Source organism: Embleya sp. NPDC001921 (assembly GCF_053594475.1).
On sequence record NZ_JBSFEO010000009.1, the window covers coordinates 1 to 56,654 of the forward strand.

At 71.3% G+C, this 56,654-nt stretch carries 53 protein-coding genes; 22 read left to right on the forward strand and 31 right to left on the reverse strand.

Annotated elements, in window-relative coordinates:
* The first annotated feature begins 256 nt into the window (after nucleotides 1–256).
* Complete coding sequence (locus ACWCPW_RS12745; RefSeq protein WP_449761584.1) at nucleotides 257–589, forward strand: hypothetical protein; 333 nt, start codon at nucleotides 257–259, stop codon at nucleotides 587–589.
* A gap of 87 nt (nucleotides 590–676) precedes the next feature.
* On the opposite strand, the gene ACWCPW_RS12750 is transcribed toward ACWCPW_RS12745, so the two are convergent.
* A complete protein-coding gene (locus ACWCPW_RS12750; protein WP_449761585.1) occupies nucleotides 677–1,261 on the reverse strand; it encodes a PH domain-containing protein in 585 nt (194 codons plus the stop codon).
* Nucleotides 1,262–1,355: 94 nt separating this feature from the next.
* On the opposite strand from ACWCPW_RS12750, the gene deoC reads away from it, so the two are divergent.
* The 3 genes from deoC to ACWCPW_RS12765 are packed head-to-tail and all read left to right on the forward strand — an operon-like array spanning nucleotide 1,356 to nucleotide 4,643.
* A complete protein-coding gene (gene deoC, locus ACWCPW_RS12755) occupies nucleotides 1,356–2,330 on the forward strand; it encodes a deoxyribose-phosphate aldolase (protein ID WP_449761777.1) in 975 nt (324 codons plus the stop codon).
* Between the two features lie 5 nt (nucleotides 2,331–2,335).
* Nucleotides 2,336–3,772, forward strand: coding sequence for an aldehyde dehydrogenase family protein (locus ACWCPW_RS12760; protein ID WP_449761586.1), 1,437 nt, complete (start codon nucleotides 2,336–2,338; stop codon nucleotides 3,770–3,772).
* A complete protein-coding gene (locus tag ACWCPW_RS12765) occupies nucleotides 3,765–4,643 on the forward strand; it encodes an aldehyde dehydrogenase family protein (protein ID WP_449761587.1) in 879 nt (292 codons plus the stop codon). Before ACWCPW_RS12760 ends, ACWCPW_RS12765 begins: the two co-directional genes overlap by 8 nt.
* A gap of 108 nt (nucleotides 4,644–4,751) precedes the next feature.
* Here the strand turns inward: ACWCPW_RS12765 and ACWCPW_RS12770 are convergent, their stop codons facing one another.
* From ACWCPW_RS12770 to ACWCPW_RS12790, 5 genes are all read right to left on the reverse strand, one after another.
* Nucleotides 4,752–4,889, reverse strand: coding sequence for a hypothetical protein (locus ACWCPW_RS12770; RefSeq protein WP_449761588.1), 138 nt, complete (start codon nucleotides 4,887–4,889; stop codon nucleotides 4,752–4,754).
* Nucleotides 4,890–5,039: 150 nt separating this feature from the next.
* On the reverse strand, nucleotides 5,040–6,062 hold the full coding sequence (locus tag ACWCPW_RS12775) for an endonuclease/exonuclease/phosphatase family protein (protein ID WP_449761589.1): 1,023 nt from the start codon (nucleotides 6,060–6,062) through the stop codon (nucleotides 5,040–5,042).
* Complete coding sequence (locus ACWCPW_RS12780; RefSeq protein ID WP_449761590.1) at nucleotides 6,059–6,889, reverse strand: hypothetical protein; 831 nt, start codon at nucleotides 6,887–6,889, stop codon at nucleotides 6,059–6,061. Before ACWCPW_RS12780 ends, ACWCPW_RS12775 begins: the two co-directional genes overlap by 4 nt.
* A 98-nt stretch (nucleotides 6,890–6,987) precedes the next feature.
* On the reverse strand, nucleotides 6,988–7,320 hold the full coding sequence (locus tag ACWCPW_RS12785; RefSeq protein ID WP_449761591.1) for a hypothetical protein: 333 nt from the start codon (nucleotides 7,318–7,320) through the stop codon (nucleotides 6,988–6,990).
* 352 nt (nucleotides 7,321–7,672) lie between these two features.
* Nucleotides 7,673–8,296, reverse strand: coding sequence for a SigE family RNA polymerase sigma factor (locus tag ACWCPW_RS12790; RefSeq protein WP_395866437.1), 624 nt, complete (start codon nucleotides 8,294–8,296; stop codon nucleotides 7,673–7,675).
* A 166-nt stretch (nucleotides 8,297–8,462) separates the two neighbouring features.
* Here ACWCPW_RS12790 and ACWCPW_RS12795 point away from each other — a divergent pair, with 166 nt between their 5' ends.
* The 5 genes from ACWCPW_RS12795 to ACWCPW_RS12815 all read left to right on the forward strand — a co-directional run bounded on the left by ACWCPW_RS12795 (nucleotide 8,463) and on the right by ACWCPW_RS12815 (nucleotide 12,925).
* A complete protein-coding gene (locus ACWCPW_RS12795; protein ID WP_174861367.1) occupies nucleotides 8,463–9,140 on the forward strand; it encodes a response regulator transcription factor in 678 nt (225 codons plus the stop codon).
* The gene (locus ACWCPW_RS12800) at nucleotides 9,137–10,789 is read left to right on the forward strand and encodes an ATP-binding protein (RefSeq protein ID WP_449761592.1); all 1,653 of its coding nucleotides are present in this window, start codon (nucleotides 9,137–9,139) and stop codon (nucleotides 10,787–10,789) included. Before ACWCPW_RS12795 ends, ACWCPW_RS12800 begins: the two co-directional genes overlap by 4 nt.
* 23 nt (nucleotides 10,790–10,812) lie before the next feature.
* Nucleotides 10,813–11,463 carry a hypothetical protein gene (locus ACWCPW_RS12805; protein WP_449761593.1) on the forward strand — a complete coding sequence of 217 codons (651 nt, stop codon included), beginning with the start codon at nucleotides 10,813–10,815 and terminating at the stop codon, nucleotides 11,461–11,463.
* 101 nt (nucleotides 11,464–11,564) lie between these two features.
* Complete coding sequence (locus ACWCPW_RS12810) at nucleotides 11,565–11,756, forward strand: PspC domain-containing protein (protein WP_395866443.1); 192 nt, start codon at nucleotides 11,565–11,567, stop codon at nucleotides 11,754–11,756.
* Nucleotides 11,757–11,890: 134 nt separating this feature from the next.
* The gene (locus tag ACWCPW_RS12815) at nucleotides 11,891–12,925 is read left to right on the forward strand and encodes a trypsin-like serine peptidase (protein ID WP_449761594.1); all 1,035 of its coding nucleotides are present in this window, start codon (nucleotides 11,891–11,893) and stop codon (nucleotides 12,923–12,925) included.
* Between the two features lie 198 nt (nucleotides 12,926–13,123).
* On the opposite strand, the gene ACWCPW_RS12820 is transcribed toward ACWCPW_RS12815, so the two are convergent.
* The 3 genes from ACWCPW_RS12820 to ACWCPW_RS12830 form a co-directional block, all read right to left on the reverse strand.
* Nucleotides 13,124–13,549 (reverse strand): hypothetical protein, encoded by a 426-nt coding sequence (locus tag ACWCPW_RS12820; protein WP_449761595.1) that lies wholly within the window; start codon nucleotides 13,547–13,549, stop codon nucleotides 13,124–13,126.
* Between the two features lie 209 nt (nucleotides 13,550–13,758).
* Nucleotides 13,759–14,892: an adenosine deaminase gene (locus tag ACWCPW_RS12825; protein WP_449761596.1), complete on the reverse strand. Its 1,134-nt coding sequence runs from the start codon at nucleotides 14,890–14,892 to the stop codon at nucleotides 13,759–13,761.
* 111 nt (nucleotides 14,893–15,003) lie between these two features.
* Nucleotides 15,004–15,978 carry a LysR family transcriptional regulator gene (locus ACWCPW_RS12830; RefSeq protein ID WP_449761597.1) on the reverse strand — a complete coding sequence of 325 codons (975 nt, stop codon included), beginning with the start codon at nucleotides 15,976–15,978 and terminating at the stop codon, nucleotides 15,004–15,006.
* 63 nt (nucleotides 15,979–16,041) lie between these two features.
* On the opposite strand from ACWCPW_RS12830, the gene ACWCPW_RS12835 reads away from it, so the two are divergent.
* Nucleotides 16,042–17,346 carry an MFS transporter gene (locus ACWCPW_RS12835; protein ID WP_449761598.1) on the forward strand — a complete coding sequence of 435 codons (1,305 nt, stop codon included), beginning with the start codon at nucleotides 16,042–16,044 and terminating at the stop codon, nucleotides 17,344–17,346.
* Between the two features lie 65 nt (nucleotides 17,347–17,411).
* A complete protein-coding gene (locus tag ACWCPW_RS12840; protein WP_449761599.1) occupies nucleotides 17,412–17,582 on the forward strand; it encodes a hypothetical protein in 171 nt (56 codons plus the stop codon).
* 9 nt (nucleotides 17,583–17,591) lie between these two features.
* Here ACWCPW_RS12840 and ACWCPW_RS12845 read toward each other — a convergent pair whose 3' ends face one another.
* A complete protein-coding gene (locus ACWCPW_RS12845) occupies nucleotides 17,592–17,990 on the reverse strand; it encodes a winged helix-turn-helix transcriptional regulator (protein WP_449761600.1) in 399 nt (132 codons plus the stop codon).
* Between the two features lie 68 nt (nucleotides 17,991–18,058).
* On the opposite strand from ACWCPW_RS12845, the gene ACWCPW_RS12850 reads away from it, so the two are divergent.
* Nucleotides 18,059–18,787 carry a nitroreductase family protein gene (locus tag ACWCPW_RS12850; protein ID WP_449761601.1) on the forward strand — a complete coding sequence of 243 codons (729 nt, stop codon included), beginning with the start codon at nucleotides 18,059–18,061 and terminating at the stop codon, nucleotides 18,785–18,787.
* Nucleotides 18,788–18,938: 151 nt separating this feature from the next.
* Here the strand turns inward: ACWCPW_RS12850 and ACWCPW_RS12855 are convergent, their stop codons facing one another.
* The 10 genes from ACWCPW_RS12855 to ACWCPW_RS12900 form a co-directional block, all read right to left on the reverse strand.
* Nucleotides 18,939–20,225, reverse strand: a complete 1,287-nt coding sequence (locus ACWCPW_RS12855; protein ID WP_449761602.1) for a thymidine phosphorylase — start codon at nucleotides 20,223–20,225, stop codon at nucleotides 18,939–18,941.
* Nucleotides 20,226–20,279: 54 nt separating this feature from the next.
* Entirely contained in the window at nucleotides 20,280–20,669 is a 390-nt protein-coding gene (locus ACWCPW_RS12860; protein ID WP_449761603.1) for a cytidine deaminase, read from the reverse strand.
* Nucleotides 20,670–20,673: 4 nt separating this feature from the next.
* Nucleotides 20,674–21,990, reverse strand: a complete 1,317-nt coding sequence (locus tag ACWCPW_RS12865) for an ABC transporter permease (RefSeq protein ID WP_449761604.1) — start codon at nucleotides 21,988–21,990, stop codon at nucleotides 20,674–20,676.
* Between the two features lie 29 nt (nucleotides 21,991–22,019).
* Nucleotides 22,020–23,354, reverse strand: coding sequence for an ABC transporter permease (locus tag ACWCPW_RS12870; RefSeq protein ID WP_449761605.1), 1,335 nt, complete (start codon nucleotides 23,352–23,354; stop codon nucleotides 22,020–22,022).
* Nucleotides 23,351–24,970: an ABC transporter ATP-binding protein gene (locus ACWCPW_RS12875; RefSeq protein WP_449761606.1), complete on the reverse strand. Its 1,620-nt coding sequence runs from the start codon at nucleotides 24,968–24,970 to the stop codon at nucleotides 23,351–23,353. The genes ACWCPW_RS12870 and ACWCPW_RS12875 overlap by 4 nt, the downstream gene beginning before the upstream one ends.
* A 128-nt stretch (nucleotides 24,971–25,098) precedes the next feature.
* Nucleotides 25,099–26,208 carry a BMP family lipoprotein gene (locus tag ACWCPW_RS12880; RefSeq protein ID WP_449761607.1) on the reverse strand — a complete coding sequence of 370 codons (1,110 nt, stop codon included), beginning with the start codon at nucleotides 26,206–26,208 and terminating at the stop codon, nucleotides 25,099–25,101.
* Nucleotides 26,209–26,607: 399 nt separating this feature from the next.
* Nucleotides 26,608–27,816, reverse strand: a complete 1,209-nt coding sequence (locus ACWCPW_RS12885; RefSeq protein WP_449761608.1) for an amidohydrolase — start codon at nucleotides 27,814–27,816, stop codon at nucleotides 26,608–26,610.
* A 184-nt stretch (nucleotides 27,817–28,000) separates the two neighbouring features.
* The gene (gene meaB / locus ACWCPW_RS12890) at nucleotides 28,001–28,999 is read right to left on the reverse strand and encodes a methylmalonyl Co-A mutase-associated GTPase MeaB (RefSeq protein WP_449761609.1); all 999 of its coding nucleotides are present in this window, start codon (nucleotides 28,997–28,999) and stop codon (nucleotides 28,001–28,003) included.
* On the reverse strand, nucleotides 28,999–31,215 hold the full coding sequence (scpA, locus tag ACWCPW_RS12895; protein WP_395866478.1) for a methylmalonyl-CoA mutase: 2,217 nt from the start codon (nucleotides 31,213–31,215) through the stop codon (nucleotides 28,999–29,001). The genes meaB and scpA overlap by 1 nt, the downstream gene beginning before the upstream one ends.
* Nucleotides 31,212–33,119 (reverse strand): methylmalonyl-CoA mutase subunit beta, encoded by a 1,908-nt coding sequence (locus ACWCPW_RS12900; protein WP_449761610.1) that lies wholly within the window; start codon nucleotides 33,117–33,119, stop codon nucleotides 31,212–31,214. The genes scpA and ACWCPW_RS12900 overlap by 4 nt, the downstream gene beginning before the upstream one ends.
* A gap of 394 nt (nucleotides 33,120–33,513) precedes the next feature.
* Here ACWCPW_RS12900 and sdhC point away from each other — a divergent pair, with 394 nt between their 5' ends.
* From sdhC to ACWCPW_RS12920, 4 genes are read left to right on the forward strand one after another with little or no spacing between them, the layout of a single operon-like run.
* Nucleotides 33,514–33,894, forward strand: a complete 381-nt coding sequence (gene sdhC, locus ACWCPW_RS12905) for a succinate dehydrogenase, cytochrome b556 subunit (RefSeq protein ID WP_360307991.1) — start codon at nucleotides 33,514–33,516, stop codon at nucleotides 33,892–33,894.
* 1 nt (nucleotide 33,895) lies between these two features.
* Complete coding sequence (locus tag ACWCPW_RS12910) at nucleotides 33,896–34,342, forward strand: succinate dehydrogenase hydrophobic membrane anchor subunit (protein ID WP_395866482.1); 447 nt, start codon at nucleotides 33,896–33,898, stop codon at nucleotides 34,340–34,342.
* 28 nt (nucleotides 34,343–34,370) lie between these two features.
* Nucleotides 34,371–36,128 carry a succinate dehydrogenase flavoprotein subunit gene (gene sdhA / locus ACWCPW_RS12915; protein ID WP_449761611.1) on the forward strand — a complete coding sequence of 586 codons (1,758 nt, stop codon included), beginning with the start codon at nucleotides 34,371–34,373 and terminating at the stop codon, nucleotides 36,126–36,128.
* A complete protein-coding gene (locus ACWCPW_RS12920; RefSeq protein ID WP_391585528.1) occupies nucleotides 36,125–36,907 on the forward strand; it encodes a succinate dehydrogenase iron-sulfur subunit in 783 nt (260 codons plus the stop codon). Before sdhA ends, ACWCPW_RS12920 begins: the two co-directional genes overlap by 4 nt.
* A 70-nt stretch (nucleotides 36,908–36,977) precedes the next feature.
* On the opposite strand, the gene ACWCPW_RS12925 is transcribed toward ACWCPW_RS12920, so the two are convergent.
* From ACWCPW_RS12925 to mfd, 3 genes are all read right to left on the reverse strand, one after another.
* A complete protein-coding gene (locus ACWCPW_RS12925; protein ID WP_449761612.1) occupies nucleotides 36,978–38,030 on the reverse strand; it encodes a MazG family protein in 1,053 nt (350 codons plus the stop codon).
* A 21-nt stretch (nucleotides 38,031–38,051) separates the two neighbouring features.
* A complete protein-coding gene (locus ACWCPW_RS12930) occupies nucleotides 38,052–38,771 on the reverse strand; it encodes a SurA N-terminal domain-containing protein (RefSeq protein WP_449761613.1) in 720 nt (239 codons plus the stop codon).
* A gap of 218 nt (nucleotides 38,772–38,989) precedes the next feature.
* Nucleotides 38,990–42,547 (reverse strand): transcription-repair coupling factor, encoded by a 3,558-nt coding sequence (gene mfd / locus ACWCPW_RS12935; RefSeq protein WP_449761614.1) that lies wholly within the window; start codon nucleotides 42,545–42,547, stop codon nucleotides 38,990–38,992.
* A gap of 264 nt (nucleotides 42,548–42,811) precedes the next feature.
* On the opposite strand from mfd, the gene ACWCPW_RS12940 reads away from it, so the two are divergent.
* From ACWCPW_RS12940 to ACWCPW_RS12955, 4 genes are all read left to right on the forward strand, one after another.
* Complete coding sequence (locus ACWCPW_RS12940; protein ID WP_449761615.1) at nucleotides 42,812–44,278, forward strand: aldehyde dehydrogenase family protein; 1,467 nt, start codon at nucleotides 42,812–42,814, stop codon at nucleotides 44,276–44,278.
* A gap of 172 nt (nucleotides 44,279–44,450) precedes the next feature.
* A complete protein-coding gene (locus ACWCPW_RS12945; protein WP_449761616.1) occupies nucleotides 44,451–45,080 on the forward strand; it encodes a hypothetical protein in 630 nt (209 codons plus the stop codon).
* A gap of 56 nt (nucleotides 45,081–45,136) precedes the next feature.
* On the forward strand, nucleotides 45,137–46,393 hold the full coding sequence (locus ACWCPW_RS12950) for a nucleotide sugar dehydrogenase (RefSeq protein ID WP_449761617.1): 1,257 nt from the start codon (nucleotides 45,137–45,139) through the stop codon (nucleotides 46,391–46,393).
* 31 nt (nucleotides 46,394–46,424) lie between these two features.
* On the forward strand, nucleotides 46,425–46,595 hold the full coding sequence (locus ACWCPW_RS12955; RefSeq protein WP_449761618.1) for a hypothetical protein: 171 nt from the start codon (nucleotides 46,425–46,427) through the stop codon (nucleotides 46,593–46,595).
* A 435-nt stretch (nucleotides 46,596–47,030) separates the two neighbouring features.
* On the opposite strand, the gene ACWCPW_RS12960 is transcribed toward ACWCPW_RS12955, so the two are convergent.
* From ACWCPW_RS12960 to ACWCPW_RS12985, 6 genes are all read right to left on the reverse strand, one after another.
* Nucleotides 47,031–48,554, reverse strand: a complete 1,524-nt coding sequence (locus ACWCPW_RS12960; protein WP_449761619.1) for a Rieske 2Fe-2S domain-containing protein — start codon at nucleotides 48,552–48,554, stop codon at nucleotides 47,031–47,033.
* Nucleotides 48,551–49,687 carry a DegT/DnrJ/EryC1/StrS family aminotransferase gene (locus ACWCPW_RS12965; protein WP_449761620.1) on the reverse strand — a complete coding sequence of 379 codons (1,137 nt, stop codon included), beginning with the start codon at nucleotides 49,685–49,687 and terminating at the stop codon, nucleotides 48,551–48,553. The genes ACWCPW_RS12960 and ACWCPW_RS12965 overlap by 4 nt, the downstream gene beginning before the upstream one ends.
* Nucleotides 49,677–50,387, reverse strand: coding sequence for an acetyltransferase (locus tag ACWCPW_RS12970; RefSeq protein WP_449761621.1), 711 nt, complete (start codon nucleotides 50,385–50,387; stop codon nucleotides 49,677–49,679). Before ACWCPW_RS12970 ends, ACWCPW_RS12965 begins: the two co-directional genes overlap by 11 nt.
* Nucleotides 50,387–51,550: a DegT/DnrJ/EryC1/StrS family aminotransferase gene (locus tag ACWCPW_RS12975; RefSeq protein WP_449761622.1), complete on the reverse strand. Its 1,164-nt coding sequence runs from the start codon at nucleotides 51,548–51,550 to the stop codon at nucleotides 50,387–50,389. Before ACWCPW_RS12975 ends, ACWCPW_RS12970 begins: the two co-directional genes overlap by 1 nt.
* A gap of 100 nt (nucleotides 51,551–51,650) precedes the next feature.
* Nucleotides 51,651–52,616, reverse strand: a complete 966-nt coding sequence (locus tag ACWCPW_RS12980; protein WP_449761623.1) for an NAD-dependent epimerase/dehydratase family protein — start codon at nucleotides 52,614–52,616, stop codon at nucleotides 51,651–51,653.
* Complete coding sequence (locus ACWCPW_RS12985) at nucleotides 52,613–53,674, reverse strand: Gfo/Idh/MocA family protein (protein ID WP_449761624.1); 1,062 nt, start codon at nucleotides 53,672–53,674, stop codon at nucleotides 52,613–52,615. The genes ACWCPW_RS12980 and ACWCPW_RS12985 overlap by 4 nt, the downstream gene beginning before the upstream one ends.
* A 288-nt stretch (nucleotides 53,675–53,962) precedes the next feature.
* Between ACWCPW_RS12985 and ACWCPW_RS12990 the strand changes: the two genes are divergently transcribed.
* Complete coding sequence (locus tag ACWCPW_RS12990; protein WP_449761625.1) at nucleotides 53,963–54,478, forward strand: YwqJ-related putative deaminase; 516 nt, start codon at nucleotides 53,963–53,965, stop codon at nucleotides 54,476–54,478.
* Between the two features lies 1 nt (nucleotide 54,479).
* The gene (locus ACWCPW_RS12995) at nucleotides 54,480–54,965 is read left to right on the forward strand and encodes an SUKH-3 domain-containing protein (protein ID WP_449761626.1); all 486 of its coding nucleotides are present in this window, start codon (nucleotides 54,480–54,482) and stop codon (nucleotides 54,963–54,965) included.
* A 69-nt stretch (nucleotides 54,966–55,034) separates the two neighbouring features.
* Here the strand turns inward: ACWCPW_RS12995 and pth are convergent, their stop codons facing one another.
* Together pth and ACWCPW_RS13005 are read right to left on the reverse strand one after the other, a co-directional pair.
* Nucleotides 55,035–55,631, reverse strand: a complete 597-nt coding sequence (gene pth / locus ACWCPW_RS13000; RefSeq protein WP_449761627.1) for an aminoacyl-tRNA hydrolase — start codon at nucleotides 55,629–55,631, stop codon at nucleotides 55,035–55,037.
* 42 nt (nucleotides 55,632–55,673) lie between these two features.
* Entirely contained in the window at nucleotides 55,674–56,252 is a 579-nt protein-coding gene (locus ACWCPW_RS13005) for a 50S ribosomal protein L25/general stress protein Ctc (RefSeq protein ID WP_449761628.1), read from the reverse strand.
* Nucleotides 56,253–56,654: the final 402 nt, after the last annotated feature.

Consider the following 56,654-nt stretch of genomic DNA (forward strand, 5'->3'; position numbering starts at 1 on the left):
GGCATCATGGGCGGTCCGATGGCCGCCCACCTGGTCCGGGCCGGCCACGAGGTGACCGCGTTCAACCGCGGTCGAGTCGAATCGACCGCCCCGCCCCACTCGCGTACGACCTCGGGCCGAGCCGTTCGGAGGACACGCCCGGCGTCGGGTGGTACCGCGGTACGGGACGGAGCCGGCTCTTCGGGTGGATGTGCCCGAACCGGTCGCCGGCGGATCGTGGAAGGGTCAGTCCACCCCCCGGCTCCCAGAGGACGCCATGAGCACCCTGTCCGAGTTCCCCGCCCCGAACACTGCCCCGCGCGTCCGGCCGCGGCACGTCTGGCAGTGGGCGAAGGCCGGGCGTTCCGTCCCCGCGCTCGCGACCTTCGTCGGCCTGCTGATCCTGCCGGTGCTCGCGTTCGTGTCGGCCTATCCGCTGTTCTCCGGCGTCGCCGACGCCCTCTTCGACACCTCGGCGGACGATCTCACCGCCGGACGCGGCTTCGGCGGAGCGGTGGTCGAGCCGGTCACGGGCGCCGCGCTCGCCGTCACCGCCGCGCTGATCGTGCTGTACAGCGCCGCGCGCGTACTGCGCCGACGGGGTCGCTGAGCACGGCCGGACGACCGACGCGCACCATCCGCCGACCGGGCCCGCGCGGGGCTCGGTCGGCGTTCGGGTCGTCCCGGACCGACCGGATCAGAGCAGGCCCAGCACCAGCGAGGCCGCGCCCGAGAGGACCAGGCCGCCCAGGATCTCCATCGACCACTGGACTCGGACCGGGCCGGTGGACTTCGCGGCGAACTGCTCGCTCATCCCGCGCAGGTCGTCCACGACCTGGTCGGCGCGGGAGAGTTGGGGCAGGTCGTGCGCGCCGTGGCCGTACGGGTCCTCCGCGGCCGAGCGGCCCTGTTGGCGCAGCGCTCGCTTGCGTTCGCGCAGCGAGACCGGGATGGCCCAGATGTGGAACGACTTCTCGTCCGCACGCACCTCGATCGAGTACTCGGCCCGGACCCGCTCGACCGCGCCCCAGGGCACCACGATGGTGCGGAACGGGTTGCGGATCACCAGGTGCTCCGGCCCGACCAGCACCGCCGAGCGCAGGGTGAGCGCGACCACCAGGACCGCGAAGAAGACCACGACGGCGATGGCGAGCCACTTGGTGCTGCCTTCGCCGCGGATCAGCGTGTCGATCACCATCCACACCCCGGCGGCGATCAGAAGCACCCCGACGGCCATCGCCGGCCGGGAGCGATACGTGGTGATGTCCTCGTCGCTGCTCATGACCGGTGATTGTGCCGCAAGACACCGGCCTGGTTTGGCTCGGCCGGACCACTGGGCCCGACGCTACGCGAGTAGATATGCTCGTCTTGTGAGCATGCCGTCTGCAATTCTCGCCGACCCGGCCGAGGTCACCTCGTCCGAAGCGGCCCTTCGACGCTTTCTGCACGGGCTTCCCGGCGTCGACAGGGTCGGGACCGAAGCGCGGGCAGCAATGCTCGCCACCCGCTCGATCAAGAACGAGGCCAAGGTCGCCGCGATCGACCTCGCCATCAGGATGATCGACCTGACCACACTGGAAGGTGCCGACACCCCGGGCAAGGTCCGGGCCCTGTGCGCGAAGGCGCTGCATCCGGACCCGGGCGCGCCGGACGCGCCCCGGCCCGCCGCGATCTGCGTCTACGGCGACCTGGTCGCCGAGGCCAAGGCCGCGCTCGGCGACTCGGGAGTGCACGTCGCGGCCGTCGCGACCGCGTTCCCCTCCGGCCGCGCCTCGCTCGACGTGAAGCTGGCCGACGTCGCCCACGCGGTGGCCGCCGGCGCCGACGAGATCGACATGGTCATCGACCGTGGCGCGTTCCTGTCCGGTCGCTACCGGGCCGTCTTCGACGAGATCGTCGCGGTCAAGGCCGCGTGCGCCCGCGGCGCCGCGGCCGGTGGGGGCAGCGCCCACCTCAAGGTGATCCTGGAGACCGGTGAACTGTCGACGTACGACAACGTCCGCCGCGCGTCGTGGCTCGCGATGCTCGCGGGTGCCGACTTCATCAAGACGTCCACGGGCAAGGTCGCGGTCAACGCGACACTGCCGGTGACGCTGGTGATGCTCCAGGCGGTCCGCGACTTCCGCGAGGCCACCGGTATCCGGGTCGGCGTCAAGCCGGCCGGTGGGATCCGCACCACCAAGGACGCGATGAAGTACCTCGTGCTGGTCAACGAGACGGTGGGCTCGGACTGGCTGGACCCGGACTGGTTCCGGCTCGGTGCCTCCAGCCTGCTCAACGACCTCCTGATGCAGCGCCAGAAGCTGGCCACGGGCCGCTACTCCGGCCCCGACTACGTGACGGTGGACTGACAGCCATGGGCAACCCATTCGAGTACGCGCCCGCGCCCGAGTCGCGCGCGATCGTCGACATCGCCCCGGCGTACGGGCTGTTCATCGACGGAAAGTTCGCCGACGCGGCGGACGGCGGTCGGCTCAAGACGGTGAACCCGGCGACCGAGGAGGTGCTGGCCGAGATCGCGGTCGGCGGCGAGGCGGACGTGGACCGCGCGGTCAAGGCCGCGCGCAAGGCGTTCAAGTCCTGGTCGGCGCTGCCCGGCGCGGAGCGGGCCAAGTACCTGTTCCGGATCGCCCGGCTGATCCAGGAGCACGGGCGCGAGCTCGCGGTCCTGGAGTCGATCGACAACGGCAAGCCGATCCGCGAGTCGCGCGACGTGGACATCCCGCTGGTCGCGGCGCACTTCTTCCACTACGCGGGGTGGGCCGACAAGCTCGCGCACGCCGGCTTCGGGTCCGACCCCAAGCCGATCGGTGTGGCCGGTCAGGTCATCCCGTGGAACTTCCCGCTGCTGATGCTGGCCTGGAAGGTGGCGCCGGCCCTCGCGGGCGGCAACACCGTGGTGCTCAAGCCGGCCGAGAGCACCCCGCTGACCGCGCTGCGCTTCGCCGAGATCTGCGTCGAGGCCGGGCTGCCGGACGGTGTGCTGAACATCGTCACCGGCGCCGGCGAGACCGGTCGCGCGCTGATCGCGCACCCGGACGTGGACAAGGTCGCGTTCACCGGCTCCACCGCCGTGGGCAAGGAGATCGCCCGCACCATCGCGGGCACCCGCAAGCGGGTCACCCTCGAACTCGGCGGCAAGGCCGCGAACATCGTCTACGACGACGCCGCGATCGACTCCGCCGTGGACGGCATCGTCGAGGGCATCTTCTTCAACGGCGGCCAGGTCTGCTGCGCCGGCTCGCGGCTGCTGGTGCAGGAGTCGGTGGCCGAGGAGCTGCTGGCGAGCCTGACCCGGCGGATCAAGACGCTGCGCGTGGGCGACCCGCTGGACAAGAACACCGACGTCGGCGCGATCAACTCGGCCGCGCAACTCTCCCGGATCCAGGAACTGGTCGCGGCGGGCGAGGCCGAGGGCGCCGAGCGCTGGTCGTTGGCCGGCGAGCTGCCCGACAAGGGCTTCTGGTTCCCGCCGACGGTGTTCACCGGCGTCACCCAGGCACACCGGATCGCCCGGGACGAGATCTTCGGCCCGGTGCTGACCGTGCAGACCTTCCGCACCCCCGCCGAGGCGGTGGAGAAGGCGAACAACTCCGCGTACGGCCTGTCCGCCGGCGTGTGGACGGAGAAGGGCGCCAAGGCCCTGTGGACCGCGCAGCGGTTGCGGGCGGGCGTCGTGTGGACCAACACGTTCAACAAGTTCGACCCGGCCTCGCCGTTCGGCGGGTTCAAGGAGTCGGGCTTCGGCCGCGAGGGTGGCCGCCATGGGCTGGAGGCCTACCTCGATGTCTGAGCGCCTTGAGGTGTTGAAGACCTACAAGCTGTACGTCGGGGGCAAGTTCCCCCGGTCCGAGAGCGGGCGGGTGTACGCGGTGACCGACAGCAAGGGCCGGACCCTGGCGAACGCGCCGCGCGGCAGCCGCAAGGACGCCCGCGACGCGGTCGTCGCGGCGCGCAAGGCGTTCCCGGGCTGGTCGGGCGCCACCGCCTACAACCGGGGCCAGATCCTGTACCGGATCGCCGAGATGCTGGAGGGTCGGCGCGAGCAGTTCGCGACCGAGGTCGCCGCGGCCGAGGGCATCGGCCGGACCAAGGCGCTCGCGTCGGTGGACGCGGCCGTGGACCGCTGGGTCTGGTACGCCGGGTGGACCGACAAGCTCGCCCAGGTCGCGGGCGGCGCCAACCCGGTCGCGGGTCCGTTCGCGAACTGGTCGACGCCCGAGCCCACCGGCGTGGTCGCGGTGATCGCCTCGCAGCGCTCGTCGCTGCTGGGCCTGACCAGCGCGGTCGCGCCGGTGATCGCCACCGGCAACACCGCCGTCGTGCTCGCGGCGGGCGCCTCGGCGCTGCCCGCGTTGTCCTTCGCCGAGGTGCTCGCGGTGTCCGACCTGCCGGGCGGGGTGATCAACATCCTGACCGGGCACCCGGCCGAGATCGCCCCGACGCTCGCGTCCCACCAGGACGTCAACGCGATCGACCTGACCGGCGTGGCGCCGGACGCGGGGGTCGCGTCGGCGCGCGACCTGGAGATCGCGGCGGCGGACAACCTCAAGCGCGTGGTGCGCCCCGAGGCCAAGGAGCCGGACTGGTCGGCGGACCCGGGCACGGGTCGGATGCTGGCGTTCACCGAGATCCGCACGGTCTGGCACCCGACCGGGCACTGACCGCCGGACCGCTCCGGGCGGTCGGGCGCCGGCCGCCGGACCGCTCCGGGGGCGACAGCGCGAGGACCGTCACCCATGTGGGTGACGGTCCTTCTGTCGCTACCGTCCTCAGGCCGCGAGCACGCGGGCGGCGCGGGTCTTTGTCGCCGGGCCCTTCGCGTCGGCGAGCCGCCGGGTGGAGAGCTTCCAGGTGGCCAGGACGCGGGCGATCACGACGAGGGCGAAGAGGGCGAACAGGGCGGACATGCGATCAGATCCTCAAAGTTGCGAAAGTGCGGTCGCCCGGGCGAACCGCCTTGTGGGACTCGACGCTAGCCGCGCGCGGCCACCGTCTCGGGCCTCTTGACACGGCATCGACGCGGGTGAGGGCATTCCTGACGGGATCTTGACGAGCGGTCAGCGCAGCGACAGCTCGGCGATCACCGCCGCGTGATCGGTGTGCGGCACACGGTGTTCGGACACCGAGACCACCGCGATCCCGCCGGTGACCAGCACGTGGTCGATCCCGAACAGCGGCGGCAGGCCGTGGAAGTACGCCATCGGCCAGGTGCGCACCAGGGCCCGGCCGCGCTCCTCGTGCGCGTCCCGCAGCCCGGCGCCGGTGAGCGCGCGGAACGAGGCGTTGTCCGAGGTCGCGTTGAAGTCGCCGAGAAAGATCGCGGGCAGCGTGCGCCGCTCCGCCTCGCGGCGCAGCGCGTCCATGTCGTGGGCCCACTTCCCGGCCTGCCCGCGTATCGGCGGGATGGTGTGCACGCCCTGGATCCGGACCGGGCGCCCGTCCACCTCCAGGGTGGCGCCGGGCATCGGCATCGTGGTGCGCTCGGGCAGCAGCCGCTCCTCGGTCAGCGGCCGGCGCGCGTAGATCGCCAGTCCGGCCGCGCCGGGCTCGCCGGCTCCGGCCGAGTACGGGAGCTCCCGGGTCAGGCCGGCCCGCTCCAGGCCCGCCGCCAGTTCGGGCGTCAGCTCCTCCACGGCCAGCACGTCCACCCGCTCGCGGCGCACCAGTTCGGTGATCCGGACCGGGTCCGCCTTGCCGAGGTAGGCGTTCGAGGTCATCACGCGCAACCGCACGCCGCCGGGCGCGGGGCCGTCGGCGGGGGTCAGCCTCGGCAACATCCACAGGGTGTGCACGACCACCAGGCCCAGCGCGACGAGCAGGGTCAACCGCATCCGCAGCAGCGCGGCCCCGATCAGCACCAGCACCGAGGCCGCCGCCGCGTACGGGGCGAAGACGGTCACGATCGCGACCGGCCACATCGCGTCGAACACCAGCAGCCGCGCCCCGGTCACCAGCACCGCGCCCGCGAAGACCAGGCCGACCACACCGCGGCCGAACGTGCCGGTGCGCCGGCGCAGCCGCCACAGCCGAGGCGGCGGCGGGATCTCCCGCACCGACTCCGTCTCGACCTCGGCGGTCACGGCCGGGTCCCCCCGTGCGCGGGCGGCGCCGGCGGAGTGCCCGGCCGGGGCGGCACGGCCGGGGTGCCGGTGCCCGGAGTGCTCGCGGAAACGACCGGCTGCGGGCCGGTCTCGGAAACGGCGGTCCGTGATCCGGTCGCGGCGCCGCGCGGCGGCGTGGACGCCGGCTCGGCACTCGGTTCGGGACCACTGACCCGGGGCCGGTCCGCGTCCGTCGGGGTGTGGTGTTCGCCGGTGGCGCCGGCGTAGCGGGCGCCCGACCCGGAATACGCCGGGTATTGCCCGGATGTGCCGACCGGTTGGCCGGCGCCCGTCGCGTCCCGCCCGTGCGAGAGCCATTCCTGATGCGGCAGCGACTTGCCGCGGGTGACCGTCGGCGTGGCCGGCGCGCCCAGGACCACGAGCAGGAACCAGGCGCACAGCGCGAACATGACCAGGACACCCACGTTGATCGCGCTCTGTTCGACCCGGGCCCCGGCCGGTATGTCGGCGAACCCGCCGCCGTCGTAGGCGAGCCCGCCCAGCGCCGCGGTCAGCCCCACGGCGCCCTGTAGGGCGAGCACTCCGAGCGCGGCCCGGGTGATCACCCGGGCCCTGGGCGTGGGCCGGCCGGCGTGCGTCGCCAGCAGCACCGCGCCGGCGAGCAGCACCGGCGTGAGCACGTCGAGCAGGGCGGACTGACCGCCATAGGCACGCGCCCGGAACCCGTGCACCCCCGAGCCCACGCCGAACAGGACGCGCAACGCGTCGACCGCCAATTGGAGTGCCACGAAGCCGACCAGCGCCCATGCCGCCGGCTCCCGCAAACGATCCGTTTCCTGCCGCATCCGAGTGCCTCCCCGTGGCCGTGTCCGCGGCTCAGGGTAGACGGGCACGGGCCTGGCGGCAGGGGGCCGGCGCGCGCCGGGTGCGGTGGCCGGCCGGTTCAGAGTTGATCGAGCGCGTCCCGCACGGTCATCCCGTCGGCGAGGTCGCCGGTGACCAGGCTGGTGCCGACCGGCGTGTCGCCCACGTCGGTGCCGACGCTGTTGGACAGCGGGTTCAGGCCGCCGCCGTTCATCGGGTTGAGTTGCGCGCGCTCCACGACGCCGAGCACGGCTCCGGTCGCCGCGGCGGCGCCCTGGCCGGCCGCGGGCACGTCGGTACGGGAGATCTCGTCGGGCGCGACGGGCGCGGCCGTGGCGCTCCCGGCGATGCCGAACGCGGCGGCGGCGCCGAGGGATGTGGCGGCGAGCACGGTGCGAAGTACGGAGGACATGGCGATGGCCCTTCCCTGTCGACTAGGGGATCGACCACGCAACGTAGCCACTCGACTACGTCGAGCGCAATTCGGCGCCCCGTGCGCCGATGTCCCGAATCCGCTCCCGATTCGACGGAACCGTCACAACCCCATCCGCCGTCCCTGCCGATGACACATCCGGCCCGGGACCATCGACACCGGTACGACGCACAACCGCACGGCACAACTGCACAGGGGAAACCGCGACGCGAGCAAAGACGCGGGCGGGCGAACGAGTTCGCGCGGCGCGCGCGGATCGCATCGGATCGCGAACGCGATCACGTGGTGGGACCCGATGATCGGGCCGAGTTCGGGCAACGAACTCCGGAGCTCAGGCGACGAGTTCGGCGAACGCCTCGTCGGCACCGAAGCTCAGCGCGTCGTCCTCGCGCAGCCGGCGCAGCGCGCGCCAGATGCTCGACTTGACCGTGCCGACGCTGCAACCGAGCACCTCGGCCACCTCGGGGTCGGTGCGACCCTCGTAGTAGCGCAGCACCAGCATGGTGCGCTGCGGCTCGGGCAGCTTGGCCAGCGCGCGCCAGAGCACCGCACGCAGCTCGGTGTCGCCCATCGAGTCCGAACCGTCCGGACGCTCGGGCAGCTCCTCCGAGGGGTACTCGTTGATCCGACGACGACGCCAGGCCGATATGTGCAGGTTGGTCATCGTGCGGCGCAGGTAGCCGCCCAGCGCGGCCTTGTCCTGGATCCGACCCCACGCCTGGTACGTGCTCATCAACGCGCTCTGCAACAGGTCCTCGGCCTCGTTGCGGTCACCCGTGAGGTGGTACGCGGTGGCGAACAGCGCCGACCGGCGCTCACGGACATACGCGGTGAATTCGTCGTCGACACTGTCCGTGCACGAAGCACTACGCGCGTTGCCGTTCAGCGGGGCAAGGGCGACGACGGTACGGCGGTTGTCCTTGCGGATGCCCTGCGACTGCGTCTGGGACTGCATGACTTCTCCCCCGGTTCGGCGCTCGTTCACGATGTACAGCCTGCTGGGCGGGCTTCATCGTCAGGTCGGTGAGCTGTCACAGGTATGCAACAGCGACCTCGGGCGGCGAACCGGAAGGGGCCTCCCCGTGTTCTTCCCAGCCGTGACGTCAGACACAATGGCCTGCGTGCCCTACCTGCTGCTTATCGAGGATGACGAGTCCGTACGAACCGGACTCGAACTCGCCCTGGGGCGCCAGGGCCATCGCGTGGTCACCGCTGCCACCGGTGAGGCCGGCCTGGAACGGTGGCGCGAGCAGCGCCCCGACCTGATCGTGCTCGATGTGATGTTGCCGGGCATCGACGGCTTCGAGGTGTGCCGGCGGATCCGCCGCACCGACTCGCTGCCGATCATCCTGCTCACCGCGCGCAACGACGACATCGACGTCGTGGTCGGCCTGGAGTCCGGCGCCGACGACTACGTGGTCAAGCCGGTCCAGCCGCGCGTGCTGGACGCCCGCATCCGCGCGGTGTTGCGCCGCGGCGAGCGCGAGGTGTCCGACGCGTCGGTGTTCGGCGACCTGGTGGTCGACCGCAACGCGATGACGGTGACCAAGGCCGGCGAGGAGCTCCAGCTCACCCCGACCGAGCTGCGGCTCCTGGTCGAGCTGAGCCGGCGGCCCGGTCAGGCGCTCTCCCGGCAGCAGTTGTTGCGCCTGGTGTGGGAGCACGACTACCTCGGCGACTCGCGCCTGGTGGACGCGTGCGTCCAGCGGCTGCGCGCCAAGGTGGAGCAGACCCCGTCCGCACCGACACTGATCCGCACCGTCCGGGGCGTCGGCTACCGCCTCGACCCGCCCCAGTGACGGGCCGGCCGCCGCTGGTACGCCGGATCGTCCGTCGGGTCGCCCCGACCCTGAAGCTGCGCTCGTTGCGGTTCCGGGTACTCGTCGCCTTCGCGCTGGTCGCCTTGATCGCCGCGGTCGCCGCGTCCGGCATCGCCTACTGGTTGACCCGGACCGCCGTGCTGGAGCGCGCGCAGGACTCGGTGCTCACCGAGTTCCGGGACAACCTCGGCCGGGTCTCCGCGGGTCTCCCGGAGCACCCGGACCAGGCCGATCTGGGGCCCGCCGTCGACCAGATGCGGGAGAGCAGTTTCGGCTACTCCGTGGTCCTGGTCGGCGCCGACGGTCGCCCGGTCGCCTCCAACCCCACCCGGTTCCCGCTGGAGCGGGTGCCCGCGAGGCTGCAGCGCATGGTGCAGACCGCCGACGGCGGCGGTGGCTTCCACATGTACTTCCAGCGGATCGACATCGAGGGGCAGCCCTACCTGGTCGGCGGCACCCGGGTGGTGCCCAACGGGCCGACGGGCTACATGTTCAAGTCGCTCAAGGACGAGCAGGCCGACCTCAACTCGCTGGCCCGCTACCTGATCGTGGGCACCCTGCTGGCGCTGGGCGCGGCGGCGGTGGTCGCGCTGTTCGCCGCGCGGCACATCCTGCGCCCGGTGCGCCGGCTCGGGCACGCCGCGCGCGAGCTGGGCGCGGGTCGTCTGGACACCCGGCTGGACGTGCGCGGCTCGGACGAACTCGCGGACCTGTCCCGGACCTTCAACGACGCGGCGGAGAAGCTGGAGCGCAGCGTCGCCGAACTGCGCGCGCTGGAGTCGTCCTCGCGCCGCTTCGTCGCGGACGTCTCGCACGAGTTGCGCACCCCCTTGGCGGCGATGACCGCGGTCAGCGAGTTGCTCGAGGAGGAGGCGGACAGCCTCGGCGAACAGGGCGCGCCGGCCGCCCGGTTGGTGGTCGCCGAGATCGAGCGGCTGGCCACGCTGGTCGAGGACCTGATGGAGGTGTCCCGGTTCGACGCGGGCACCGCGGCGCTGGTCGCCGACGAGGTGGACATCACCGACCTGGTCACCGCGTGCCTGGACGCGCGTGCCTGGATGGACGCGGTGGACCTTCGGGCACCCCGGGGCATCCTGGCCCGGGTGGACCCGCGCAGACTGGACGTCATGGTCTCCAACCTGGTCGGCAACGCGTTGCGGCACGGCGGCTCGCCGGTGACCGTCGAGATCCACCACGAACCGCGCGTGGCGATACCCGGAATGCTCGCCGGTCCGGAGGAGGATCTCGTGATCGAGGTCTCCGACACCGGTCCGGGCATCCCCGAGGACGTACTGCCGCACGTGTTCGACCGTTTCTACAAGGCGGACAGTTCGCGGGCGCGGTCCGAGGGCAGCGGGTTGGGGCTGTCCATCGTGATGGAGAACGCGCGGATCCACGGCGGTACCGCGTACGCGTCGAACATGCCGGGCGGCGGTGCCAAGTTCACCCTGCGCCTGCCGCTGGTGCCGCCCGAACTCGAAGAGATAATCGACCCGGACGAGGGCGTGGAGGACGACGGCGTGCACGCCGACCTCGACGCCGAGATCGCGGAGCACCCGGAGCACGCCGGCGCCGACCTCGGCGGCACCGGTGCCGGCACGCACGACGAGCGAGGAGACAGGCGTTGAGACCCCGCCGGCGGCTTCCGATCGTGATCTTCGCGACGACCGGTGTGCTCGCCGCGCTCACGTCGTGCGGGATCCGGCCGACCGAGGGACCGGTGGGGGCCGGGAAGCCGGCCAGTCGTACGGCGCCGTCCGCGCAGAGCCGGCTGCCCGGCTCGGAGCGGCACATCGTCTACCTGGTGAAGGACAACCGGCTCCAGGCGCTTCCCCGGGGCGGCCGGCTGTTGTTGCGGCCCGCCGAGGCGGTCCCGGACAAGCCGCGCACCGACCAGGTCAACCAGCTCCTGGAGGAGTTGCACCTGGGCCCCAACGACGCCGAGGCGTTGGACGGGTACACCACCGCGCTGCCCGCCGGCGGCCTGGTCGCGGCCGACCGGCGCGAGGGCGACCCGCCCACCCTGTTCCGGCTGGACGCGCCGCTGTCGGCGCTGGCCACGATCGCGCTCGGGCAGGTGGTCTGCACGCTGCAGAGCGCTTCCGGCGGCGACACGGTGCTGCTCGCGGGTCGACGCACGGCGCCGGAGAGCTACCGGTGCGAGAACTATCTCGACATCAGCCGCAAGACCACGGCCACGCCGTCCCCCGGCGCCCGGGCCTCCGGTCCGCCGTCGGCGTTCGACAAGGACTGGCCGCAATCGCGCCCTTCCGGGAAGACCCTTACTCCCCGAGGCGGATGAGCGAGCCGGGTCCTGCGATGGATGTGGCCGGGTCCGAATCGTCCTACCTTCGAAGTACGACGACGCCGCGTCAGGCGCCGCCGCATCGAGGAGGAAGCGCCATGACCATGAGCACCGCGACCCTCAGTCGCCCGCGTCACGGCCGCCGGATCGCCGGCGTCTGCGCCGGCATCGCCCGCCGCTACGGCTGGTCCGTCACCACCGTCCGCGTGGTGTTCGTGCTCTCCTGCCTGCTGCCGGGCCCGCAGTTCCTGCTGTACATCGCGCTGTGGATCCTGCTGCCCCAGGACTGAGCGAGGCGGGACGGAGCAACGGCCCGACCGCACCGGCGCCTATCATCCGATCAACGGATGGGTAGGCGGTTCGATCGAGTGGTCTCGCGGGACCGGAGGGTTCCGGGCCGTGCGCTCGGTCGGGGGGCGGGGACATGCAACCGGGAAGCACACACAACAAGAACCTCATCATCACCATGTCGGTGATCGCCGGCGTCCTGGTGACCCTGGTCGGGCTGGTGCTCAGCGGCACGCTGGCGGTCGAGGCCGGGCGCACGCAGGCGATGAACTCGAAGCAGTACAGCGACAGGGACGTCGAGGACACCCGGGGGTTCTGGGACCAGGACCGGCAGGACGAGGCCAAGCCCCGGGGCGCGGAGATCTCGCCCGACCAACAGCCGCCGCAGTTGCCCGACCAGGAGCAGCAGCGGCCCGAGGCGGACTACCGTCAGCCGCCGACGATCCAGGCGCGCCGGGTGGCCTCGCCGTACACCGAGCCCGAAACGGCGATCCGGGGCAAGATCTTCTTCCGGACGCCGGAGGGCGTCGCCGAGTGCAGCGGCACGGTCGTGCACCACCCCACCGGCAACATGGTGTGGACGGCGGCGCACTGTCTGCACGGCGGCCGGGACAAGGACTTCTACGACAAGGTCACCTTCGTGCCGGGGTACAACGGCGCGGGTCGCACTCCGGCGGAGCGCGAACCGTACGGACGGTGGCCGGCCCGGCGGATCACGGTGAGCAACCAGTGGGCGCAGAACGCCGATCCGGGCGGGTCGGACGCGAGCGCGTCACCGTTCGACTACGGCGCCTTCATCGTCGACTCGCGGAGCGGGCGCACTCTGGAGGACGCGGCGGGAGCGGGCGCGGACGTGCTCTGGAACGCGCCGCGACACCTTCGCGTGCAGTCGTTCGGCTACCCGGGCGACACGCCCTACGACGGCACCGCGCTCTACACGTGCTCGTCGCCGACCACGGACTTCCGCGAGGACGGCTGGCCGCAGCCGGACATGTTGTGGATGGGCTGCACGATGACCGGCGGGTCCTCCGGCGGTGGCTGGTTCGCCGAGGTGGACGGGCGAAGCTACCTGGTCAGCAATGTCTCACTGGGGGTGACCACGCGGAATTCGCGCACCATGACGGGGCCGTATCTGGGCGATGTGGCCAAGGACATGTACGACTCGCTGTGACGGATCGGCGGCCCGTGCCGGGTCGGCGGCCGGCGGGCCGAAGCCGCGCGGGCACGACGACGCCCCGCGTGCGGCGCGACGAAGCCGTGTCCTCGCGCAGGATCGACACGCGATGGACACGGCCCGTGGCACGACAGGACCGACCGGTTCCGCGCCGACGACCCGGCCCGGCGGCAGGTGCGGAACCCGATGCGGATGTCAGAGAGGCAGTCCACCCAGCGGCAGTTCCCCGAGCGGCGTGCCACCGAGCGGCGAGGACTCGCCCGTCGGCAGCGTGTCGGTGGGCAGCGCGTTGAGCGGCGAGCCCAGGCCGCCCTTGGCCGGGGTGCCCTGCGCGGCGAGGCCGCCCATGCCCTGCTCCATGCTCTGCTCCATGCCGTGGGCCACGGTCCCGGCCGTGTGGCCCGGGGTGAGCACCTCGCCGACGGGGAGCGCGTCGGTGACCTGGGTCAGCGGGAACGGCGCGGCGGCATCCGGCAGGGCCGCCTGGGCCGTTGCGGCGGCCGGGGCCAGTCCCTCGACCAGGTCGGTCACCGGCACGGCGCTCGCGGAGCCCGCGGCGCCCGCTGCCATTGCCGCGCCGAGCCCGGCCGTGATGGCCGCCTTACGCGTTACCGATCGCATGTGCATCCTCGGTTTCTCGATTCGGGCGGGGCGAAACACACCCCGTTACGAAGTGAGACCGCAACGTAGCGAATCGGACGCGGAATGCGCAAAACACCCGCTTCGGGTCAGGCCAGACCGTCCGCCCGAACCCGGAGGGGCTTCGGGGTGCGCCCGCGATCTGAATCGGTCTAAATCAGTCCGAATCGGTCGGGCGCACCCACGAAAGGTCAGCTCCGACCGAAAAGCCATTCCGACTTGAGCGCGGCATAGCCGGGTTTGATCACCTCGTTGATCATCGCGAGCCGCTCGTCGAAGGGCAGGAAGGCGCTCTTCATGGCATTGACGGTGAACCATTGGAGATCGTCCAGGCCGTAGCCGAACGCCTCGACGAGGTGCTCGAACTCCCGGGTCATCGACGTACCGCTCATCAAACGGTTGTCAGTGTTCACGGTCACCCGAAAATAGAGTCGGCGCAGTAGGCCGATCGGGTGATCCGCGTAGGACGTGGCGGCGCCGGTCTGCAGATTCGAGGTCGGGCACATCTCCAGCGGGATGCGCTTGTCGCGCACGTACGCGGCGAGCCGGCCGAGTTCGACGCTGCCGTCGTCCTTGACCGTGATGTCGTCGATGATCCGCACGCCGTGGCCCAGTCGGTCCGCGCCGCACCACTGGAGCGCCTGCCAGATCGAGGGCAGGCCGAACGCCTCGCCGGCGTGGATGGTGAAGTGGTTGTTCTCGCGCTTGAGGTACTCGAACGCGTCCAGGTGGCGCGTGGGCGGGAAGCCCGCCTCGGCGCCGGCGATGTCGAAGCCGACCACGCCCATGTCGCGGTGCCGGTTGGTGAGTTCGGCGATCTCCAGCGAGCGGGCCGCGTGCCGCATCGCGGTGAGCAGCGCACCGACCTTGATCCGGTTGCCGGCCTCGGCCGCGCGGCGCTCGCCCTCGCGAAAGCCCGCCTCGACCGCCTCGACCACCTGGTCCAGGGTCAGGCCGGCTTCCAGGTGTTGTTCGGGGGCGTAGCGGATCTCGGCGTACACCACACCGTCGGCGGCGAGGTCCTCGGCGCATTCGGCGGCGACCCGGAACAGGCCCTCGCGGGTCTGCATCACCGCCACGGTGTGGTCGAAGGTCTCCAGGTAGCGCTCCAGCGAGCCGGAGTCGGCGGCCTCGCGGAACCACGTGCCGAGCGCCTCGGGGTCGGCGCTGGGGAGGCGGTCGTATCCGGCCGCCTCGGCGAGTTCGATGATCGTGGCGGGGCGGAGCCCACCGTCGAGGTGGTCGTGGAGCAGGACTTTGGGTGCACGCCGGATCTGCTCGACCGTGGGCGAGGCAGCGGGCGTGTTCGGGTGACTGCTGTACATGAAAGGACTTTACTGCCTACGCGCGTAGATCACCCGCTCTTTGTCGGGGTGGCTTTGGCGCCGGCCCACGGGGGCTTTGGCGGTGACCTACGGAGTGGCTTTGGCGCCGGCCTACGGGGCGGCCTGTGCCGGCGGTCGGGTCGTGGGGGCGGGGTGGGCGTGCTCGGGGTGCAGCAGGTGGCCGCGGCGGCCGAGGGCGAATTCGCGGAACAGGCGTACGGGGGTGGTTTCGGGCCGGGCCGGCATCCAGGCGAGGCCGATGGTGCGGAAGGCGCGGGGGGCCGTGACGGCCAGGTGCACGGTGCCCGGGCGCGGGGCGTCGGGGGCGGGCAGCAGCGAGACGCCCAGGCCCGCCGCGACCAGGCCGCGCAGCGTCTCGGCCTCCTCGCCCTCGAAGGCGATCCTGGGCACGAACCCCGCCTCGGCGAACAGCGCGTCGGTGATCCGGCGCATCCCGTAGCCCGGCTCCATGCACACGAACACCTCCTCGGCCGCCTCGGCCAAGCGCACCCGACGGCGGTGCGCGAGCCGATGGTCGGCCGGCACCACCAGGTAGAGCCGCTGAACGTCCAGCGCGCGCACGGCCAGGTCCGGCGCGTCCGGCAGCGGAGCGGTCAGGCACAGGTCGAGTTCGCCGGCCCGCATCCGCTCCAACATCGCCGAGGCGGAGTCCTGGACCAACTGGAACCGGATCCCGGGGTGGTGCACCCGAAAGGCGCGCAGCAGGCCGGGCACCGCCTCGGGGCCCATCGTGTGCAGGAACCCGAACGCGACCTTGCCGCGCGCCCCGCCCGCGTCCTCGATCACCTCGTCCAGCCCGCGCTCCAGCAGCGCGAGCGCCTGTTCCACGTAGCCGAGCAGGGTGTGACCCTGCCGGGTGAGCGCGACCCCGCGACCGGTCCGGGCCAGCAGCGGGACACCCACGTCGGCCTCCAGTCGGGCCATCGTGCGGCTGAGCGTGGGCTGCGGAACACCCAGCCCGGCGGCGGCCCGAGTGATGTGCTCCTCGCGTGCGACCGCGGCGAATTGGGTCAGGAGCGGGGCGATGGCCGCGGAAACCTCGGCTGATCTGCTGTCATACGACACGGCATGGATTCTTCCCTAAACATGCATTGGACGCATGAAAGGGCGCGGCCTAGTTTCGTACACATGCCCGCTTCGAACAGTGCTTCGGACCCCGCCCCAACCACCGACCCGACCACCGCTCCCGTCCGGCACACGCGCGGTTCGCGCGCCTACCGTCGGGTCAACCTGGCACTGTTCGCCGCTGGCTGTTCGACCTTCGCGATGCTCTACGCCACCCAGACGCTGCTGCCGGAGTTGTCCGACGGGTTCCACCTGGACCCGGCGACGGCCAGCCTGTCCGTGTCGGTGACCACCGGCGCACTGGCTCTGGCGGTGATCCCGGTGAGCATGTTGTCCGAGCGGTGGGGCCGCTCCCGGGTGATGACGATCTCCGTGTTCGGCGCGGCCCTGCTGGGCGTACTGGCCGCGTTCGCACCGGACTTCGGCACCCTGGTCGTGCTGCGCGCGGTGCAGGGCGTGGCGCTGGCCGGACTGCCCGCGACCGCGATGGCCTACCTCGCCGAAGAGGTCGACGGCCCCTCGCTCGGCTCGGCGATGGGGCTGTACGTGGCGGGCAACAGCATCGGCGGCATGGGCGGCCGACTGGTCACCGGCCTGGCGTCGGACCTGGGCGGATGGCGGGTCGCGCTGGTGGCGGTCGGCCTGCTGGCGCTCGGGTCGGCGATCGCCTTCCGGGTGTTGCTGCCGCCGTCGCGCAACTTCACCCCGTCGACCATGACCGCCCGGCAACTCACCGGCGTACTGCGCTCGCACGTGGCGGATCCGGTGCTGCGCCGGCTGTACCTGCTCGGCATGGTCTTCATGGCGGCGTTCGGCACGGTCTACAACTACCTCGGCTACCGGCTGCTCGCCGAGCCGTTCGGGCTGCCGCAGACGGTGGTCGGCGCGATCTTCGTGATCTACCTGGCGGGCACCTTCAGTTCGGCCGCGTCGGGTCGGCTGGTCGGCCGGATCGGGCACCGCGCGACGTTGTGGGCCGCGGCGGCGATCACCGCCGCGGGTGCGCTGCTGACCCTGCCGGACAACCTGGCGCTGGTCGTGGTGGGCCTGATCGTGCTCACGGCGGGCTTCTTCGCGGGCCACTCGGCGGCCAGTTCGGCGGTGGGCCTGCGGGTCACCGAGGGCCGCGCGCAGGCGTCCGCGCTGTATCTGGCGGCCTACTACCTCGGCGCGAGCGCGGGTGGCCCGATCGGCGGCGTCGCCTTCCACGGCCACGGCTGGGCGGGCGCGGTGCTGCTCGTGCTGGTGCTGATGGCGGCGGCGGGGTGGGTCGCCCTCGGGCTCAGGGGCCGGGTGACCGGCGCGGCGACGGCGCCCGCGGCGATCCGGCGGCGGCCCCGCGCGCACCCCGCGCGCTCCACCGCCTGAGCGGTGCGCGCGGGCCGGTTCGGGGCCCGATGCGGGCCCCGGCCGGCCTTGGCATGCTGGGCGCCATGGACGAGCGGCACGACCCGGTCCCGGGGCACCGCCCGGGCGACCGCGACGACTTCGGCCGGGTGTACCGACCGCACACCGTGCGCGCGGGTTGCGCGCTGCTCGGCTGCCTGTTCGTGATCCTCGCCTCGTCCGTGGCGATCGCCGCCCTGCTCCTGCGGGCACTGTGACCGACGCGGTCAGTAGCCCTGGGCCGCCTTGCGCTCGCCGGCCACGATCCTGGCCCGCTCGATCTCGTTGATGTGCGTCTCGGTCCACTCGCGCAGCGCGCGGATCGGCTCGCCCAGGCTGCGGCCGAGTTCGGTGAGTTCGTAGTCCACCCGGGGCGGGATGGTCGGGGTCACCGTACGCAGCACGAAGCCGTCCGCCTCCAGGCTGCGCAGGGTCTGCGTGAGCATCTTCTGCGACACCCCCTCGATCCGGCGGCTCAGGTCCGTGTACCGCATCGTGCCGTCCCGCAGCGCGTCCACGATCAGCACCGTCCACTTGCCGGCGATGTGGTCCAGTACCTGACGCGTCGCGCACTTGGCGCTGTAGACGTCGGCGGGGAGGCCGACCGATTCGACGATGGTCACCATACGGGGAGAGTAGCGCACCAATTAGTGCCTACTTCCCACTAGAGAGTGGCTCTCCAAGAATTATGGCCATGAGCAACCACACGTCGAACATCCGCACACCGGCCGACCACGTGTCGGACCACCACGGCTCGGGCAACGGCACGTCGATCCGGGCCGGCTCGGTGGCCGAGGCCATCCGCGCGCGCCGCACGGTCCGCCACTACCGCTCCGAGCCCATCCCGGCCGACACCCTGCGCGCGCTGCTCGAACTCGCCGTCGAAGCCCCCACGAGCTGGAACCTCCAGGACCGTTCGATCGTGGTGGTCACCGACGGCGCGGGCCGCGCGGGCCTGATCGAGGCCACCGGCGGTCAACCGCAGGCCCGGGAGGCGCCGGTCCTGCTGGTCTTCGTCGCCGAGCCGCAGGCCTGGCGCGAGGAGCGTGCCGACGTGTACGAGCTCGCCCGCCGCAACGACGCCTGGAGCGCCGAGTTCGCGACCATGTTCGCCGCCGCCTCGCAGGAATTCCAGCAAGGCCTGGCGGCACGCGGGTTGTTGCGCGAGTACGCGGTCAAGGACGCGATGATCGCCGCCACGTACGTCATGCTCGCCGCGACCGAACTGGGCCTGGCCACGTCGCCGATGAACGGCTGGGACGAGGATCTGGTCAAACGGGCGATCGGCGTCGCGGACCGCGACGATCTGGCGATCGCGCTGATCGTCGCGGTCGGCCGACCGGCCGAGGAGCGGCGCCATCCCGGGCGCCGGGCCCTGGAGCACAACGTCTTCCACGGCCGCTACGGCGTCGCGGGGTCGTGACCGGGACCCGTTCCGTGATCCCGGCGGGTCCGTTGTCGGGAGAGGGGCGGGGGCGTGGTGCCCGCACGCCGCGAGCCGGCCCACCGCCCCACGCGATCAGGCCCTCGCCTCCCGGTCGGGAGTCGAGGGCCTGGCCGTGTGCGGCGCAGCCTCAGGCCGTCGGGCCGATCCGGTCGATCAGGATCGGGGTGGCCTCGAAGGCGGTGCCGGCCGGCGCGATCGTGACCGCGTCGGCGAGGATCTCGCTCGCGTAGTCGAACCGCTCCGGGGTGTCCGTGTGCAGGGTCATCAGCGGCTGCCCGACGGTGACCATGTCGCCCGGCTTGGCGTGCAGTTCGACGCCCGCGCCTGCCTGCACCCGCTCCTCCTTGCGGGCCCGGCCCGCGCCCAGGCGCCAGGCCGCGACGCCGACCTCGTAGGCGTCCATCCGGGTCAGCAGGCCGGACGAGGCCGCGGTGACCACCTGGGTCTCGTGCGCCACCGGCAGCTTCGCGTCCGGGTCGCCGCCCTGGGCCCGGATCATCCGGCGCCACACGTCCATCGCGGAGCCGTCGCGCAGCGCGTCCGCCGGGTCGATCCGGGTCTGCCCGGCCGCCGCGAGCATCTCGCGCGCGAGCGCGAGGGTCAGCTCGACCACGTCCGCCGGACCGCCGCCCGCGAGCACCTCGACCGACTCGCGGACCTCCAGCGCGTTGCCCGCGGTCAGCCCCAACGGGGTGGACATGTCGGTCAGCAGCGCGACCGTCTTGACTCCGTGGTCCACACCCAGCCGGACCATGATGCGCGCCAGTTCGCGCGCGTCGGCCAGGTTCTTCATGAACGCGCCGGAGCCGACCTTGACGTCGAGCACCAGCGCGCCGGTGCCCTCGGCGATCTTCTTGCTCATGATCGAGCTGGCGATCAGCGGGATGGCCTCGACCGTGCCGGTCACATCGCGCAGCGCGTACAGCTTCTTGTCCGCCGGCGCGAGGCCGTCGCCCGCCGCGCATATCACCGCGCCGACGTCCTCGAGCACGCGCATCATCGCGTCGTTGGACAGCGCCGCCCGCCACCCGGGCACGGCCTCCAGCTTGTCCAGCGTGCCGCCGGTGTGGCCCAGGCCGCGCCCCGACAACTGCGGGACCGCGACCCCGCACGCGGCGACCAGCGGCGCGAGCGGCAGGGTGATCTTGTCGCCGACGCCACCGGTCGAGTGCTTGTCCGCGGTCGGCCGGGACAGCCCCGAGAAGTCCATCCGCTCGCCCGAGGCGATCATCGCGTCGGTCCAGCGGTTGATCTCGGTCGCGTTCATGCCGTTGAGCAGGATGGCCATCGCGAGCGCGGACATCTGCTCGTCCGCGACCTCGCCGCGCGTGTACGCATCGACCACCCAGTCGATCTGAGCCGCCGTCAGTTCACCGCGGTCCCGCTTCGTACGGATGACCGAAATCGCGTCCATGCTGTCCGTTCTCTCTTGGCCGCCGAGGCGACCTGTTCGGGTCACGAGCTCGTGCTAGCGAAGATCGTCGGGCCCGAAGGCATCCGGCAGGATCTCCCGCAACGGCCGTACCCCGTGCTTGGTTTCCAGCAACATCTCGGCGCCGCCGTGCTCCCACAGCAGTTGTCGGCAGCGCCCGCACGGCATCAGGACCGCCCCCTCGCGGTCCACGCAGCAGAACGCCACGAGCCTGCCGCCGCCGCTCAGGTGCAGCGCGGACACCAGGCCGCACTCCGCGCACAGCGTGAGACCGTACGACGCGTTCTCCACATTGCACCCGGACACTATCCGGCCGTCGTCCACCAGCGCCGAGGCGCCGACCGGATACTTCGAGTACGGGGCGTACGCGCCCCGCATCGCCGCCGTCGCCGCGTCCCGCAGCGCGCGCCAATCAATGTCCGGCACCCCGTCAGCCCTTCGTGTAGGGCTTGTTGGCCGCCGCGGGCGCGCGCACCTTGCCGACCAGACCGGCCACCGCGAAGATCGTCACGACGTACGGCATCATCTGCAGGAACTGGCTGGGGATCGAGGTGTTCAGCGGCTGCAACGACGTGGCCAGCGCGCTCGTGAAGCCGAACAGCAGCGCCGCGGCCACCGCGCCCAGCGGACGCCAGCGCCCGAAGATGACCGCCGCGAGCGCGATGTAGCCCGCGCCCGAGGTCATGTCCTTCGAGAACGTGCCCACCGTGCCGATGGTCAGGAACGCGCCGCCGATGCCGGCGATCAGGCCCGCCATCATCACGTTGCGGTAGCGGGTCGCGTTGACCTTGATGCCGACCGTGTCCGCCGCCGTCGGGTGCTCGCCCACCGCGCGGGCCCGCAGACCCCAGCGGGTGTGGAACAGGCCGAGCTGCACGATCACGACCAGCGCGTACATCAGGTACACGATGATGTTCACGTCGAACAGCACCGGGCCGATCACCGGGATGTCGGCGAGACCGGGGATCCGGATGTTCTCGAACACGCCCGGGTTGTTGTAGCCCTCGGGGTCCTTCTGCAGGAGCTGCGTGTACAGGAAGCCGGTGATGCCGGCGACCAGCAGGTTGATCACCACACCGAGGACGACCTGCTCGACCAGGTAGCGCACCGCGAAGACCGCGAGCAGGGCGCCGATCAGCCCACCGGCCACGGCGCCCGCGGCCAGCCCCGCCCACAGCGACCCGGTGACCGAGGCGGTGAGCGCGGCGGCGAACGCGCCGAACAGGAACTGACCGTCGATGGCGATGTTGACCACGCCGGAGCGCTCGCCGATCACGCCCGCGAGCGCGCCGAGCACGAGCGGCACGGCGGCCAGCAGGGTGTTCTGCAGGGCGCCCGCGAAGGACATCTGCTTGCCCGCGACCGCCCACACCAGGAACGCGATCACGAACGCGACCAGGAACAGCGCGATGCTCAGCCGGATCGCCACCCGCGAGCGGTCCAGCGCGATCCGCAGGCCGCCCGCGATCATGCACACCACGGACATCGCGATCGCGACGGCCCGCGCGGGCAGCGACAGGTCGCCGACCTCGGTGGTGTCGCGGTTGGGCACGTTCATCCCGAAGACCGCGTCGACGCCGCTCTGGGTGCCGAAGCCGAACGCCCACAGCGCGTACAGCCCGACCAGGACGAAGCCGATGCCCGTGATCAGGGCCTTCTTGCGAGCCGCGGCCCGCACCACGTCGGCGGCCTCGCCGGTGGGGGTCACCGGTGCCTCCACGTGGGGGGCGATCACGGTGTCCGCCACCTGCGTGCCTCCTTCAGGATTCCGCTCGCTCATGCCTGGACCCCCACGGTCTCCTTGGCGGCCAACGGCCCGCCCTCGGCGCCCTTGCGGGCCCCGCGCAGCCGGAAGATCGAGCGCACCAGCGGCGGCGCCGCGACGAACAGCACGATCACGGCCTGGATGACGATGACGATGTCGACGGACACGTTCGCGGACGCCTGCATGGTCGAGCCGCCCGCGCGCAGCGCGCCGAACAGCAGGGCGGCCAGCACGGTGCCCAGCGGCTTGGTGCGGCCGAGCAGGGCCACGGTGATCGCGTCGAAGCCGATGCCGGCGTCGATGCTAGGGGTCAGCGTGTGTGCCGGGTTGGTCGAGCTCATCACCTGCGAGACACCGGCGAGACCGGCCATCGCGCCGGCGATCACCATCGCCAGGATCTGCGCGCGGGCCACGCTCATGCCCGCCGTACGCGCCGCTTCCGGGTTGGAGCCCACCGCGCGCAGCTCGAAACCGAGCGTGGAGCGGTTGAGCAGCCACCAGTAGACCCCGGCCGCGACCAGCGCCAGGATGATGCCGAAGTGGATCCGCAGGCTGTCGCCGAACAGGTTCGGCAGCACCGCGTTGTCGTTCGCGTCCTTGCCGATCGGCTGCGACTGGCCGCCCCGGCGGAAGGCGTCGGTGGTCAGCAGCCAGCCGAGCAGCAGCACCGCGATGTGGTTGAGCATGATCGTCACGATCACCTCGTGCGCGCCGTAGCGGGCCTTGAGGAAACCGGCGATGCCCGCGTACAGCCCGCCGCCGATCACGCCGGCGAGGATCACGAAGACCAGGTGGATCACCGGCGGCAGGTCGACGACGAACCCCACCCACGACGCGAACACCGCGCCGGCGATGATCTGCCCCTGCGCACCGATGTTGAACAGCCCGGTGCGGAAGGCGATCGAGACCGCGAGACCGCCGAAGATCAGCGGCGTGGCCTGGGTGATCGTCTCGGAGATCGGCCGGAAGATGTCCTCGACCGAACCGTCGGAGAAGGTGTCCGGGTTGACGATCGCGCCCTTGAACATCGCCGTGTAGGCGTCCGAGACCAGGGTCCAGGAACTGGAGAGCGCTTCGCCGGGGGCGGCGAAGAAGTACTTGTACTCGTCGAGCACGTCCTGGTCCGCGAGGATCATCAGGATGCCGCCGACGACCAGCGCCAGCACGATCGCCAGGAAGGTCACCACGGCCGAGTTGCCGGTGATGATCGCGTCGAGCACGGCCCGACCGAGCGAGGGCTTGTGCGGCGCCGACGGGCTCGCCCCCACCGGTCCGGCCGTCTTCTCGGTCAGGGCCGGCTTCGCCTCGCTCGGCTCGCCGGGCGTGCTCTTGTTGTCCTCGGTCACGCTGGGTCCTCCTCCCCCGGGGTTGCGTCGCTGTCGATGGCGGTCTCGGCCGTGTCCCGCCCGGTGGTCGCCGCGGTCGCGCCGGCCGGTGCGCTCGCCTGGGCCGCCCCGTCCCGGTTCGGGATCACGCCGGCCATCAGCAGACCCAGGTCGCCCCGGGACGTGGTGGGCGGCACGATGTCCACGATCCGTCCGCGATACATCACCGCGATCCGGTCGGCCAGCGCGACCACCTCGTCCAACTCGGTGGACACGATGATCACCGGGGTACCGACGTCGCGCTCGGCCACGATCCGCTTGTGGATGAATTCCATCGCCCCCACGTCCACCCCTCGGGTGGGCTGCGAGGCGATGAACAGCCGCAGCGGGCGCGAGAGTTCGCGCGCCACGACGACCTTTTGCTGGTTGCCTCCGGACAGCGTGCCGGCCGGCGAGTCGATGGTCTGGGTGCGGATGTCGAACTCCTCGACCCGCTGCCGCGCGTTGTCGCGCACCGCGCCCAGGTCGATCGACCCGCGGCGACCGAACGGCGGCTGGGTGACCAGGTCCAGCACCAGGTTCTCGGCCACCGTGAAGTCGCCGACGATGCCGTCGTGCTGCCGGTCCTCGGGCACGAAGCCGACGCCGGAGTTGAGGATCTGCCGCGGGGTGCGGCCCGCGAGGTCCCGGCCGTCCAGGCTGATCTTCCCGGCGGCGGGCGTACGCAGACCCAGGATGGCCTGGGTCAACTCGCTCTGGCCGTTGCCGTCCACGCCCGCGATGCCCAGGATCTCGCCCTCGCGCAGGCGCAGGTCGACCCGGTCCACCACGGCCTGGCCGTTGACGTCGAGCACGGTCAGGTCGTCGATCTCCAGCCGGACCGCGCCCGGCTTCGCCTCGGTCTTGTCGACCACCAGCTTGACCGGCCGACCGACCATCAGCGACGCGAGTTCCTTCTCCGAGGAGGCGGGGTCCGCGGTGCCGACGACCTTGCCGCGCCGGATCACGGTGATCCGGTCGGCGACCGCCTTGACCTCTTTGAGCTTGTGCGTGATGAACACGATGGAGTGGCCGGAGGCGCGCAGCGCGCGCATCACCCGGAACAGTTCCTCGGTCTCCTGCGGGGTGAGCACCGCGGTGGGCTCGTCCAGGATGAGCACCTTGGCGTCGCGCACCAGCGCCTTGAGGATCTCCACCCGCTGTTGCAGACCGACGGGGAGGTCCTCGACCAACATGTCCGGGTCGACCTTGAGGCCGTACTCGTCGACGAGGTCGAGCACCTTCTTGCGGGCCCGACGGCGGTCCAGCCAGCCCAGCGGCTTGGTCTCCTCGTGGCCGAGCATGACGTTCTCGGCGACGGTGAAGACCGGGACCAGCATGAAGTGTTGGTGGACCATGCCGATGCCCGCGTCGATCGCGTCACCGGCGGTCCGGAACTTGCGGGGGGTGCCGTCGACCACGATCTCGCCCTCGGTGGGCTCGTAGAGCCCGTAGAGCACGTTCATCAGGGTCGACTTGCCGGCACCGTTCTCACCGAGAAGGCAGTGGATCTCCCCCGGCTCGACGGTCAGGTCGATGTGGTCGTTGGCGACCAGCGACCCGAACCGTTTCGTGATTCCGCGCAGTTCGAGCTTCAACGCGGAGACCTCCTCGGCTACGCCCCCCGCGAGGGGCCGCTACGGGTTCGACCCGGGTCCCCGCGGGGCCCGGGCGGTACGGACACGGGCGCCGCGGAATCTGCTTCCGCGGCGCCCGATCGTCGAAGTCAGCTCTTCGGCTGGTTCTTCGAGGTGATCTTGATCTTGCCGCTGATGATGTCGGCCTTGACCGTGTCCAGCTCGCTCTTGAGGTCGGCGGGGACCTTCGAGTCGAAGTCGTGGAACGGCGCCAGGCCGACCCCGTTGTTCGCCAGCGTGCCGATCGTGGACTTGGTGGTGAACTGGTTCGTCGCCGCGGCCTTGACCGCGTTGAACACCTGGCCCTTGATGTCCTTGGTCACGGTCGACAGGAACACCGTCTTGTACTGCGAGGCGCTCTCGTAGCCGTCCGTGTCGACCCAGATGATGCTCGCCTTGCCGTTGCTCTTCTGCACGGCGGAGGTCGCACCGAGACCGGTCTGACCGGCGACCGGCATGATCACGTCGGCGCCCTGGGCGATGAAGTCGTTGGCGGTGCGCTCACCGTCGGAGGGCGAGTCGAACTTCTCCGTGAGCGAGCCGTCGCCCTTGACCTCGTCCCAACCGATGACCTGGACGTTCTTGCCCTTGGTCTGGTTGTAGTACTTGACGCCCTGGACGTAGCCGTCCATGAACACGGTGACCGGCGGGATGGCCTTCGCGCCGAAGGTGGCGACCTTGCCGGTCTTGGAGAAGCCCGCGGCGAGGTAGCCGCCGAGGAAGCCGGCCTCGGCCGTGTTGAACTGCAGACCCTGCACGTTCGGCTCGATGCTGGAGGAGTCGACGATCGCGAACTTCTGGTCCTTGTGCGTCGTCGCGGCGGCCTTGGTCGCGTCGGCCATCAGGCCGCCGACCGCGATGATCAGGCCGCACTTGTCGTTCACGAGGCTGTTCAGGTTCGGCACGTAGTCGTTCTCGGTCTTCGAGGTGATGTACTTCACGTCGACGCCGAGCTCCGACTTGGCCTGCTGCAGACCCGCCCACGAGGAGGCGTTGAAGGAGCGGTCGTCGATGCCGCCGGTGTCCGTCACCATGCATGCCTTGAAGTCGATCTTGGTCGCCTGCGTACCACCCGGGGTGGCACTGCCCGAATTCGACTTCTTGTCGTCGTCCTTGGGCTTGCTACCGCACGCGGCGGTGGCAGTAAGGGCGAGAGTGACGCCGACCGCAGCCGCGGTCACCTTGGATACCCGGCGCACGGGTGTCTCCTTCCGATGAGCGCCCCTTCGGGCGCTGCTCCCAGATGCAGACCCTGACGCGCTTGGACCCCTGGTAAACGCGCGTAGACCTGCTAGCCGTCGGAGAGCATACCTAGTAAAAGAATATGAGCGACAAAAACCGTGAATCGCCACCGCAACACGCCCCGTTAGCCCGGCCGAGTAGCCGGAGCAGAGACGGGTCGGCGCGGAACCGGGCAGTCCGCGACATGACAGACGGAAAAGACCCGGTGCCGCACGTGATCGAACGGCACCGGGTCGGAACATTACAGACTTACGAACGCGGGAGGAACGGGGACCGGGGTCGCGGCGGTTAACAGTTCCGCATACGTCCGTGCTCGGCGCACCCGCCCGCGCGGCGCGCACCCGGTCCGGTCGGGGTCAACGAAAGGGCCGCAGCGCCAGTCCCGCGAAGAGTCGGACACCGACCCCGATCGCCCGCTCGTCGACGTCGAAACTCCCCTGGTGCAGGTCGTATACGGGGTGCCCGGCGGGTCGCACGCCGAGCCGGGTGAGCTCGCCGGGGACCTGGTCCAGGAACCACGAGAAGTCCTCGCCGCCCAGGCTCTGCTCGGTGCTCTCGACCGCGCTCGCGCCCAGCACCCCGGTCGCGACCGTACGCATCGCGGCGACCGCGTCGGGGTCGTTGACCACCGGCGGCACGCCCCGGTGGTGTTCGAGCTCCCACTTGGCGCCGTAGGTCGAGGCGATCGCGTCCACCAGCTCGTGCATCACGTCCGGAGCCTGTCGCCACGCCTCCAGGTCGAGGCAGCGCAGGGTGCCCTCCAACTCGCCGTACTGCGGGATCACGTTCGGCGCGGAGCCGGACTGGATCCGCCCCCACACCAGGCTCGCGCCCGAGCGCGGGTCGATCCGCCGGGAGAAGGCCGAGGGCAGTTCCGAGGCGAGCTTGGCCAGCGCGGTGACCAGGTCGGTGGTGCGATGCGGACGGGCGGTGTGGCCGCCCGCGCCGGTGAGGGTGACCACCACCCGGTCGCAGGCCGAGGTGATCGCGCCGGCGCGCAGCCCGACCCGGCCGACCTCGACCTTGGGGTCGCAGTGGATCGCGTGGATCTCCGACACACCCGCCAGGCCGCCCGCCTTGATCACGTCCAGCGCGCCGCCCGGCAGCTTCTCCTCGGCGGGCTGGAAGATCAGTCGCACCGGCCGGGGCAGCAGCCCGTCCCGGGCGAACTCGGCCAGCACCAGACCCGTGCCGAGCAGGATCGAGGTGTGCACGTCGTGGCCGCACGCGTGCGCGCGGCCGGGCACCGTCGAGCGGTAGGCCACGTCCTTGACGTCGTCCACCGGCAGCGCGTCGATGTCGCCGCGGAAGGCGATCATCCGCTCGCCCGCGGTCCGGGCGCCGGGCGAGGCCCGCTGGGGTCTGATGTCGCACACCAGGCCCGTGCCGGGCAGGAGCCGCGGGCTCAGGCCCGCGCGTACCAGCCGTTCCCGGATGAGCCCGGTGGTACGGAACTCCTCCCGACCCAGCTCCGGATGCATGTGCAGGTCGCGTCGAAAGGCGACCAGCTCGTCGGCGAAAGCCGCGGCTTTGGCGGCGGCCTGGGCGTGGAGGGATTCGCTCACCCACGCAAGAGTACGTTGCATCGGTCTTCGCGACGTGGTAGGGAGCGAATTACCCCCGTTCGGGTGAGAAAAAAGCCTCCCGCCGGCGCATGCGCTACCGCCGGTAGGGGTATGACTGTCCGTCCGTTTCGCCATTGGCCGGCTTCTGCCCACTCGGCCGCGTATCAACCAAGCGTCCCATTGATCAGGACTGCCCTTGCCGCCCATGGAACGCGTCCAGAATGCGAGACGCGGCAAGCGTCGCGGTGAGATGGCCCTCGCGGACGTCGCGTTCGAGGTCGGGCACGATAGCCCGCACCGCGGGGTGCCCGCGCAACTCGGCGAGCAGCGAGTCGTGCACCGTCGCCCAGGTCCAGTCGACCTGTTGCCGGCGGCGCAATTCGGCCAATTCGCCGGTTTCCTCCAGCGTCCGCCGATGTTTGAGGATGCTCTCCCAGACCTCGTCCAGGCCCTCCCCGGACAGGCCGGAACAGGTCAGCACCGGAGTGGTCCACGACTGCCCCGCGTGCCGCATCAGCCGCAGCGCGCCCGCCAGTTCGCGGGCCGCGCGGCGCGCCGCGAGCGCGTAGTCGCCGTCCGCCTTGTTCACCGCGACCACGTCGGCCAGTTCCAGGACGCCCTTCTTGATGCCCTGGAGCTGGTCGCCGGTGCGCGCCAGGGTCAGGAACAGGAAGCAGTCGACCATGTTCGCCACGGTGGTCTCGGACTGGCCCACGCCGACCGTCTCCACCAGCACCACGTCGTGGCCCGCCGCCTCCATCAGCACGATCGACTCGCGGGTGGCCCGCGCGACGCCGCCCAGGGTGCCGGCGGTCGGCGAGGGGCGCACGAACGCGTTGTCGTCCACCGCGAGCCGGCCCATCCGGGTCTTGTCGCCCAGGATGCTGCCGCCGTGCCGCGAGGAGGACGGGTCCACCGCGAGCACCGCGACCCGGTGCCCCTCGCCGGTCAGCCGGGTGCCCAGCGTCTCGATGAAGGTGGACTTGCCCACGCCCGGCACGCCGGTGATGCCCACCCGGTGGGCACCGCCGGCGTGCGGCAACAACTTGACCAGCAACTCCTGCGCGAGGTCGCGGTGGTCGGCCCGGGTGGACTCGACCAGCGTGACCGCCCGGGCCAGGATCGTCCGGTTGCCCGCGAGCACGCCCTCGGCGTACGCGCCGACGTCGATCACGCGTGCCATCAGTCGACCGGCAGCTCGTGGTCCAACTGCCTGTACAGGCCCCTGAGCAGGTCCACCGCGGCGTCCGCGATCACCGTGCCGGGCGGGAAGACCGCCGTGGCGCCCATGTCCAGCAGCGGCTGCACGTCGGCGGGCGGGATCACCCCGCCGACCACGACCATGATCTCCTCGGCGTCCAGCGCGGCGAGTTCCTGACGCAGCGCCGGGACCAGGGTGAGGTGACCGGCCGCGAGCGAGGACACGCCGACCACGTGCACGTCCGCCTCGACCGCCTGTCGGGCCACCTCGCCCGGCGTCTGGAACAGCGCGCCCACGTCCACGTCGAAGCCGAGGTCGGCGAACGCGGTGGCGATCACCTTCTGGCCCCGGTCGTGCCCGTCCTGGCCCATCTTGGCGACCAGTATGCGCGGGCGGCGGCCCTCCAACTCCTCGAACCGGGCGACCAGCGAGCGGGCCGTCTCGACGTTCGGCGACATGCCCACCTCTTCCCGGTACACCCCGGTCAGCGTGCGGATCTGCGCCTGGTGGCGCCCGTAGGCCGACTCCAGCGCGTCGGAGATCTCGCCGACGGTGGCCTTGGCCCGCGCGGCGTCCACCGCGAGCGCGAGCAGGTTGTGTTCGAGGTCGCGCGGCCGGGTGCCCTCGACGTCGGCCTGCGCCGCGCCGGACAGCGCGGCCAGCGCGCGGCGCACCGCGTCCTCGTCGCGCTCCTCGCGCAACCTGCGCAGCTTGTCCAACTGGCCCTCGCGGACCGCCTTGTTGTCGATCTTGAGCACGTCGATCGCCTCGTCGCTGGCGACCAGGTACTTGTTCACGCCGATCACCGACTGCCGGCCCGAGTCGATCCGGGCCTGGGTGCGCGCCGCCGCCTCCTCGATCCGCAGCTTGGGCAGGCCCTCGGCGATCGCCGAGGCCATGCCGCCGGCCCGCTCGGCCTCGGCGATGTGCTCGCGGGCACGGACCGCCAGGTCGTGGGTGAGCCGCTCGATGTAGGCCGAGCCGCCCCACGGGTCGATCACGTCGCACGTGCCGGACTCCTGCTGGAGCAGCAACTGGGTGTTGCGCGCGATCCGGGCGGAGAAGTCGGTCGGCAGCGCGAGCGCCTCGTCGAGCGCGTTGGTGTGCAGCGACTGGGTGTGCCCCTGGGTCGAGGCCATCGCCTCCAGGCAGGTGCGCACCACGTTGTTGAACACGTCCTGCGCGGTCAGCGACCAGCCCGAGGTCTGCGAGTGCGTGCGCAGCGAGAACGACTTGGGGTTCTTCGCGCCGAACGACTTGACGATGTCGGCCCACAGCAGGCGCGCCGCGCGCAGCTTGGCGACCTCCATGAAGAAGTTCATCCCGATCGCCCAGAAGAACGACAGGCGCGGCGCGAACGCGTCGATGTCCAGGCCCGCCGCGACACCGGCGCGCAGGTACTCGATGCCGTCCGCGAGCGTGTACGCCAGCTCCAGGTCGGCCGTGGCCCCGGCCTCCTGGATGTGGTAGCCGGAGATCGAGATCGAGTTGAACTTCGGCATCTTCTGCGACGTGTACGCGAAGATGTCGGAGATGATCGACATCGAGGGCTTGGGCGGATAGATGTAGGTGTTGCGGACCATGAACTCCTTGAGGACGTCGTTTTGGATCGTCCCCGTCAGGTGTTCCGGTGCCACCCCCTGCTCCTCCGCCGCGACGATGTAGAGCGCGAGCACCGGGAGCACCGCGCCGTTCATCGTCATCGACACCGACATCCGGTCCAGCGGGATGCCGTCGAAGAGTTGGCGCATGTCGTAGATCGAGTCGATCGCGACACCCGCCATGCCCACGTCGCCGGTCACCCGCGGGTGGTCCGAGTCGTAGCCGCGGTGGGTGGCCAGGTCGAACGCGATCGACAGGCCCTTCTGGCCCGCCGCCAGGTTGCGCCGGTAGAAGGCGTTGGACTCCTCGGCGGTGGAGAAGCCCGCGTACTGGCGGATCGTCCACGGCTGGTTGACGTACATCGTCGGGTACGGACCGCGCAGGAACGGCGTGATGCCCGGGTAGGTGCCCAGGAAGTCGAGCCCCTCCAGGTCCTCCTCGGTGTACAGCGCCTTGAGCGGGATGCCCTCGGGAGTGTCGTGGGTCAGCGCGTCCGCGTCCTTGCCGGTCTCCTCGCGCACGGCGTCCCGCCACGCGTCGAGGTCACCGGACGCGGGCGCGTCGAGCTCGACCTGGGTGAAGTCGGGAATGCTCATTTCGCCCCCTCCGGGGATTCCGCCAGGGTCCGGTATGTGGCGTGCAGGACGTCGAGCGCGTCGCACCCGGTGTACACGTACCCGTCCGGGTCCGCTCCGTGCGCCTTTTGGCCCGCGATCAGGATCCGGCGGGCGCCGGCCGCGCGCAGCGCCGCGGTCACCGGTGCCGCCAGGGTCGCGTACAGCTTCTCCGAGGAGGCGAGCACGACGGTCGCCGGGCGGCCGGCCGCCGTCCAGCGCTCGAGGATCTGCTCGACCGCGCCCTCGTCCACCGCGGTGATGCCCGCTTCGACGGCGGCGATGCCACCGGCGGCGAACAGGTTGGTCGCGAAGCCGGCCCGCGCGGTGTACTGCGCGAGCGGGCCCAGGGTGGCCAGGAAGACGCTCGGGCGCTCGCCGGACGCGGCCAGCAGCGCGTCAGAGGTATCGCGCAGCGACTCGTACGCCTCGGCGTAGCGCACCCGGGGCAGCCCGGCGGCGGAGACCGGGACGTCGGGCGCGGGTTCGCGCACCACGGGCGCCTCGGTCAGGTTCGGGAACTCGCTGACGCCGGTGATCGGGTCGGTCCGGTGGGCGATGTCCTGGTCCCGCTTGGTCCGGACCTCGGCCAGGCGCTCGCCGAGCCAGCCCGAGTCGAGCACCGCGACGATCCCGCCGCGTCGTTCGATCTCCTGGAAGAACGCCCATCCGGTGCGCGCGAGGTCGTCGGTGAGCTGCTCGACGAACCACGAGCCGCCGGCCGGGTCGATCACCCGCGCGAGGTGCGACTCCTCCAGGAGTAGCGCCTGCGTGTTGCGGGCGATCCGCCGCGAGAACGGGTCGGACAGGCCGATCGCGGCGTCGAAGGCGCGCACGGTGACCGCGTCCGCGCCGCCGACGCCGGCCGCGAAGGAGGCGACCGTGGTGCGCAGCATGTTGACCCAGGGGTCGCGCCGGGTGGTCATCGCCCACGAGGTGAGCGCGTGTTGGCGCTGCGCGCCGGCCGCCGGGGAGGCACCGGACGCCTGCGCGACCCGGGCCCACAACCGGCGGGCCGCGCGCAGCTTGGCGATGGTCGGGAACTGCTCGGCGGTGGCCGCGAAGCGGAACTCGACCAGGCCCAGGGCGGTGTCCACGTCGAGCCCGGCAGCCGTCAGCACGCGCAGGTACGCGACGCCGGCGGCGGTGGCCGCGCCCAGCTCCTGCCCCTCCGAGCCACCCGCCTCGTGGTACGGCTGCCCGTCCACGGCGATGGCCTGAAGGCCCGGGAACTCGGCGTGCGCGCGGGCCGCCAGGTCCGCGGCGGCCGCCGGGTCCGCGCCCGCCCCGGTGCGCGCGTGGTGCGAGATCGGGTCGGCGCCCAGATTGCCGCGCGCCTCGCCCGGCGCGATGCCGCTCGCGCGGAACACCGCGAGCAACGCGTCGCCGGCCGCGACGAAGTCGGCACCGGTGGCCAGGGCCACCGGTGCCAGGTCGAGCAGCACGCCGTCGAGCGCGCGGGCCAGGTCGGCCGGCGCCAGCGCGCCGTCGCCCACCTGCAGGAAGACGGACGTGACCCCGTTCTCCAGATCGGCGAGCACACTCTCGTTGGTCCGGGCCGGATCGGAGTCGGCGTGCGACTGACGCACGTCCCAGCCGTCGGCGGCGTGTCCGGCCGCGCGCGAGCCCCGGACGAACGGACTCAGCCCGGGCACGCCCGGCCGGGCGGCCGCCTCCGTGTACAGCGGGGACAGCTTGATGCCGTCGTAGGTAGTGGTCGCCAGCAGGTCTTCGGGGCGCTCGGGCGCGTCGTTCTCGCCCAGCACCTTCGATTTGCGGAGCACGCCGGCCACGAGGCGCTGCCATTGTTCCCGCGTGGGCTGCGGGAATTGGCTCGCGAAGGTGGACCCGGTAGACGTGCCGCCATCGACAGTAGCCTCCGTCATGGGTCGCATCGTATGGACCGACGGGGCCGATGAATACGCACTGTCGATGTGATGCCGGCCCTACCCGCCGGTCACATCTTCGACCTGCGGCGCAGCGCTTGCCTCGATCTTTCGTCCGCACCCGTGCGGCTTTCACCCGTACGGGTGCTGACGGGGCGTCAGCGAATCGTGACCCTCGACGTCCGGGTCACCCGGATGGTTCCACTCCGTCATGCGGAATGGATCACATCGCGCGCCCTGCCACAAGAGGCCCCCTCATCGATGGCTACCATGGCCGGGGCCGGGCGACCGATACCCGGCCGGGCCGACCGACAACCAGAGGGTCCGACACGGAATGCGGACACCCTCCCAGCCGGCCGCGTCCCCCTTGTACCGCACCCGGAGGGTAGTTTCCGTGCCGGCTGGAACGCTCTACCGCGGCCGGGAAGGCATGTGGTCATGGGTGGCTCATCGAGTCACCGGCGTCCTCATCTTCTTCTTCCTGTTCGCGCACGTCCTCGACACCGCACTCGTTCGCGTATCGCCCGAGGCGTACGACGAGACGATCGAGATCTACAAGAACCCGTTCGTCAACCTGCTCGAGTACGGGCTCGTCGCGGCCATCCTGTTCCACGCACTCAATGGTCTGCGGATCATCGCGGTGGACTTCTGGGAGAAGGGCCCGCGCTACCAGAAGCAGATGCTCTGGACTGTCGTCGGCGTCTGGGTCGTGCTGATGGCCGGGAGTGCCTACCCGATCCTGCAGCACTCGATCAAGACCATCTTCGGGAGCTGAAGTGTCCGCCACCATCGAAAACGCGCCCAAGATCCACGGCGGCGGTCCGTCGATCGAGTCTCCGCGCAGCAAGCGCTCACCGCGTTCGACCAAGACCAACTTCGAGCTCTACGGCTGGCTGTTCATGCGGCTGTCGGGTGTCCTCCTGGTCGTCCTGGTCATCGGCCACCTGATCATTCAGCTCGTCCTGGACGGCGGTGTGTCCAAGATCGGCTTCGCGTTCGTCGCGGGCCGCTGGTCCTCGCCGTTCTGGCAGTCGTGGGACCTCATCATGCTGTGGCTCGCCGAGCTGCACGGTGTCAACGGTCTGCGCACGATCATCAACGACTACGCGGAGCGGGACCAGACCCGGTTCTGGCTCAAGGCGCTGCTCTACACGTCCGCGCTGATCGTGCTTTTCCTGGGGACCTTGGTGATCTTCACCTTCGACCCGAACATCGGCAGCTGACCAGTACCCCGAGGACTGAACGAGCATCATGCAGACCCACAAGTACGACACCGTCATCGTCGGCGCGGGCGGCGCCGGCATGCGCGCGGCCCTGGAGTCGAGCAAGCGCAGCCGTACCGCCGTACTGACCAAGCTGTACCCCACGCGTTCGCACACCGGCGCCGCGCAGGGCGGCATGTGCGCCGCCCTCGCCAACGTCGAGGAGGACAACTGGGAGTGGCACACGTTCGACACGGTCAAGGGTGGTGACTACCTCACCGACCAGGACGCCGCGGAGATCATGTGCAAGGAGGCGATCGACGCCGTCCTGGACCTGGAGAAGATGGGCCTCCCCTTCTCCCGGACCCCCGAGGGCCGGATCGACCAGCGCCGCTTCGGCGGACACACCCGCGACCACGGCAAGGCGGCCGTGCGCCGCTCGTGCTACGCGGCGGACCGCACCGGCCACATGATCCTGCAGACGCTGTTCCAGAACTGCGTCAAGCAGAACGTCGAGTTCTACAACGAGTTCTACGTGCTCGACCTGCTGCTGGCCGAGGACGAGGCGGGCAACAAGACCACCTCGGGCGTGGTGGCGTACGAGCTTGCCACCGGCGAGATCCACGTGTTCCAGGCCAAGTCGGTGATCTTCGCGACCGGCGGCTTCGGCAAGGTCTTCAAGACCACCTCGAACGCGCACACCCTCACCGGTGACGGCATGGGCATCGCGTGGCGCCGCGGGCTGCCGCTGGAGGACATGGAGTTCTACCAGTTCCACCCGACCGGCCTGGCGGGCCTGGGCATCCTGCTCACCGAGGGCGCGCGCGGTGAGGGCGGCATCCTGCGCAACGCGGACGGCGAGCGCTTCATGGAGCGCTACGCGCCCACCATCAAGGACCTCGCGCCGCGTGACATCGTCGCGCGCTCGATGGTCCTGGAGGTGCTCGAAGGCCGCGGCGCGGGTCCGAACAAGGACTACGTCTACCTCGACCTGACCCACCTGCCGGCGGAGCAGATCGAGGAGAAGCTGCCCGACATCACCGAGTTCGCGCGCACCTACCTGGGCGTCGAGCCGACCACCGAGCTGGTCCCGGTGTACCCCACCGCGCACTACGCGATGGGCGGCATCCCGACCAACGTCGAGGCCGAGGTGCTCTCGGACAACACCACGGTGGTGCCCGGCCTGTACGCGGCCGGCGAGGTCGCCTGCGTATCGGTGCACGGCTCCAACCGCCTGGGCACCAACTCGCTGCTCGACATCAACGTGTTCGGTCGGCGCGCCGGCATCGCCGCCGCCGAATACGCCACGTCGCACGACTTCGTCGAGCTGCCGGAGGCCCCCGAGACCACGGTCGTGGAGCTGATCGAGCGGCTGCGGGACAGCGCGGGCACCGAGCGGGTCGGCGCGATCCGTGCCGAGATGCAGGAGACGATGGACGCCAACGCCGGCGTCTACCGCACCGAGGAGACGCTCAAGCAGGCGCTCTCGGACATCAAGAGCCTGCAGAAGCGCTACCTGGACGTCTCCATCCAGGACAAGGGCAAGCGGTACAACACCGACCTGCTCGAGGCGATCGAGCTGGGCTTCCTGCTCGACCTCGCCGAGGTCCTGGTGGTCGGCGCGCAGAACCGCAAGGAGTCCCGCGGCGGGCACGCGCGCGAGGACTTCCAGGCGCGCGACGACGAGAACTACATGAAGCACACGATGGCGTACCGCGAGGTCGACGCGAAGGGCGAGCACTCGATCCGCCTGGGCTACAAGCCGGTCGTGGTCACCCGCTACCAGCCGATGGAGCGTAAGTACTGATGACTGCCGTAGTGGAAGAGACCGCGCCCGGCAAGGGGCACGGAGCCACGGCCGCCGAGCGTGACCACACCCTGATCACGATCACGCTGCGGATCCGCCGGTTCGACCCGGAGACCGACGCGGAGCCGTACTGGCAGGACTTCAAGGTCGAGGCCGACCCGACCGAGCGCATCCTGACCGCGATGATGAAGATCAAGGCGGAGCAGGACGGTTCGCTGACCTTCCGGCGCTCGTGCGCGCACGGCATCTGCGGCTCGGACGCGATGCGGATCAACGGTCGCAACCGGCTGGCCTGCAAGACCCTGGTCAAGGACTTGGACATGGCCAAGCCGATCACGGTCGAGGCGATCAAGGGCCTGAAGCTGGAGAAGGACCTCGTCGTCGACATGGACCCGTTCATGCAGGCGTACAAGGACGTGATGCCGTTCCTGATCACGTCGGGCAACGAGCCGACGCGCGAGAGGCTGCAGTCGCCCGAGGACCGCGAGCGTTTCGACGACACCACCAAGTGCATCCTGTGCGCGGCGTGCACCACGTCGTGCCCGGTGTTCTGGAGCGACGGGCAGTACTTCGGCCCGGCCGCGATCGTCAACGCGCACCGGTTCATCTTCGACTCGCGGGACGAGGGCGCCGAGGAGCGCCTGGAGATCCTCAACGAGAAGGAGGGCGTGTGGCGCTGCCGCACGACCTTCAACTGCACCGAGGCGTGCCCGCGTGGCATCGAGGTCACCAAGGCGATCCAGGAGGTCAAGCGCGCGCTGATCTTCCGCCGCGTGTGATCGATTGACGCGAGGAGGGCCCGGAACCGATCGGTTCCGGGCCCTCGTGCGTTCGTCGGCCGGACGGGGCCTAGCCGCGCTCGACCGCGCGGACCCGGTCGCCGTGGCGCAGGGTCGCGGCGCGCAGCGCGGTCTCGGCGTCGACGCCTTGGCGGGCGGCGAGTTCGGTGACCGCCAGGAGCAGGTCGCCGATCGCCTCGGGATTGGTGTAGTCGTCGTCCTCGAAGGCCGTCGGCAGCACGGGTGTGGGCACGGTGAGGCCCGATTTACGGGTACGGGAGAGGAACTTCGCCGCCAGCGCCAGTGCCGGCTGGCTCAGCGCCACCCCGTCCAGCGCCGAGTCCCGGTCGCTCTTCTCCGCCGCCTTGAGCGCGTCCCAGTTCGCCTCGACCGCCTCCGGCGTGTCCGCCTCGACGTCCGCGAACACGTGCGGGTGGCGGCTGATCAGCTTGTCCACGATGGCGCCGGCCACGTCGTCGATCGAGAACGGGTCGGCCTCGTCCTCCTCGGCCACCCGGGCGTGGAAGAACACCTGCATCAGCACGTCGCCGAGTTCCTCGCGCAGGTGCTCGCGGTCCCCCGAGTCGATCGCGTCGACCAGCTCGTAGGTCTCCTCGACCAGGTACCGCGCGAGCGACTCGTGGGTCTGCTTCGCGTCCCACGGGCAACCGCCGGGCGAGCGCAGCCGGTCCATCACCGCGACCAGGTCGAGCAGTCGCGCGCCCGGCAGGTCCCACGCGCCGGGCAGCAGTTCGATCTCCGGGATCGGCTCGGCGTCCTCGCCGCCCGCCGCGACCTGTGCGAGCGCGGCGCCCAGGCCCGGATCGTCGTCGGTGGCCGCGAGCCACACCACCAGTCCGGCCCGGGCCCGCTCCAGCAGCCGGCGCGCGAGCACCCGCGAGCCCGCGTCCGGGTCGACGATCTCGACCTCGACACCCGCCTCGCGCAGATACGGAAGCTGCGGGTGGTCGGGGTCGGCGGACAACACGCACCCGGTCGGCGTGCCGGTCGCCTCGCGCAGCGTGTGCCACGCGGGCCAGCTCAACAGACCGGGTGCGACCCGATGGGTCCCGGCGAGCAGGACGAGACGGGCGGGCGGCGCGGAAGCAGGCGAGTCACTCACCCGGCCAGCCTACGGTCCGGGTCAGGCGCCGCCCTCCGCGCCGGCCGGGACCTCCACGAGGCCGGGCCCGGCGGGCTGGGTGCCCGGGGCGAGCCACGAGTACGTCGCGGCGGCCGTGGCCAGCTTCGCCGAGTCCCAGGTGCCGTACCTGGGGTTGACCGTGATCTTCATCGAGCTCGCCACGTCGCTCAGGTACGCGTTGAGCTGGTCCTGGGCGTCGGCCGAGCCGAGCTGGATCCCGCGTGCCTTGGCGATCTCCGGCTTGAGCGCCTCGATACGGACGAAGTCGTCCACCTCACCGGGCAGCACGCCGGTCTGCAGCAGCCGGACCTGCAGCGCCTCCGGGCTGCGGAATCGCGCCTCCAGCGTGCGCCGGGCCTCGAGCACCTGGGTCGCGGTCAGCGTGACGTGGTTGCGCCGGGCCGCCTCCTCGACCACCCGTCGCGAGATGAGCTGCACCAACTCGGCCTGGTTGGCCTCCAGTTGGGCGCTCGTACCGGCCAGCGACAGGTTGTTCCGGGAGAACGCCTGCTCCAGCTTGTCGACCTTGGCGTTCAGGGTGGAGATCTCGATCCGGTCCCCGCCGACCACGGCGGCGGCCCCGGCCTTGGACTCCGAGCAGCCGGAGAGCGCGAAACCGGTGACGAGCACCAGGCCCAGCGCGGCCACCCGGGCCCGGGCCGCGGACCGGCGTCGGCGGTGCGCGGAATCGACAGGGACGGAACGCGACGTGCGACTCACACGAACTCCCGGGGCTCGATGGCGCTGTACGGCGATGCGACTGTCGGCCACGGCAGGCGTGCGACCCATGACCAACGATCAAAGATACGGCTGGGCACGCTCGAAGTCCGCACTTTGGCCAAGATCATCCGGGCCGCGTCGGCGCACCCTCGACGTCTCGGGTCGGCGGCCCGCACCGGGTCCCGGGCCGGCGGGTCGCGCCGGCCCGGAATCCGTCGTCACTTCTTCGCCGCGCCGATCGGCTCCAGCAGGATCGCGTCCACCAGGTCTCGCGCCCAGGCCAGCAGCGCGACGTCGCGCAGCGGTTGACCGCCGATCCGCGCGGTCATCGGCTTGGGCACCAGGATCTGGTGGGTGGCCGTCTTGACCAGGGTCTTCGGATAGAGCCGCTGGAGGCGCAACTGCTGCGACTCGCGCAGGTCGACCGGCCCGAACCGGACGAAGTTGCCCTGGAGGGTGACATCGGCGACGCCCGCGCCGCGCACGTGCGCGCGGAACCGGGCCACCTCCAACAGGTTCTCCACCGGCTGCGGCAACGGCCCGTAGCGGTCCACCAGTTCGGCCCGCACCGCGTCGATGTCCGCCTCGCAGGTGATCGCCGCGATCCGCCGATACGCCTCCAGCCGCAGCCGCTCGCCGGGCACGTAGTCGTGCGGGACGTGCGCGTCGATGGGCAGCTCGACCCGGATCTCCGGGGTCTCCTCCGCGCCCTCGCCGCCCGCCGCGAGCTCCTTGTACTGGTTGACCGCCTCGCCCACCATGCGCACGTACAGGTCGAAGCCCACGCCCGCGATGTGCCCGGACTGCTCGCCGCCGAGCAGGTTGCCCGCGCCGCGGATCTCCAGGTCCTTCATCGCCACGAACATGCCCGCGCCCATCTCGGTGTGCTGGGCGATGGTGGCGAGCCGCTCGTGCGCGGTCTCGGTCAGCGGCTTCTCCGGCGGGTACAGGAAGTACGCGTACGCGCGTTCGCGGCCTCGGCCGACCCGGCCGCGGAGCTGGTGGAGCTGGGACAGGCCGAAGTTGTCGGCCCGCTCCACGATCAGCGTGTTCGCGTTGGAGATGTCGATGCCGGACTCGACGATCGTGGTGCACACCAGGACGTCGAACTCCTTCTCCCAGAAGTCGACGACCACCTGTTCGAGCGCGTTCTCGTGCATCTGGCCGTGCGCGATGGCCACCCGCGCCTCGGGCACCAGCTCGCGGATCTTCGCGGCCGTGCGGTCGATCGACTCGACCCGGTTGTGGATGTAGAAGACCTGGCCCTCGCGCAGCAGCTCGCGCCGGATCGCGGCGCCGATCTGCTTCTCCTCGTACGGCCCGACGAAGGTGAGCACCGGGTGCCGCTCCTCGGGCGGCGTGGTGATCGTGGACATCTCGCGGATGCCGGTGACCGCCATCTCCAGGGTGCGCGGGATCGGCGTCGCGGACATGGTGAGCACGTCCACGTTCGCGCGCAGCTTCTTCAGCTGCTCCTTGTGCTCCACGCCGAAGCGCTGCTCCTCGTCGACGATCACCAGGCCCAGGTCCTTGAACTTCGTCTCGGACGAGAACAGCCGGTGGGTGCCGATCACGATGTCGATCGAGCCCTCGCGCAGGCCTTCCAGGGCGGCCTTGGCCTCGGTCTCGGTCTGGAACCGCGACAACGACTTGACCACGACCGGGAACTGCGCGTAGCGCTCGGAGAAGGTGGAGAAGTGTTGCTGGACGAGCAGCGTGGTGGGCACGAGCACGGCCACCTGCTTGCCGTCCTGGACCGCCTTGAACGCCGCGCGCACGGCGATCTCGGTCTTGCCGTAGCCGACGTCGCCGCAGATCAGCCGGTCCATCGGGATCGGCTTCTCCATGTCGCCCTTGACCTCCTCGATCGAGGAGAGCTGGTCGGGCGTCTCGATGTAGGGGAAGGCGTCCTCCAGCTCGCGCTGCCACGGGGTGTCCGGGCCGAACGCGTGTCCGGGCGCGGCCATCCGGGCCGAGTAGAGCTTGATCAGGTCGCCCGCGATCTCCTTGATCGCCTTCTTCGCCTTGGCCTTGGTCTTGGCCCAGTCGGCGCCGCCGAGCCGGTGCAGCGACGGGCTCTCGCCGCCGACGTACTTGGTCACCTGCTCGAGCTGGTCGGTGGGTACGAACAGCCGGTCGCCGGGTTGGCCGCGCTTGGCCGGCGCGTACTCCAGGACCAGGTACTCGCGCTGCGCGCCCTGCACGGTGCGCTGGACCATCTCGACGTAGCGCCCCACGCCGTGCGACTCGTGCACCACGAAGTCGCCCGCCCGCAGTTGCAGCGGGTCGACCATGTTGCGCCGGCGGCTGGGCAGCCGGCGCATGTCCTTGGTGGAGGTGCGCTGGCCGGAGACGTCCTCCTCGGTGAGCACCAGCGTGCGCAGCGGCTCGGAGCTGAAGCCGTGGCCGATGCAGCCCGTGGTCACGTGCACGATGCCGGTGTCGGGCACCCGGGCCAGGTCGCCGTCCAGGCGGGCGGCCACGCCCTCGCCGGACAACGTCTCGACGAAGCGCGCGGCCGGGCCGTGGCCCTCGGTGACCAGCACCACGCGCCAGTCCTCGGCGAGCCGGCCCTTGATCTCGGCCAGCACCCGCTGCGCGTCGCCCCGATAGGCCTCGACCTCGACCGCGCCGATCTCGGTGCCCGCGTCGTCGGCGTCCGCGCTGAACGGGCTCAGCGACCACCACGGCACGCCGATCTCGCGGGCGTGTCCGCGCACGTCCGCCAGGCTCCACAGCGACGCCGCGCCCAGGTCGATCGGGCTCTCCCCGCCGCCCGCCGCGGCGGCCCACGAGGCGTCCAGGAACTCGCGGCTGGTGGCCACCAGGTCCGCCGAACGGGTGCGCACCCGCTCCGGGTCGCAGACCAGCACATGGCTCCCGGCCGGCAGCACGTCCAGCAGCAGCTCCATGTCGTCCACCAGGGCGGGCGCGAGCGACTCCATGCCCTCGACCGCGATGCCCTCGGCGATCCGCCCGAGCATCTCGACCAGACCCGGGTGCTCCACGAGCAGTTCGCGGGCCCGCTCGCGCACCTCGTCGGTGAGCAGCAGCTCGCGACACGGCGGTGCCCACAGACCGTGTTCGGCGGTCTCCAGGGAGCGCTGGTCGGCGACCTTGAACCAGCGGATCTCCTCCACCTGGTCGCCCCAGAACTCGACCCGGAGCGGGTGCTCCTCGGTCGGCGGGAAGACGTCCAGGATGCCGCCGCGCACCGCGAACTCGCCGCGCTTCTCCACCAAATCGACCCGGGAGTAGGCGGCGGCCGCGAGCTGATCGACGACGGTGTCCAGGGCGATCTCCCGGCCGGCCGTCAGGGCCACCGGCTCCAAGTCGCCGAGCCCCTTGACCTGGGGCTGGAGCACGCTGCGAATCGGCGCGACGACGACCTTGAGGGTTCCGGTGCCGGAGTCGGCGAGGCCGCCCGAGGTCGGGTGCGCGAGTCTGCGCAGCACCGCGAGTCGGCGCCCGACGGTGTCCGAGCGCGGGGAGAGCCGCTCGTGCGGCAGGGTCTCCCATGAGGGGTACTCCACGACGGAGTCCTCGGGCAGCAGCGACCCGAGGGCTGCCACCAGGTCCTCGCACTCGCGGGTGGTGGCGGTGACCGCGAGCACGGGCCGATCCGCGCGGGCCGCGATGGCGGCCACCACGAACGGGCGCAGTGCCGGTGGTCCGACGAGGTCGAGGGCGGTACCGCGGCCCTCGGACGCGGCCCGCACCGCCTCGGCGACGGCGGGGTCCTGGACGACGATGTCTAGCAGACCGGTCAGACTCATGGGCCGGTTGGATCCTCCGCAACGCGAACGGCCCCGACCTTGGAAAAGGACCGGGGTTCCCCGACAACCCTACGCCCGAAGGGGTCCGTGTCGCCCGCGATGACAATGCGTGACTGTGACCAGCACCGCCTACCCCACCCTCTTGGCAATGCGACTGTTAGGGGGTCCAATGGCCTGCGAACAGGAATCTGACGGGTCGTCGGATTTTCGACGGCGTGTCGGGAGTCCGGGGCAGCGGCTGGACCAGGGGAGACGACGGACACGATGAGCAGCGCGCAGCAGAAGCTCTACATCGGCGGCGAATGGGTCGAGCCGGAGCGCGGTCACTACGAAGTGATCAACCCGGCGACCGAGGAGGTCGTGGGCCTGGCGCCCGAGGCGTCGGTGGAGCAGGCGAACGCGGCCGCGGCGGCGGCGGCCGAGGCGTTCGACACCTGGTCCAGGACCACTCCCGAGGAGCGCGCCGGCATCCTGGACCGGGCCGCGGACCTGTTCCTGAAGATGGGCGCCGAGGTGGTCCCGCTCGCCTCCGCCGAGACCGGCGCCACGCTCGCGGTCGCGGGCATGATGCAGCTGGGCACCACGTACTCGCGCTTCAAGCGCTATGCCAAGGGCGCGCTGGAGCCGACCGAGTTCGCGCTCAACCCGCAGCCGACCCCGGAGACCGCGCTGAGCCGCGCGGGCATCTTCGGCGCGCAGGAGATCCGCCAGCCGGTCGGCGTGGTCACCTGCATCACGTCGTACAACAACCCGCTCGCGAACACCGCGGGCAAGGTCGCGCCGGCCCTGGCGATGGGCAACACGGTCGTGGTCAAGCCCGCGCCGCAGGACCCGCTGGCGGTGTACCGGATGGCCGAGGCGCTGGCCGAGGCCGGGCTGCCCGCCGGCGTGCTGAACATCATCACCGGCTCGGGGGTGGACGTCTCCGAGGCGGCGGTGGCCTCGCCGCACGTGGACATGATCAGCTTCACCGGTTCGACGCTGATCGGCTCGCGGATCGCCGAGGTCGCCGGTCGCACGTTCAAGCGCCAGCTCATGGAGCTCGGCGGCAAGGGCGCGTGCGTCGTGCTCGACGACGCGGACCTGGACGCGGCCGTGCACGGCATCGGCACCGTGTGGAGCTTCTACGCGGGCCAGATCTGCACCGCGCCGACCCGGGTGATCGCCCAGCGCGGCATCTACGACCGGCTGGTGGAGCGGCTCGCGGAGCACGCGCGCGGCCTGAAGGTCGGCAGCCCGCTGGACCCGACGACCCAGGTCACCCCGGTCATCTCGGCGGTGCAGCGCGGTCGGGTGGAGGCGTTGATCGCCAAGGGCCGCGAGGAGGGCGCCCGCCTGGTGGTCGGCGGCGAGCGGCCGGACTTCGCGAAGGGCTTCTACGTCGCGCCCACGCTGTTCGCGGACGCGACCAACGAGATGACCATCGCGCGCGAGGAGTTCTTCGGCCCGGTGGTCACGGTGATCCCGTTCGACGGGGACGAGGAGGAGGCGATCCGGATCGCCAACGACTCGGACTACGGTCTGCTCTCCTACGTGTTCTCCGGCGACAGCACGCGCGCCTACCGGATCGCCCGCCGGCTGCGCTCGGGCGGTGTCGGTGTGAACACCGTCGGGCGCAACATGGAGGCCGCCTTCGGCGGCTTCAAGCAGTCCGGCGTCGGCCGCGACGGCGGCTCGTACGGACTGGCCGCCTACAGCGAGATCCAGAGCATCGTCTGGCCGAGCGCCTGACCGCTCGCGATGGCCGCGAACGGCCCCGGGATCCTTCCCCGGGGCCGTTCGCATGTTCGCGTCCGGGCCGCCCCGGGTTCGCCGGTTTCCCGCGTGGGGGTCGGGTTATGGCCATAACCTGAGCTCGGCCCGGGGCGCTCGGTCGCGGGCCCGTCAGGGGGGATCGCGCACGATGTCACAACCGCAACGTCTGGTCCGGGCCTGGTCGGTGCGCGCGGGAGCCGCGCGCACGCAGGTGGAAGCCGGGGCGCGGGCGCGGCGATGGTTGTGGTTCCGCGAGGCGTTCCCGGACATCGAGCGGTTGCGGGTGGTGGACCTGGGCGGCTCGGCCGAGTTCTGGTGGCACGCCCCGGTCCGGCCGGCGCACGTGCGCGTGGTCGACGCCGCGGACAAGTCCGCCGAGCTCGCCTCGTGGTTGGTCCGCGAGGCGGCCGATCCGCTGGAGTGGTCCGGGAGTTGCGATCTGGTGGTGTGCGACGGGCTGCTGGATCGGTTGGCCGTGCCGACCGCGCGGGCCCGACTGGCCGACGTCGTGCACGCGAGCGCCGAGCGCTACTGGCTGCGCGCCGCCGCCCGCGAGCATCCGCTCGATCCGCAGACCTCGTTGCCCGCGCTGCATCTGCTGCCCGGCCGGGTGCGCTCGCGGGTCGCCGGATCGGCGCCCGCGGTGTTCCCGGCCCGGCGCGGCGAGTTGCTCTCGCGCTTTCCCGGAGCGGTGGTGCGCGGCGAACGCGTGGCCGGGCTCGTGTCGTCCTGGGTGGTGGCCAAGCCGCGTGCCGATCACGTGCCGGGCCGCACCTGACGTTGCGTCACCAGCCGCTCGGGGGTGGGCGGTTGCGCGAGGAGGGGGATTCTCGGATGCGTGTTGTCATCGCCGGTCAGGGGTATGTGGGGCTGCCGCTGGCGGTTCGGGCCGCACAGGTGGGCCACGAGGTGGTCGGCTACGACGTCGACGAGGGGCGGGTCAAGCGCCTGGCGGCGGGCGAGTCCTACGTCGAGGACATCCCGTCCGCGCACGTGCGGGCGATCCTGGACGCGGGCAGCTATCGGGCCACCGCCGAGCCGCGTGATCTGGGCGGCTACGACATCGCGGTGATCACCGTGCCCACGCCGCTGCGCGAGGGCGTCCCGGACCTGAGCTACATCGAGGAGTGCGCGCGCACGCTGGCCCGCTACCTGCGTCCCGGCGCCTGCGTGGTGCTCGAGTCGACCACGTACCCGGGCACCACCGAGGAGTTGGTCGGCCCGATCCTGGAGGAGGGCTCCGGCCTGACCGCGGGCCGGGACTTCCACCTGGGCTACAGCCCGGAGCGGATCGACCCGGGCAACCCGACCTGGAACCTGGTGAACACCCCGAAGGTGGTCTCCGGGGTGGACGCCGCCTCGCTCGCGGTCGTGCGGGACTTCTACGGGTCGCTGATCGACCGGGTCGTGCCGGTCTCCTCGCCCAAGGAGGCCGAGCTGGTCAAGCTGATCGAGAACACCTTCCGGCACGTGAACATCGCGCTGGTGAACGAGGTCGCGATGTTCGCCCACGATCTGGGCATCGACGTGTGGGAGGCGATCGACGCCTGCTCGACCAAGCCGTTCGGGTTCCTGCGCTTCACCCCGGGGCCGGGCGTCGGCGGGCACTGCCTGCCGATCGACCCGTCGTACCTGTCCTGGCGGGTGCAGCGCGCGCTCGGTCAAAGCTTTCGCTTCGTGGAGTTGGCCAACGACGTCAACAACCACATGCCGGACTACGTGATCCGCCGGCTCACCGCCGCGTTCAACACCCGGCGCCGGTCGGTCAACGGCTCGCGGGTGCTGCTGGTGGGACTCGCGTACAAGAAGAACACCGGCGACGCCCGGGAGTCGCCGTCCGCGCACGTGGCCCGGCTGTTGCTGAGCCTGGGCGCGGAGGTCACCGCCGCCGATCCGCACGTGGACCTCGCCCAGGTCGTGGACGCCCGGTTGCGGCGAGTGGAGTTGACCGCGGAGACGGTGGCCGCCGCGGACGCGGTCGTCCTGCTCGTCGATCACGACGACGTCGACCTGGATCTGCTGCGCGCCGCCGACTATGTGCTCGACTGCCGACGGGTACTCGGCGCGGGGCCCAACATCGAGGTCCTGTAAGGCCGTTCCGGCCGGCGTACGGTGGTCGTGGGTGTCGACCACCGTACGCCGCTCCGGCCTGTTCCCGCTCGCGTCCTCACCCACGTCCGGGCGGGCGGGGCTCGTCGACTACCTGTACTCGACGATCTTCGTCTTGTGCCCGGTGGCCTTGGTGTGCGCTTTGGCCGCCACCTGCGCCGCGTCCTTCGACCGGTACCGCTGACGGGCGCCGTCGGACTTCGACGGACAACCGTTCTCCTGGCAGACCCATCCCCAGGTGCTCATGGACAACCTCCCAGACATCACGGGCGCCACTCCCGTCCCGACCGGGGGACGCGAATGACTTGGACGGCCACACCGCAGCACTTGTGACCGCCGCGCGACCGACACTCGACACGCCATGACACGCTCGTGACAAAACCAGGACGTTCCGGAGAAAAACGTTTTCCTTTTGAATGCCTAACGCGTCGCTATCGACATACAAAGGATGCAATACCGCGATCAATTATCTTTTATGACAAATAGGGCGAACGAGTTGCACGGGCTCCCTCTCAGGGGTGACGGCACACAAGACGAGCCGGTCGACTGCCGATAAGCGCGAGACGTTATGTCAACCCGTTCGGGTCGAACGCGTGTCTTGAGCGATCGGCGGCGAATGTCACCGACTCGGGACATCCGGATCGGTCGGCTCGACCCGCAGCGGCACCGTGCCGCCCGACACGCACTCCCCCGTGTCCAGGCGCCACTTCCAGTGGTGCCGCGGGCACTCCAGCACGCCGGCCTCGATGTCCGCGTGTGACAGGTCCTCGCCGGCGTGCGGGCAAAAGCGCTGCATCCGCACCCCGCACCGCTCGATCGACTCGCCGTGCGCGGCCGATTCGCGCTCGCGGACCATCTGCATGGTCTGCGCCGGGTGCTCGCCGTAGCGCAGCAGGCTCATCAGGGTCAGGTCGAACACGTCCGGGTCGCGGGCCAGACCCAGGCGCATCGACAGCAGCGCCTCCTCCCACCCGACCGCGCCGTCCACGATCGCGCGCAGCGCCCGCTGCGGAACCTCGATCGTGTACGCGGGGTCGACCGGTTCCTCCTCGAACACGATGTCGCCCGCGATCCGACCCAGCCGCACCGACCACGAACCACCGTCCGAGGTCAGCCGAACGTCCTTGCGCCAGTCGCCCAGGAAGCGCTTGTTCCAGCTCTGCAACCGGGCCAGATAGGCGTCCAGTTCGGTCGCCGTGACCGGCTCGAAGGCGTGCTCCCCGTACGCCCGCCACTCGGCCTCGCGGCGGTCCCGGTACGCGCTCAGGTACGCGTCGGTACGCCAGTGGGCCATCGGGCCGGTCGGCGCGCACAGGTCGTCGCCCGGCGCGGCCTCGACCACCCGCACGCTCGGACAGGCCGCCGCGAAGTCGTCGGCGAACGCGTCCCACAACGGGAAGATGGTCTCGTCCCGGTCGTTGTACCGGGCCAGTTCGGGATCCAGGAACACCGGCGGGCCGGCCGAGGGCAGGTAGGCGCGCGCGCCGGTCAGCCGGACCTTGCGCACCAGCGTGTCGAACAGGTCCGAACGCACCTCGGCGGTCTTCTTGCGCTGGGTCTCCTCCGGATACGCGTACGCGTTCGGATACCACATCGCACCGGAGTACTGCGCGGACAACAAGTCGATGTCGCCCGGGAGTTCGCCCAGCGGGGTGTTGCAGTCGTTGAGGTCCAGGAAGCGGTAGCCGCCCAGATCCACGAGCAGGCCGCTGTCCTCCTTGTGGCTGGTGTCCAGCAACATGGTCAAGGTCAGCCCGGGCGCGGGCGTGAACGACTCCCGGTGGCCGAGCACCACCTGCTCGTGAAAGCCCAGCGCGCTCATCCGCCTGACCATCGACTTGGACCGGTACCCGGGCAGCACCACGGTGATGCCGCGATCGAGCCGGTCCAGCACCCGCTCGTCGAAGTGGTCCTCGTGCAGGTGCGAGAGGTAGAGCAGGTCGTGCCCGCCGGCGAGCACCCCGGGCAGCAGCTCGCGGTTGTCCGGGAACGGGAACCACGCGCCGAGGAAAGCCGGATGGAACCACGGGTCGATCAGCAGCGAGACGCCCGCGTGCGCGACCGTGAAGCCCGCGTGGCCGAGATAACGGATCGCACCGGGCGCGGGCGCACCCGCCGGCTGTTCGTCGGACCCGGGCCTCACAGCCGGCTCAGCGCTCCCGCGAGCACCTCCACGACGCGCTCCTGCCGAGCAACGGTGAGCTGCGGGTACAGCGGCAACGTCAGGATCTGCTCGGCGGCCCGCTCGGCGACCGGGAAGTCGCCGCGCGCGTAACCCAGTTCGGCGAACGCGGGTTGCAGGTGCACCGGCACCGGGTAGTGCACGCCGGCGCCCACTCCCGCCTCGTTCAGCAGCGCGAGCACCTTGTCCCGCTCGGGCACCCGGACCGCGTACAGGTGCCACACGTGCTCGTTGCCGGGCGCGGTCCGCGGCACCCGTACCCCCTCGATCCCGGCCAGCAGCGCGTCGTAGCGGGCCGCGACCGCCCGCCGCCGCACGTTCCACTGCGCCAGCCGGCCCAGCTTGGCCCGCAGCACTGCGGCCTGGACGGTGTCCAGGCGCGAGTTGAAGCCCAGGCGCGCGTGCACGTACTTGCGCGACGAGCCGTGGTCGCGCATCTCGCGCAGCGCGAGCGCGTACGCCTCGCTGTTCGTCACCACCGCGCCGCCGTCGCCGTACGCGCCCAGGTTCTTGCCCGGGTAGAAGCTGGTCGCCGCGATCGCGTCCGGCCCCCACGCGCCGGGCCCGCGACCGTCCTGGGTCGCGCCCTGGCACTGCGCGGCGTCCTCCACCAGGGCCAGCCCGCGCGCGTCCGCCAGCGCCCGCAGCGCGCCCATCGGGGCCAGTTGCCCGTTCAGGTGCACCGGGACCAGCGCACGGGCCTCGACCGGGCCGCCCAGCGCCTCGGCGGCCCGCTGCGGGTCCAGCAGCAGGTACTCGTCGTCCACGTCGGCGAACACCGGCCGCGCGCCCGCGCGAACGGCCGCCTCGGCGGTCGCCACGAACGTGTTCGCCGGCATCACCACGCCCGCGCCCGCGCCGACGCCCAGCACCCGCAGCGCCAACTCCACCGCGTCGGTGCCGTTGGCCACCCCCACGCAGTGCGCGACGCCGGAGAACTCGGCGTACTCGGCCTCGAAGCCCGCCACGTCGGGACCGCCCACGAACGCGCACGTGGCCAGCACCCGGGCGATGCCGGCCTCGACCTCGGCGGCCACCTCGGCGTGCGCCGCCGCCAGGTCCACCAGCGGAATCCGGTCCAGGTCAGCACTCATCCGCGTCTCCCCCTCGTCGTTGCGGTTTGGCGGCGGGAATCGGCGCCGACCGCAGTCGGCGGGCCGGCACCCCCGCCCACACCTCGGCCGGCGGCACGTCCCGCGTCACGACCGAGCCCATCCCCACCAGCGACCGGGCGCCGATCACGCGGTGCTCGCGCACCAGCGCACCGGCCCCCAGGTACGCCTCTTGTTCCACCCTCACCCCACCCGCGAGCCGAACCCCCGAGGCCAGCGTGGCGAACTCGCGCACGTCGTCGTCGTGGGTCAGCACCACCTGCGGCATGGCGTGCGCGTGCGCGCCCACCCGGACCGAGGTGGTCAACACCGTCTGCGCCATCAACACCGCGCCCGGCCCCACCTCGCACGTGCGCGGGACCACCGCGCTCACGTGCACGAGCGTGGCCCAGCGACTTTGGGGCAGCGCCAGCCGGGCCACCACCCGGGACCGGCTCCACCAGTTCGTCGGACTCCCGACGCACACCACCACCAGGGCGTCCGGCCACTTGTGCACCGCGTCGGCGCCGCCGAGCACCGCGAAGCCGTCCACCTCGGTGTCCCACCGGGCCGGATCATCGTCCAGGAAGCCGAGCAACCGCCATCCCGAACTACCGCGCGGCGCACGGAACTCCGGGAGCGCCGCGGCGACCTCGCGGGCGAATCCCCCCGCTCCGACCAGGAGCAGGTCGCGAAAGGCCACTAGACCGCCGCCCGGACACCGGCCGCGGCCCGCACCGCGGCGACCACCCGGTCCTGCTGTGCCTGGGTCAACTCGTGGAACAGCGGCAGGATCAGCGAGTCCCGGGTCAGCCGCTCGGTGGCCGGCAGCGGCACGTGCTCGACGTCCGCGTACGCCGGCTCCAGGTGCGCGGCCATGATCCCCCGACGCGCCGAGATCCCGGCCCGGGCGAGCTCGCCGAGCAGGTCGTCGCGCGACACCGGGAAGTCCTCGGGCAGCAGTACCCAGAACGCCTGGTAGTTGGTCAGTCCGTACGCCGGATCCGCCGCCGTCTCCAGGCCCGCCACGTCGGCGAGCAACTCGCGGTAGCGAGCCGCCAGTTCGCGGCGTCGGGCAACCATCGCCGGCAACCGGCCGAGCTGCACCAGGCCGACCGCCGCCTGGATGTCGGTCATCCGGTAGTTGAAGCCCAGTTCGTCGTAGCTCTCCACCACGGGCGCCCCGCCCGCGCGGTCCGCCGCGTCCCGGTCGGCCGCGCTCACACTCATCCCGTGCTCGCGCAACCGGCGCAGCCGAGGCGCCGCGCCCTCGCGCGCGAGCGTGAGCATGCCGCCCTCACCGGTGGTCAGCAGCTTGCGCGGGTGGAACGAGAAGGTCGCGGACATCGCGCCCGCGCCCACCGGGCGGCCCTTGTAGGTCGAGCCCGCCGCGCACGCGGCGTCCTCCACCACCACGACGCCCCGGCCGTCCACCAGTGCCCGCACGCCGTCCAGGTCGGCGGGGATGCCGCCCTGGTCGACCAGGATCACCGCGCGCGTCGCGGCGGTGAGCACCGTCTCGATCGTCTCCGGGGTCAGGTTCCCGGTGGCGAGATCGACATCGGCGAACACCGGTCGCGCGCCGACGTAGCGCACCGCGTTCGCGGTCGCCACGAACGACAACGAGGGCACCACGACCTCGTCTCCCGGCCCCACCCCGGCGTTGATCAACGCCAGGTGCAGCGCGGTGGTGCACGAGGAGACCGCGATCGCCGCGGGCACCTCGACGTAGTCCGCGAAGGCCTGCTCGAAGGCGGCCACCCGGGGCCCCTGGGCCACCCACCCCGAGCGCACCGCGTCGGCCGCCGCGGCGGCCTCCTCCTCGCCCATCCAGGGGCGCATCACCGGAATTCGTTCCATGCTCATCGTGCCTGTTCCCCCAGCCCGGTCCGCCCTGCCAACCCATGTCCCAGCCGCGCCCGCCCGCACCCGGTACGCACCGAACCCCCTCGGCGCCCCGGCCGGATCAGACCGCGTCCCGCCACCACGCCACCAGTCGGCGCAGCCCCTCGTCGATGTCCACCTCGGCGGTGAAGCCCAACTCCCGTGCCGCCTTGGTGGTATCGGCCAGGCGTCGGGTCACCCCGCCGCTCGCCCGGGCCGGGCCGTACTCGATCCCGAGCCCGTCCGCGCCCATCACCACCAGCAGCCGCTCCGCCAGTCCGCGCAGCGAAGTCTCGCTCCCGGAGGCGATGTTGAACACCTCACCGCTCGCATCGGCGCGCGCGGCGAGGAGGTTGGCGCGCGCGATGTCCTCGGTGTACACGAAGTCCATGGTCTGCAAGCCGTCGCCGAAGATCAACGGGGGTTCCCCCTTGCCGATCCGCTCCATCCAGCGGATCAGCACCTCGGTGTACAGACCGTGCACGTCCATCCGCGGACCGTAGACGTTGAAGTAGCGCAACGCGACGTAGTCCAGGCCGTACATCGCCCGGAAGCTGCGCAGCAGGCCCTCGTTGAACAGCTTCGCCGCGCCGTAGAGCGTGTCGTTGTCGTACGGGTGGTGCCGCTCGGTGGTCGGGAACTCCTCGGCGAGGCCGTAGACCGACGCGGAGGAGGAGGTGACCACCTTGCGCACGTCGGCGGCCACCGCCGCCTCCATGACGTCGTAGGTGCCGTCCACCAACACCTCCAGCGCGAGCCGGGGTTCCTCCACGCACTGGGTGATCCGGATCGCGGCGAGATGGAACACCACGTCGGTGCCCGGCATCAGGCGGGCGAGCAGCGGCCGATCGCGGATGTCGCCCTCGACCATGTCGACACGCTCGTCGGCGAGCGCCCGGGCCAGGTTGCCCCGGTGCCCCCGGGTCAGGTTGTCCAGCACGACCACCTTCGCCGCGCCCGCGGCCAACAGGTGGTCCACGATGGTGGATCCGATGGTCCCGGCCCCACCGGTGACCACACAGCGCGAACCGGCGATCTCGACACTCATCGAAGTTCTCCCAGCGCGACGGTGGCGCCGCCCAGTTCCAGGCTGCGCGTGGCGGCCTCCAGCAATTCCAGGACGCGCAGACCCGCGCGGCCGTCGGTGAGCGCGGGCCGGGACGTGCCGATCGCCTCGGCGAACTCGGCCATCACCGCGCGCAGCGCCTCCCGCTCCGGCAGCGCGGGCGAGACCACGTCGCCCACCCGGTAGGAGATCTGCTTCTCCCGCCGGGCCTCCGGGCTGAGCGCGACGTCCTCGGCGAGATCGATGCCCTTGTCGTGCACCTGGAGGCGGGCGGTGGGATTGGTGTCGTCCCACACCAGGGTGCGCAGCGAGCCGCCGATGATGGTGGTGCGCACCTTGGTCGGCGAGAGCCAGTTCACATGGATGTGCGCGATGGCGCCGGTGTTCAGCCGTACCACCAGGTAGGCCAGACAGGCCCGGCCGGTGCCCAGCGGGTCCGCGCCGTGCGCGGACACCGACACCGGCACTACGCCGGGCGGCAGGATGAAGTCCAGGATCGACAGGTCGTGCGGCGCCAGATCCCACAGCACGTCCACGTCCGGCTGGACCAGGCCCAGGTTGATCCGCACCGAGTCGATGAAGCGGATGTCGCCCAGATCGCCGCCGTGGATCAGTGCGCGGATGTGCCGGACCACCGGCATGTAGCAGAACGTGTGGTCGCACATCAGCGTCAGCCCGTTGCGCTCGGCCAGTTCGACCAGCTTGACCGCGTCCGCGTGCTCGGATGTGATCGGCTTCTCGACCAGGACGTGCTTGCCCGCCTCCAGGGCCGCCGCGACCAGGTCGAAGTGGGTCCCGGCGGGCGTCGCGATCGCGACGGCCCGCACACGCGGGTCGGCCAGCACGTCCTGGTACGACGTGCTCACTCGAACCGTGCTGTACTCACCCAGGACCGCGCGGGCTCGGGCCTCGTCGAGGTCGCACAACCACTCCACCCGCAGGGCCGGCGTGGCCTGCGCGTTGCGCACCAGATTGGGCCCCCAGTAGCCGGCCCCTATGACGGCGAGCCCGATGGCGCGCCCAGACCCGGAATTCGACATGACGGAACGTCAACTCCCCTGCTCCCCCCGGCCGCACGGGCCCAGCCGCCGCACGGCACCCCCACCCGAACGAAGCTAGCGCCCGTTTCGCTCCGCCGGGGGTCAACCGGGAAATCCGCGGGTCGGACCGAACTGCGAAGATCCTTGCGGGAGTCCCGGTTGCACGGGTCACCGAGACGTTTGGCACGCTGTTGCACGCACAGTCACCGACCCCGGCGCCGGCATGATCGAGACCTCGACACAAGCAGCGCCGACCGAAGCAGCACATGAACGAGAAGGGAACGCCACGTGGCCGCGGGTACTCCGACGACGACACTGGCGAAGGAACGTACGGCGGAAGTGGATCCGGACCTGGAGCCGGCGGATCCCGAGCCGCGCGAGAGCGGCGGCCCGCGAGGGACCCGCGAGAGCATCCTCCCGGCCGTGGCGGCCGCGCTGTTCGTCGGCAAGCGCATCCACACCCGGGCCGGCGCCAAGGGCGACACCGTGCCGACGGCGCATCCGCTGGTCCGGGACTTCCTGGCGGCGCTCCCGGTCGAGTCGCGCGAGCGCTGGCGGGGCCGCTGCCCCGAGGTCGAGCTGGTGTCCGAGCAGCTCTTCGAGGCCGAGGCGGCGCGCACCAAGCGGGCGGCCCGGCGGCCGTTCACCGTGCAGGAGGCGCGGCGCTCGCTCAAGGGGGCCAAGATGACCCTGCGGCGGATCCGCGAGGACGGCGACCCGCAGCACGACACGTATCAACCGCCGTGTCGGTCGTGCGCGGCGATGCTCGAGCACTTCGGCGTCGCCTCGACGGAAAGCGGCTGACGTGTCGTCGCGCTTCTCCTCCGACGTGGTGCACGAGCTCAAGCGGGCCGGCTGGACCGTGGGTCGGCGCCGGCTGACCCAGGCCGAGGCGTGGGCCCGGCAGATCAGCGACCACGAGTCGCCCGACGGGCACCGGCACAGCGTGTTCCCGGCGGCGCTGGTGGCCTGGGCCGAGTTCGGCACACTGCACTTCGCCATCGGCGGCGCGGGCAAGGACGTGCTGCGCCGGCCGTTCACCATCGACCCCACCCGGGGCCTGCACCTGCCGCGCACACTCACCGACGTGGGCCGCGCGCTGGGCACCCCGTTGGCCCCGCTCGGCGACGAGGACGGCGGCAGCGGCTACCTGGCGATCGACCCGAGCGGTCGGGTGTTCGGCCTGGACCACACCGGCGAGTGGTTCATCGGCTCGTCGATGGACGCCGCGATCAGCGCGCTGGTGCTGGGCCACGCCCCGGTGCGCATCCGCGACGACGGACGCTGGTAGCCGGCCCCGTACGCCCGAGGGCGGGTCCCCGTGGGAAACCCGCCCTCGTACACGTCGCGACCCGTCGGGTCAGGTGTTGAACTGATTCTGCGCGCGCTCCAGGCCCTCGCGTACCAGCGCCTCGCACGCGTCGGCCGCGCGGTCCACCTCGAACGCGAGTTCCTTGCGCTCGGTCGCGGAGAAGTCCTTGAGCACGAACGCGGCCACGTCCATCCGCCCGGGCGGACGACCGATGCCGAACCGCACCCGCAGGTAGTCGGGTCCGAGCGACTTGGTGATCGACTTCAGGCCGTTGTGCCCGTTGTCGCCGCCACCGCGCTTGAGCCGCAGCACGCCGAAGTCGACGTCCAACTCGTCGTGGACCGCGATGATGTTCGCGACCGGGATCTTGTAGAAGTCGCGCAGCGCGGTCACCGGACCGCCGGACAGGTTCATGAACGACATCGGCTTGGCCAGCACCACCCGGTGCGGGCCGATCCGGGTCTCCACCACCTGCGCGCGCGACTTGTGCGCCTTGAACTTCGACCGATCCCGCTCGGCGAGCAGATCGACGACCATGAACCCGACGTTGTGGCGATTCCCGGCGTACTCGGGCCCGGGATTGCCGAGGCCCACGACCAACCACGGACTGTTCTCCGTGCCGGCGTGGGCCTGCGACTCACTCATGATGCTGTTGTCCCCGCGTTCGTCCTACGACAACGGACCGGATCAGGCCTCGTCCGCCGCGGCTTCCTCGGCGGTCGGCTCCGGAGCCGACGGGGTGAGGATGTGCAGGATGACCGCCTCGGGGTCGCCCGCCAGCGCGGTGCCCTTCGGCAGCTTGATGTCCTTGGCGTGCACCGAGGCGCCCGGCTGAAGGCCGGTCACGTCGATCTCGATGGTGCCGGGGAGGGCGGTGGCGTCGGCCTCGACGGGGAGCGCCGGAACGACGGTCTCGAGCAGACCGCCCGGGGCGATCTCGCCGACGGTGCTGACCGGAACCTCGACGGTGACCGTCTCGCCCTTTTGGACGATCAGCAGGTCGACGTGCTCGAGGTGCCGCTTGATCGGGTGACGCTGGACGTCCTTGGGCAGGGCGAGCTGCGCCTTGCCGTCGATGTCCAGCGAGAACAGGACGTTGGGGGTCTTGAGCGCGAGCATGAGCTCGTGGCCCGGAAGCGCAAGGTGGAGCGGAGCGGAGCCGTGACCGTAGAGGACGGCCGGCACCTTACCCGCGCGACGGGCGCGACGGGCGGCACCCTTGCCGAACTCGGAACGCGGCTCGGCGACGATACGGACCTCGGACACGACGGGTACTCCTCGAACGACGCGGTGGCGGATGGCGGGGCGGGGTCCCCATGGTGCGGATCGACTGCGGACGGTGATGGCCGGAGTCGGTTCGTAGGTGCCCGAGTGGCACCGGGTCCCCTGCAAAAGCCTTGGAGGAGTACACGACACACAACTACCGCGTCGATCACGGAGCAAGTAGCGCGCATCCCTCGCCGGGCAACCCCGTTAGCCTACCCGCTCTTCTCGGTCACCCCGAAATCGGGTCGCGGGGAGCGCCACTCGATCGAGTGATGGTGCGCCCCCCATTCGACGCAAGATACCTCGAAAAGCAGATGGGCACACGTACGCCGCCCGGCCGAACGACCGGGCGGCGTATGTGAGTTACGGCTCGACGACCCCTTCGGGGGCCGTCGTCGACGG

What these genes read in the sequence shown, in the direction of transcription:
- ACWCPW_RS12745 (WP_449761584.1), top strand. Translation starts at nt 257, where the DNA reads ATGAGCACCCTGTCCGAGTTCCCCGCCCCGAACACTGCCCCGCGCGTC.
- ACWCPW_RS12750 (WP_449761585.1), bottom strand. Translation starts at nt 1,261, where the DNA reads ATGAGCAGCGACGAGGACATCACCACGTATCGCTCCCGGCCGGCGATG.
- deoC (WP_449761777.1), top strand. Translation starts at nt 1,356, where the DNA reads ATGCCGTCTGCAATTCTCGCCGACCCGGCCGAGGTCACCTCGTCCGAA.
- ACWCPW_RS12760 (WP_449761586.1), top strand. Translation starts at nt 2,336, where the DNA reads ATGGGCAACCCATTCGAGTACGCGCCCGCGCCCGAGTCGCGCGCGATC.
- ACWCPW_RS12765 (WP_449761587.1), top strand. Translation starts at nt 3,765, where the DNA reads ATGTCTGAGCGCCTTGAGGTGTTGAAGACCTACAAGCTGTACGTCGGG.
- ACWCPW_RS12770 (WP_449761588.1), bottom strand. Translation starts at nt 4,889, where the DNA reads ATGTCCGCCCTGTTCGCCCTCTTCGCCCTCGTCGTGATCGCCCGCGTC.
- ACWCPW_RS12780 (WP_449761590.1), bottom strand. Translation starts at nt 6,889, where the DNA reads ATGCGGCAGGAAACGGATCGTTTGCGGGAGCCGGCGGCATGGGCGCTG.
- ACWCPW_RS12785 (WP_449761591.1), bottom strand. Translation starts at nt 7,320, where the DNA reads ATGTCCTCCGTACTTCGCACCGTGCTCGCCGCCACATCCCTCGGCGCC.
- ACWCPW_RS12790 (WP_395866437.1), bottom strand. Translation starts at nt 8,296, where the DNA reads ATGCAGTCCCAGACGCAGTCGCAGGGCATCCGCAAGGACAACCGCCGT.
- ACWCPW_RS12810 (WP_395866443.1), top strand. Translation starts at nt 11,565, where the DNA reads ATGACCATGAGCACCGCGACCCTCAGTCGCCCGCGTCACGGCCGCCGG.
- ACWCPW_RS12815 (WP_449761594.1), top strand. Translation starts at nt 11,891, where the DNA reads ATGCAACCGGGAAGCACACACAACAAGAACCTCATCATCACCATGTCG.
- ACWCPW_RS12820 (WP_449761595.1), bottom strand. Translation starts at nt 13,549, where the DNA reads ATGCGATCGGTAACGCGTAAGGCGGCCATCACGGCCGGGCTCGGCGCG.
- ACWCPW_RS12825 (WP_449761596.1), bottom strand. Translation starts at nt 14,892, where the DNA reads ATGTACAGCAGTCACCCGAACACGCCCGCTGCCTCGCCCACGGTCGAG.
- ACWCPW_RS12835 (WP_449761598.1), top strand. Translation starts at nt 16,042, where the DNA reads ATGCCCGCTTCGAACAGTGCTTCGGACCCCGCCCCAACCACCGACCCG.
- ACWCPW_RS12840 (WP_449761599.1), top strand. Translation starts at nt 17,412, where the DNA reads ATGGACGAGCGGCACGACCCGGTCCCGGGGCACCGCCCGGGCGACCGC.
- ACWCPW_RS12845 (WP_449761600.1), bottom strand. Translation starts at nt 17,990, where the DNA reads ATGGTGACCATCGTCGAATCGGTCGGCCTCCCCGCCGACGTCTACAGC.
- ACWCPW_RS12850 (WP_449761601.1), top strand. Translation starts at nt 18,059, where the DNA reads ATGAGCAACCACACGTCGAACATCCGCACACCGGCCGACCACGTGTCG.
- ACWCPW_RS12855 (WP_449761602.1), bottom strand. Translation starts at nt 20,225, where the DNA reads ATGGACGCGATTTCGGTCATCCGTACGAAGCGGGACCGCGGTGAACTG.
- meaB (WP_449761609.1), bottom strand. Translation starts at nt 28,999, where the DNA reads ATGGCACGCGTGATCGACGTCGGCGCGTACGCCGAGGGCGTGCTCGCG.
- scpA (WP_395866478.1), bottom strand. Translation starts at nt 31,215, where the DNA reads ATGAGCATTCCCGACTTCACCCAGGTCGAGCTCGACGCGCCCGCGTCC.
- ACWCPW_RS12900 (WP_449761610.1), bottom strand. Translation starts at nt 33,119, where the DNA reads ATGACGGAGGCTACTGTCGATGGCGGCACGTCTACCGGGTCCACCTTC.
- sdhA (WP_449761611.1), top strand. Translation starts at nt 34,371, where the DNA reads ATGCAGACCCACAAGTACGACACCGTCATCGTCGGCGCGGGCGGCGCC.
- mfd (WP_449761614.1), bottom strand. Translation starts at nt 42,547, where the DNA reads ATGAGTCTGACCGGTCTGCTAGACATCGTCGTCCAGGACCCCGCCGTC.
- ACWCPW_RS12940 (WP_449761615.1), top strand. Translation starts at nt 42,812, where the DNA reads ATGAGCAGCGCGCAGCAGAAGCTCTACATCGGCGGCGAATGGGTCGAG.
- ACWCPW_RS12945 (WP_449761616.1), top strand. Translation starts at nt 44,451, where the DNA reads ATGTCACAACCGCAACGTCTGGTCCGGGCCTGGTCGGTGCGCGCGGGA.
- ACWCPW_RS12950 (WP_449761617.1), top strand. Translation starts at nt 45,137, where the DNA reads ATGCGTGTTGTCATCGCCGGTCAGGGGTATGTGGGGCTGCCGCTGGCG.
- ACWCPW_RS12965 (WP_449761620.1), bottom strand. Translation starts at nt 49,687, where the DNA reads ATGAGTGCTGACCTGGACCGGATTCCGCTGGTGGACCTGGCGGCGGCG.
- ACWCPW_RS12975 (WP_449761622.1), bottom strand. Translation starts at nt 51,550, where the DNA reads ATGAGCATGGAACGAATTCCGGTGATGCGCCCCTGGATGGGCGAGGAG.
- ACWCPW_RS12980 (WP_449761623.1), bottom strand. Translation starts at nt 52,616, where the DNA reads ATGAGTGTCGAGATCGCCGGTTCGCGCTGTGTGGTCACCGGTGGGGCC.
- ACWCPW_RS12985 (WP_449761624.1), bottom strand. Translation starts at nt 53,674, where the DNA reads ATGTCGAATTCCGGGTCTGGGCGCGCCATCGGGCTCGCCGTCATAGGG.
- pth (WP_449761627.1), bottom strand. Translation starts at nt 55,631, where the DNA reads ATGAGTGAGTCGCAGGCCCACGCCGGCACGGAGAACAGTCCGTGGTTG.